Here is a 57671-nt window from a genome sequence, read left to right as displayed (position 1 = left end):
CCTGTGCCGCCGGGTGTCTTGCCTTTGACGAAAGCATTGACCTGTCCCGGAGTAAGAAAGAACAACGTTCCGGCAGAGAACGTATATCGGTTGGAGTCAACCTCGAATTCACCACCGTCATCCATGAACCAAATTATGCGATAATATTGACTGGTATGCGGGCGGTATGCCTCATTATTTTCTTTGCTGTCAGGCTGTAATTCCGAGATGCAGAACTCGAAAGATGAGTCGCATACTGCCTTTGGTTCTGCCGATTTAAACTGGTTTATTTGCATTATGTTTCCTTTCTTTACTTTATTATGCTGCAAAGTTAGCGTTTTTATGGCATGTAATATTGTTCATTTGGGAATATTTATGGTATATTAGGGACTTTATTATGGTTTGTCCTTATATTACCATCTTTTGTACTTTTTGGATAATAGAAGTATCGTTTATACATTGTATCTTTGCATCAAGAAAATTATAAGACAATGAAGAAAATTACAATTGCACTGATTTCGTTGCTAATGTTAGCAACAGGATGCACATCGAAGACAACCGATGGTGCTGTGAGTGAAAAAGAAACAAATAACAATAAAGAAAAGAAAGGAAATATTATGGAATTGAATGTAAAAGAGTTCAAGAACAAAGTGTTCGACTATGAGAAGAATACACAGGTGTGGAAGTTCGAAGGTGATAAGCCTGCAGTTGTGGATTTCTATGCTACATGGTGCGGTCCTTGCAAGATGCTTTCTCCTATTATTGACGAAATGTCTAATAAATATGACGGCAAGGTTGATTTCTATAAGATAGATGTTGACAAGCAAGAAGAACTTGCTGCGGTATTCGGCATCCGTTCAATCCCCACATTACTGTTCATTCCGAAGGAAGGAGAGCCGACAATAATGCAGGGAGCAATGAGTAAGACGGATATGGACTCTACGATTCAGAAACTCCTTTTGTCGCAAGGAAAATAGAGATTATGAGTTTGATGTGTGTGTTAAAACCTTCTGTCGGTTGTTGATGTGTATAACAATGGATGTGAACGTTTTGACGATATAAGTAGGTGTCCGCGAATAATCGTGGACACCTCTTGTTCTAAAGGTGTTTCATAAACGGTCTGAGAGTGTCGAAAGTGACTTTAAGTATTACAATACCGTCACAGCCCGCTGCCACTTCATACTTGTCATATACAAAACTTACGGTTTTTGAACCATAATCGATGAAAAAGTTATCGGTGTGTATTTGGGGTAAAGGTTCACTGGTCAATGTGCTGTAATCATTAAGGTTAATAGCCTTCTTTTTCAACAATTTTGTAATGGCATCTTCTGTTTCGGGTTTGAATATGTCTTCGAATTTGATGATACGCCCTGTTTTCAGATCGTACATTATGTAGCGTTTATCGAAAAAAATGCCCGAAGCATTGCCGGTTCCAGTGTCGTGAGCTGTTGTTAGGAGGTAAGTGGCAATGTCTTTTCTTCCGGTTTTCACATAGTCGATTGAATAATACGTTGATTGTGGATAAGGGTTATATTCAAAATCGTCATAAATTTCGGTTTCCGACACACCTTGTTTTGCCACCTTGCGCCAAGTGCCATCACCTTGGAAATTGTTCTTGAGGTCTGACAATAATGCGTCTAAAGAAGCATATTCCCCATTAAAAAACGCCTTTATCAGTTCGGCTTGCAGTTTGACTGCATTGCAGTTTTTGCCTCTCTCCGGCAAGTTGAAAACCCAAGACTGTTGTGCATAGAGAGGTCGCTTGGTGTCTGCTTTGAAGAAACTATTGCCCTTATAAAGGCGGTTTGTTAAAGAGATATTCACGCTTTTATGTTTCGTTTCGCTCTGCGACATGGCAGGTACTGCGATCCATGTTGCAAACAGGCAGACAAGGAGTAAGGTCTTTATGGTATCCATGTTTTAATGTGTTTTATTGGTTTGTTTGTTGATGTATTATGATTCTTGCAATCAGTTGTTTCTTATTGAAACATTGTTCGCGATGGCAAATTTAATAAATAATACCGGAAGTTTGAAATATTTCATCCATAATCTTTATTAAATATGATTTTCGACAGATTATTTTTAATGAGCATACCGTTGATATTCCAATGATAATTAGTAACTTTGCGCAGAGTTAGTATTAGCTTTGTTTTAAACATATAAGTATAAAAATATAATTCAATAAATATAGGAACTTATGGTGAAGATTTTGAAGGAAGATGCTTTGGCTTACCATGAAAATGGAAGACCGGGTAAGATAGAGGTGAAGCCTACAAAAGCCCACAGAACACAGACAGACCTTAGTCTGGCTTATTCGCCGGGTGTGGCTTTCCCATGTTTGGAGATACAGAAGAATCCCGATGATGCTTACAGATATACCGACAAGGGAAATCTTGTGGCAGTAATCAGCAATGGAACGGCAGTGCTCGGTCTTGGCGACATTGGAGCGATAAGCGGAAAGCCCGTAATGGAGGGCAAGGGATTGCTATTCAAGATTTACGGAGGCATAGATGTTTTTGATATAGAGGTAGATGAGAAAGATCCGGTGAAGTTTTGTGAGGCCGTTGAGAAGATTGCTCCCACTTTCGGTGGAATAAATCTTGAGGACATCAAGGCTCCGGAATGTTTCTATATAGAGGAAAGACTGAAACGTACACTAAACATTCCTGTGATGCACGACGACCAGCATGGCACGGCAATCATCTCGGCTGCGGGTCTGAAGAACGCACTGGAGGTGGCCGGAAAGGATATTAAAGATGTGAGAATAGTGGTGAATGGGGCAGGGGCAGCTGCCGTAAGTTGCACAAAACTCTATATGGCTCTTGGTGCGCGTCGGGAGAATATCGTCATGCTCGACTCGAAAGGAGTGATAACGAGCGACAGGGAAGGACTGAACGAGCAGAAACGTCTCTTTGCAACCGACCGTCGCGACTTACATACACTTGCCGAAGCGGTGAACGGTGCTGATGTGTTCGTGGGGCTTTCAAAAGGCAATGTCCTTTCTAAAGATATGGTAAGGACAATGGCAAAAGACCCGATAATATTTGCTCTTGCCAACCCTGAGCCCGAAATATCATACGAGGATGCGCTTGAGGCTCGTCCCGACACGTTGATGTCAACAGGCAGAACGGATTATCCGAACCAGATAAACAATGTTATCGGCTTTCCGTATATCTTCCGTGGTGCGCTTGACGTTCATGCAAGTGCCATCAACGAGGAAATGAAAATGGCTGCCGTGCATGCCATTGCCGACTTGGCCAAGCAGCCCGTGCCGGATGTTGTGAATGATGTCTATAAAGTAAACAATCTGAAGTTCGGTCGCGACTATTTCATTCCGAAGCCTGTCGATCCACGACTCGTCTCGGAAGTATCGGCCGCAGTGGCAAAGGCGGCAATCGAAAGCGGGGTGGCGCGCAGAACAATAGACGACTGGGAAGAATACAAGAACTCGCTGAGTGTTATGCTCGGAGTGAAAACAAAACTTACTCAGAAAATATACTCCACGGCCAGTGCTCATCCGCAACGAGTTGTTTTTGCCGAGGCGATACATCCGACGATGCTCCGTGCAGCCGTTCAGGCAAAGGCGGAGGGTATCTGTTATCCGATACTTCTCGGCAATGAGGAACGCATAAATAAGATGGCCGGCGAACTCGACCTGTCTCTTGAAGGCATTGAAGTGATAAACCTCCGTAATGATAAAGAAGCGGAGAGGAGGGAACGATACGCGAAAATACTGACAGAGAAACTGCAGCGTGACGGATACACGTTCGAAGAGGCAAACGACAAGATGTTCGAACGCAACTATTTCGGAATGATGATGGTAGAGACGGGCGAAGCTGATGCTTTCATTACGGGCCTTTACACGAAATACTCTAACACCACAAAGGTGGCCAAGGAGGTTATCGGCATACGTCCGGAGTATAAGCATTTCGGTACGATGCATATAATAAACTCACCCAAGGGTACGCTTTATCTTGCCGATACGCTAATAAACAGTGACCCTGACACGCAGGAACTTGTGGATATGGCAAGACTCAGTTGTACTGCTGTAAGTTTCTTCAATGAAAAACCGGTGATAGCAATGGTGAGTCACTCCAATTTTGGCAGTGATAGTTCTGACGGCTCAAGGAAAGTGAGGAATGCCGTGGCGCAGTTGCACAAGGAAAATCCGGAAATGTCTGTTGACGGAGAATTGCAGATTGGATTTGCTCTCGACCGTGAACAACGTGACACTCTATTCCCATTCACTCGTCTTAAAGACAAGGATGTCAACACTCTTGTGTTCCCGAACCTTACGAGTGCGCGCTCATCCTACAAGATGTTGCAGATGCTTGCACCTGATGTTGAAATCATTGGTCCGATACAGATGGGACTTAAAAAGCCTATCCATTTCACCGATTTCGCCAGTTCTGTTCGCGATGTTGTAAATATCACAGCCGTTGCCGTTATCGATGCTTACGTATATAAGATAAAGAAAGAAATAAATAAGTGCTGCACAACAACTTGACATTTCTTTCTTGATATACTGGTTGTAAGATGCTTGTATGTTAGGAGACGGACTATTTACGACCATGAAACGATAATCCGTGGGGCACGAAATGATAAGTTGTGCCCTACGGATTTTTTGATTTTGTCACATTAGCCAATTAAAGAGGTGGTACCCAAACGTTTGGATACCACCTCTATTATAGTACTTGTTAGTTATGCTTCCTCTTCCAAGGCCCAATTCATCTGTGTCTGTCGAACATAGCCTTTATAGCGGATTTTTGCCATTTTCTCTGCTTCTGCGAACAATTCTTCTGCCTCGTTCGGATAAGCTTTCTTCACCGACAGATATCTCACTTCGCCCATCAGGAAGTCGTGGAACAGTTCCCATTTAGGTTCTTTTGAGTCGAGCGAGAACGGATTCTTGCCTTCTTCTGCAAGTGCAGGGTTGTAGCGCCATAAGTGCCAGTAGCCGCATTCAACGGCCTTTGCCTCTTCTGCCTGACTCTTACCCATGCCGCCTTTTACCTTGAGTCCATGGTTGATACATGGAGCATAGGCAATGATTACTGAAGGTCCGTGCCAGGCCTCTGCCTCGCGGATAGCCTTGAGACACTGTGCTTGGTCTGCACCCATTGCTATCTGTGCCACATAGACGTAGCCGTAGGTTGTTGCAATCATTCCGAGGTCTTTCTTGCGGATGCGCTTGCCTTGTGCGGCAAACTGTGCTATGGCACCGAGCGGTGTGGCCTTCGAGGCCTGTCCTCCAGTGTTTGAGTAAACCTCTGTGTCGAGAACGAGTATGTTTACATCCTCACCGGAAGCAATCACGTGGTCGAGACCGCCGTATCCGATATCGTATGATGCGCCGTCGCCACCGATAATCCACTGGCTGCGCTTTACAAGATAGTGGTCGAGGGTCTGTAATTCCTTGCAATGTTCGCAACCGGCCTCTGCACCACCTTTTATATAAGGCTTGATGAGTGCTGCCAAGCGTTTTGTTTCGTCGGCATCTTCTGCCTTCTCAATCCATTCTTCGGCCAAAGCCTTGAACTCTGCGGGGCAGTTTTCGTGTGCCGTGGCATCTTTAAGCAGTTTCGCCACGCGCTCTTTCATCTTCTTGTTGCCGAGCACCATACCCATACCGAACTCGCAGAAGTCCTCGAACAGAGAGTTGTTGAAAGTTGGACCTTGCCCATTTTCGTTGGTTGTGTAAGGAGTCGAAGGTATTGAAGCCGAATAGATGGAAGAACATCCAGTGGCGTTTGCTATCATCTGACGGTCGCCGTAAAGTTGGCTAATGAGTTTCACGTAAGGCGTTTCACCACAACCTGCACAAGCACCGGAGAACTCGAACAGTGGTTTTGCGAACTGTGAGTTCTTCACATTTGCGCGTATGTCAATAAGATGCTGCTTACTCTTTACCTTGTCTGCAACATATTTCCAGTTTTCAGCCTCCTGCTTCATTTCCTCTGCATCGGGGTTGAAAGGTTTCATGGTAAGAGCCTTGCCAAGTTTCGGATTGCCCGGACAAACGTCGGCACAGTTACCGCAACCCATACAGTCGAGCACCGATACCTGAATACGGAAGTGCATGCCAGCCATAGGCTTCGGAACCTTCATCGTTATGGTGTCATCGGCAGCGGCAAATGTTGCATTCTCTGCGTCATCAAGCACGATAGGACGTATAGAAGCATGAGGACAAACGTATGCACATTGGTTACATTGCACGCAGTTCTCTTTGGTCCATATTGGAACGAATGCCTCTACGCCACGCTTCTCGTATGCTGTTGTGCCCACAGACCATGAACCGTCAACAACGTTATGTTTCACGAAGTCGGATACTTTCAGCAAGTCGCCGGCCTGTGCATTGATTGGTCTTACAAGTTCTTTCACGAATGCCGGAGCATCATCTTCCACGATTTCATCGTCAGGAAGTTCTGCCCATGACGGGTCAACGTATAGTTTTTTGTATCCGTCGCCACGGTCAACGGCTGCATAGTTTTTGTCAACAACGTCCTGTCCTTTCTTTCCGTACGACTTAACGATTGCCTCCTTCATCTTATCTACGGCAAGTTCCACAGGGATAATGTCTGCAATGCGGAAGAACGCACTCTGCAGAATGGTGTTTGTGCGGTTGCCAAGTCCGATTTCTTGTGCAATCTTTGTTGCGTTTATTGTATATACGGTAATGTTGTTCTGAGCGAAATATCTCTTAATCTTGTTCGGAATGAAGTTTATCAGTTCTTCTCCTTCGAAGATGGTATTAAGCAGGAACGTACCGTTTTTCTGCAATCCGCGTGTAACGTCATACATGTGCAGATAAGCCTGAACATGGCAAGCCACAAAGTTAGGTGTCGTTACAAGATATGTCGAACGTATTGGCTTGTCGCCGAAACGCAGGTGAGAGCATGTGAAACCTCCTGACTTCTTTGAGTCATAAGAGAAATATGCCTGACAATATTTGTTAGTATTGTTACCGATAATCTTTACCGAGTTCTTGTTTGCACCTACAGTACCATCTGCTCCGAGTCCGTAGAACTTCGCTTGGTGCAAGCCATTTCCGCCTATTGTGATTTCCTCAACCTTTGGCAGCGATGTGAATGTAATATCGTCAACGATACCAAGGGTGAAGTGATTCTTGGGTTCCGGCAAAGCAAGGTTGTTGAAAACTGATATTATTTGTGCCGGAGTAGTGTCGTAAGAACCGAGACCGTATCGTCCACCAACAATGATTGGGCGGTTTTCTACGTCATAGAACGCATCCTTGACATCCAGATACAGAGGCTCTCCACTTGCTCCCGGCTCCTTTGTGCGGTCAAGCACAGCGATGCGCTTCACTGTCTTGGGAACTGCTGCAAGCAAATGCTTTACAGAGAACGGGCGATAGAGGTGAACACTTATCATACCAACCTTTTCACCTTGCTCATTGAGATAGTCAATAGCCTCACGTGCTGCTTCTGTTGCAGAACCCATAAGGATAATCATGCGGTCGGCATCTTCTGCTCCATAGTAAGAGAAAATGTGATATTCGCGACCTGTAATCTTGGATACTTCACCCAAATAGTGCTCCACAACCTCTGGTACATTATTATAATATGGGTTCGATGCCTCACGGTGTGCGAAGAACGTTTCGGGGTTTTCTGCCGTACCACGTACGATTGGTCGTTCCGGTGACATTGCACGATTGCGGAAACGCTCAACGTCTGCGAGGTCAACGAGCGGACGAATATCCTCCATATCCAACCTCTCTATCTTCTGATACTCGTGTGAAGTGCGGAATCCGTCGAAGAAGTTGATAAACGGAACTTCTGTCTTCAGTGTGGCAAGGTGTGCCACTGCACTCAGATCCATAACCTCCTGCACAGAGCCTTCGCATAGCATTGCAAAACCTGTCTGGCGACAAGCCATTACGTCTTGGTGGTCTCCGAATATACACAGAGAGTGTGATGCGAGTGTGCGAGCCGATACGTTGAATACGCACGGCAGCAACTCACCGGCTATCTTATACATGTTGGGAATCATGAGTAGCAGACCTTGCGATGCAGTGAACGTCGTGGTCAGTGCTCCTGCCTGAAGCGAGCCGTGAACAGCACCTGCTGCACCTGCCTCAGATTGCATCTCTTGTACGCTGACAGTCTGGCCAAAAAGATTTGTTCTCCCTTTTGCAGACCAATCATCAACGTGTTCAGCCATTGGAGATGAAGGTGTGATAGGGTAGATTGCGGCTACCTCAGAGAACATATAACTTATATGTGCTGCAGCCTCATTACCATCACATGTGATAAACTTTTTTTCTTTTACCATAAAAAACAATTATTATTTACAATGTTAATGTATACTTTATTATTAATATAGAAATCCCAATAACCATAATGGTATTTGGTTGTCAAATCCTATTTCGGTATTATATCTTGCATAAACAGTATCGCTGTTGATTCGCATATTGTTGCATTTCGTTGCATCACAGACGCGGAACTTTCGCTTTCCGTCTATTATATATTGGCCTTGTTTCTTCCCATCGTTAACAACATGGTCTTTCGATAGCGAATTGACGAAGAATGTTTCCATGACATCTTGTTTCTCAACCTTTATTGGATAAATGGCATACATCAGGTTAGAGTTGTTCACCATTATCTTTGACGGTTTCTTTGGGAACGTTTGTCCCGGATTATAAATCATATTCAGAAGTCTGGCATCCGCGAGATACTTTATATAATTCATCACGGTGGCTCTGCTCGTCTTTATTTCGTGTGCGAGCAAACTTATGTTAGGAGCCGTGGGACCTGCCAATGCGAGTTGATAGAACAGTTTCTTTATCTTTGTAAGATATTTTAAGTCTATCTGTTTTATCAGAAGAATATCGACCTCTGTCATCATATTCATTGTCTTGAGCAGGTTTTCAGAATAATTCCTATGTTCAAGGAAGAACGGGTAATATCCGTGATGTATGTAATCCTGAAAATATTTTATGGGAGACACTTTCGGTAATATCTGTCTGACAATACGCTCATGATTCTGCAAAATGTCTTCGAGAGTGTAAGGTTGTATGTTGTTTCCGGTCTGTAAGTTAAGAAACTCCCGAAACGAGAATCCTCTTAAGTCGTAACTCTTGACAATGCCATTGAGTTCCGGGTTTTCTTCTTTCAGTCGCATCACGCTCGAACCGGTGAACACAATTTTCAATCCCGGAATTTCATCATAGCATCTTCGCAGTTGCTTGCTCCAGTCGGTTTCTTTGAACACTTGGTCTATCAGCAATACTTTACCTCCGTTGTTGTAGAACTCATGTGCGAAGTCGGCTATGCCGTTACCTTGGAAAAAGAAGTTATTCATATTGACGTACAGACACTTACGGTCGTATGTCCCGAAATACTCCTTTGCATATTGCAGTAGGAAAGTCGTTTTGCCCACACCACGCGTTCCCTTGATGCCAATCATGCGGTCGTCCCAGTTTATTTCGTCCATTAATTGTCTTCTAACCGGGGCATTAACATGTTCCACAAGATAACTGTGTGTGCGAAAGAATGCTTCCATTTATTTAATATAGTTTGTTTTCGGGGTGCAAAATTAATAATAAAATATTAATTTGCAAAGTGTAGATGACAAAATATGATGCTTTTTTATTAAATTTGCACCCAAATTGGTAAAATTAAGGTTAAAAGATGAATTTACATATATTTAATCCCGAACATGACATCGCTCTCGCATGCAACAGGAGTCGTTTCACTCCTCCGCATGCTGCGCAAGAACTCCGCATGAATTTGGGTTGGATTCCTGCGTTATGGGCAAACGATGGTGATATGGTTCTCGTTGACGATGTTGCTTTTGCGGTAAAGGCTGCAACTCGGTTCAAGGAAAGAAAGTCTGAAGTTTGCTTTGTTTCTGACTCCGACATTCGTGGTGTTTGTTTCGACTCGGTAAAGCCGTGGGGATGGGATAATTCCATTATGACACGCCTTTTAGATATTGGCATACGTTCCGAGTCTTTGCCGTCTGATAATGTTCTTGAACACATAAGGTTGCTTTCTAACCGTGGTCAGACCCAACGCGCACTGCGAGTGTTGCGTGAAGGTATCGAAGATGTCACCTGTGGGGAGGCGTTTTCCGCAAACAAGGTGGAGCAAATAGAGAAATTGATGTTAGAGAAAGGCCATATCATGGTAAAAGCACCATGGAGTAGCAGCGGAAGGGGAGTGCGCTACGTGATGCAGCAAATCACTCCATCTGTTTCCGGATTTATCAAAAATGTAATCTATGAGCAGGGATGTGTTATGGTTGAGCCTTTTTATAATAAGGTCAAGGATTTCGGAATGGAGTTCGAGGTAATGCTCGATGGAAGTGTGCAATACCGTGGTTTGTCGCTTTTCAGGACGCATAACGGTGCTTACACCGGAAACCTGCTGGCCTGCGAGAGTGAAAAAATGGAACTGCTGAAACGTTATCTTCCGTCTCAACTTTTACTTGAAGTGCAGTTGAGAATATGCCGGTATTTTGCTGATTTGTTCAAAGGCAATTATCATGGACCGTTCGGTGTTGACATGATGGTGGTTGCAAAAGAGGGCTCCGCTGATGGTTTTCTTCTACATCCTTGTGTGGAGATAAACTTGAGACGTACAATGGGACATGTGGCTTTGGCACTTACTCCGGAAGAACCGGCCGCCGTACGTCTGATGCACATAGACCATGACGTGAACTATATGTTGCGCGTATCTCCTTTGGAAAATCCGTTCGTCAAAGTAATATAATGTTTGTCGTCATTTGATTGATAAATACATAAAAAACAAATTGGGCGAAATTGCCGACCAATTTCGCCCAATTTGCAAATCAATTTCACCTGTTTTGCTTTCCAATTTCGCCCAAATTGCATTCAGTGCCATGATGAAGTGCAGGGCGAAATACCAATCAGTTGTCTATGCAATAGATGTAGATTACAAGCAGAGTGACGATTAAGGCAATGAAACACATCAGCCAGAACAATACTTTCTCAATAATCTTGCGGCGTTTTGTAGCCGAGATATTTTTACGTTTGAACTTTTCGCTCTCATCAAAATGCTCTTTTCCACGATGCTTGTGATGATGGTCGGAGCGATGATGATGCCTGTGTTCGGAATGTTCGGTATTTTCCTGTCGTATGTTCTTTTCTTCTGTTTTCATTACGTTAAGTTCATATTTGTCAGATGATGCACGCAACGGTCAGTCCGGCCATTACGATACTCACCATAGACATTAGTTTTATAAGGATGTTAAGTGCCGGGCCGCTCGTGTCCTTGAATGGGTCGCCTACCGTATCGCCCACGATTGTGGCCTTATGACAGTCGGAGCCTTTGCCTCCGAAATGACCCTCTTCAACCATTTTCTTGGCATTGTCCCATGCACCTCCGGCATTTGCCATGAATATGGCCAGCGTAAATCCTGCTGCAAGACCGCCAACAAGCAGTCCGAGTACGCCCGCAACGCCAAGCACGCAACCCACTATCACCGGTATTGCTATGGCGAGCAGTGATGGGAATATCATCTCGCGCTGTGCCGAACGTGTAGAAATCTCCACGCAACGACCATAGTCGGGTGTCGCTTTGCCTTCAAGAATGCCTTTTATTTCGCGGAACTGACGGCGCACTTCGTCAACCATGCTGCCTGCTGCACGCCCCACGGCTCCCATTGTTATTCCTGAGAAGAGGAATGCGGCCATTGCCCCGATGAACGCTCCTACAAGTACTTTCGGATTGATTAGCGTTACTTGGAAGAATTGCATGAAGTCGTTCATGTTAGCCGTTGAAGGGTCGAACTTGTTACCGAGTGAGTCAATATAAACTGCTCCGTGCTCAACGGCACGTGCCATTGCAATCTTTATCTCCTCTATATACGATGCCAGCAGAGCCAATGCGGTGAGTGCTGCAGAACCTATGGCAAATCCTTTGCCTGTGGCGGCGGTTGTGTTGCCGAGTGCATCGAGTGCATCTGTACGATGGCGCACCTCTTCTCCGAGTTCGCTCATCTCTGCATTACCTCCGGCGTTGTCGGCTATCGGACCGTAAGCATCGGTGGCAAGTGTTATGCCAAGCGTTGACAACATTCCCACTGCGGCAATACCTATTCCGTAAAGTCCTCTCGAAATGCTCTCGGCACTCATTGACATATCAAATCCGTTGGCACAGAGATAACTCAACATTATGGCCACCGAAATGGTAACAACCGGTATCATGGTTGAAATCATACCAGTTCCGATACCTTTTATAATAACTGTAGCCGAGCCGGTCTGCGATGCTTCTGAAATGCCCTGTGTGGGTTTGTAACTATGTGATGTGTAATATTCTGTTGCCTGACCAATTATTACTCCTGCTGCAAGACCTGTTACGACAGAGAATGATATGCCTATCCAGTTGTCGAGCTTCAGCAAATAGAGTATTGCAAATGAGGCAAAGGCAATGAGCAAGGCCGAAATGTTGGTGCCCAGACCAAGTGAGTGGAGCAGGTCTTTCATCGTTGCTCCCTCCTTGGTGCGCACGAGGAATATTCCTATGAGCGACAAAAACACGCCGGCGGCAGCAATAATCATCGGCGCTATTACGGCGCGCAGTTGCATATCACTGTTTATTGCGAATGCTGTTGCTCCGAGTGCAGCAGTGGAAAGGATGCTTCCGCAGTAACTTTCGTAAAGGTCGGCACCCATTCCGGCTACATCGCCGACGTTGTCGCCAACGTTATCGGCTATTGTGGCAGGATTGCGTGGGTCGTCTTCGGGTATGTTTGCTTCTACTTTTCCCACGAGGTCGGCTCCCACGTCGGCAGCCTTGGTATATATTCCTCCGCCCACTCTGGCAAACAGGGCTTGTGTAGATGCTCCCATTCCGAATGTGAGCATGGTTGTCGTTATCGTTATCAGTGCAGTGTTCTCGCCTTGATAGAAAGCGTTGAGAATGAGAAACCAAATGGCGATGTCGAGCAATCCGAGACCTACAACGACCAGTCCCATTACGGCACCGGAACGGAAGGCTATACGTAGTCCGCCATCAAGACTCTTTCTGGCGGCATTGGCCGTGCGGGCACTGGCGTATGTGGCTGTCTTCATTCCGAAGAAGCCTGCAAGTCCGGAGAAAAGTCCTCCGGTAAGGAAAGCGAAAGGAACCCATTCGTTCTGAACTTTCAGTACATAGGCCATGAATGCGAATATCAATGCCAATACGATGAACACAATCAGCACAACTTTGTATTGCTGTCTCAGATAAGCCATTGCGCCACTGCGCACATACTCCGCTATCTCAATCATTCGTGGTGTACCCTCTTCTTCTTTCATCATCTGGCGGAAGAAGTACCAAGCCATAACAAGGGCTGCGACCGATGCTATCGGAACGAGCCAAAATACGTTAGGAATCATACTCTTTAATTTTAATTAATCGTTAGTATTCTCAGAAACAAACTCCCATACGTGCCTCCAGAATGCTGTAGTTGTGATTGTCGGGATTTGGGATGTTGCGGTCGTTTACAAAAGCATATTCCAAAGAAAATGTTATGTTTTTAGTGAACATGTAGTTTGCTTCTATCTCATACATTGTTCTTGATGATGCCATGTCGGCGCGGTCGCGGTAAACGTCGTAGCGTGCTTTTATGTTCGCTTTCTGTTTGACTATTGGTGCACTTGCCATAACATAGAATCCATCTGCCTTGTTACCTGCGGCCTCGTTGATGGTAAGGTCGCCGGCACTGCCGTCCTTGTTGACTACGGTATTGAACTTGCCTCCGGTGGAGTGGATATACTCTGAGCGGAACACCCAATCGTCATGATCGTATTCTGCTGATAAAGCATAACGTCGGCGATCCACTTTTGCAAATAGGGCACCACTCTTGCGTGCATAAGAACCGGTCCATCCGAATGCTCCGATTCGCAGCCCCGGTGTCGGTGAAACCCATGCACCGCCAATGATGTCTTTCTGATTGCCAACGTCCGGTGTGTTAATACCCTGACCGTTGAATACTCCTATTTGATAATGTAGCAGGCGATGACCATCGGCATTGGGGAATAGGTCACCTTGAATCTGTAAACCTACATCGCAACCGTTGCTGCTGTGAATACCCGTTCGGTCGGTGTATTGTGAGAGTTTACAGATGGCTTGTGCGTTATCCATGAAGCCGATATATAGCGGATGCTCTGGGTTTTCAAACGTGAAAGGTATCTTATACTGTCCCAACTTTACCCTGAACTCGGGGAAGCGTTGCCATTCCAGACTCATGTCAATCATTCGTGGCGACTTGCCCAGTGTCTCAGTGTTACCCGTAACCTGTGCTTGGAATCTCCATTCAAAATCTTCGAGAATTCTTCCACTTGCTATTACACGTAGTAGGCGGAAATCAAAGCCGTTGCTAACGTTCTCTTTCTGCCCATTGTATCGGTAATATCCTATGAAATATCCGTTGAACTTAATCGGGCTGAAAAGTTGTTGTTTTTCTTGTGCACTTACTGTCGATACCGAAATAAGTAGCAATGCTAATGCTAAAAATAACTTTCTCATAGTTTTGATTTTTTGATAGTTAATAAAAATATGTTTTATTTATCTATGTCTCCTTACCAGTCTTACGACATTCTCCACGTGTGGTGTATGTGGGAACATGTCCACCGGCTGAACATCGGTCACGTAGTAGTCGTTGTCGAGTAGTTGCAGATCGCGTGCCTGTGTCGCAGGGTTGCAACTTACATATACAATCACTTTCGGCTGCGCCTTGATAATCGTTTCCACCACATCGGGGTGCATGCCTGCACGTGGTGGGTCGGTAATGATAATGTCGGGCTTGCCGTGCTCGTTTATGAAGTCTTCGTTCAGGATATCTTTCATGTCTCCGGCATAAAACAAGGTGTTGTTGATACCGTTTATTTCAGAATTCACCTTTGCGTCTTCTATAGCCTCCGGAACATATTCTATACCGATAACCTTGCGTGCATGGTGCGCTACGAAATTTGCTATCGTGCCGGTGCCGGTGTATAGGTCATAGACCAATGGCTTGCCATCGTCGGTATCGGCAAAGGCAAAGTTTCTTGCGACTTTGTATAGTTCGTATGCCTGTTCGGTATTTGTCTGGTAGAAACTCTTTGCGCCAACCTTAAACTTTAGGTTTTCCATAAGTTCAAATATGTGGTCATTGCCTTTGAAAAGATTGAGGTTTAGGTCGTTGAAAGTGTCGTTGCATTTCTGGTTATCTACCCATAGCAATGATGTCACCTGAGGGAATGTTTCGGCGATGTGTTGCATCAGAGTCATTGCACGTTGTTCGTCGTCTTGTTCTTCAAAGTGAAACTGCACCATTACCATCCATTCTCCTGTGTTTGAGTTTCTTATCATGATACCTCTCAACAGTCCGTGCTGTTGTCTAAGGTCATAGAAAGTCATGCCCGTAGCGTATGCAAAATCGCGTATGGAGTTACGTATCTCGTTGTTTAGAGGGTGCATAAGATGACAATTCTCTATTGGCAAAATCTTGTCGAAAGCACCTGTGATATGGAAACCTATTGCGCCCTCCGGTTTGTTCGGCTCTGCAAGGGCTGTTTCTTTCATCTCCTCCCATGTTCTCCACCTCTTGTTTGAGCATCCGAACTCCAGTTTGTTGCGATATTCTCGTGCATGTTTACTTCCTAATATCGGAGTTATCTCCGGGATCTCTATTTTACCTATGCGGCGCAGTTGGTCGCTCACTTGCTTTTGCTTCATCTTGATTTGTTCGTGGTAGGGTAGCGTCTGCCACTTGCAGCCACCGCATATGCCGAAATGTTGGCACATCGCTTCTTGTCGAACATCGCTCTTCTTCACGAATCTCACGACCTCTCCTTCGGCATAACTATGCTTTTTCTTTCTCAATTGTATGTCAACCACGTCACCGGGTACGCAAAATGGTACGAATACCACCAAGTCGTCTATCCTTGCAAGTGCTTTCCCTTCGGCAGCACAGTCTGTGATTGTTATATTCTCAAGTAATGGTAATGGTTTCTTTTTCCTTGTCATTCTTTTACATAAGCGTTGTTACGGTCTATTCTGTTATGCTTATAAACCTGTCTCGCTAATTGTTGGCAAAGATAATTAAAAATGTTTAATTGTCAAACATTTCGCACCATTTTTATAACTATAAATCGCTCTAATTCGATGGTAAAGCATACCTGTCCCAATTATTTACGTACCATTTGCGTATAAATCAGACAGATTCACGTTAGTTTATATCATTTTTTTATTACTTTGCGTATCATTCCGTTGCTCATCCGCAGGATGTTCAGTCCTCGTTGCGGTTCAGGTATCCGTTGTCCGTGGGCTGTATATATTTCTGTTATCGTAACATTTTCTTCTGTGCCTGTTTCTACTCCACTTGGGGCATTACTTGTGAAATATCCAGTATCTGGATTAGCCATTGTTGCATCTGTCTTATTTTCGTCGTACGGTATAGCACCGACAAGTTTTGTACAACCATTGAACATATTACTTGAAAGTTCACATTTCCATGTATCGTTGCAGTATATTGTAGTTAATGCATTGCATTCGTAAAACATTCCTTCCATATCAGTTACTTCATGAGTATTGAAACTCGATAGGTCGAGTGATGTCAGAGATTTACATTCTGAGAACATGCCGAAAGTATTGGTCACTTTTTCGGTATTTAAGTTTGATAGGTTGAGCGAAATAAGTGAAAGGCATTTGCTGAACATATTTCTCATCTCTGTAACTTTTTGCGTATTAAATTTTGATAGGTCGAGAGATGTAATGGATTTACAGTTTAAGAACATCCCACCCATGTCGATTACATTATCTGTTTTGAAATTTGATAAGTCAAGTGATGTAAGGGATGAACAATCTGAGAACATGGCATCCATATAAATCACTTTATGCGTATTTAATTTTGATATGTCAAGTGATTTTAGAGACCGACAATTGCTGAACATCGAACTCATATCTATAACATTTTCTGTATTGAAATTCGAGATGTTAAGTGAGGTAAGTGACATGCAATTGCAGAATATCGCACTCATATCTATGACTTTTTCTGTATTGAAATTCGAGATGTCGAGTGATGTTAAGAATTTACAATTGTTGAACAAATATCTCATATTGGTTACTTTCTCTGTATTGAATTTTGAAAGGTCTAATGATGTCAAAGATTGGCAATCTATGAACATTCCACATATATTGTTCACTTTCTCTGTGCGGAAAGTTGATAAATCAAGTGATTTCAAGGCACTACAACCGCAAAACATATAACTCATGTCGCTCACATTTGCAGTATTGAAACTTGATAAGTTGATAGAAGTAAGGGATCTGCAATACAAAAACATCTTGTTCATATCAGTAACATTTTCTGTATTGAAATTTGATAGGTCGAGCGAGTTAAGTCTTGAACAATGGTTGAACATCTCGCTCATATCTGTCACTTTCTTAGTGTTGAAATTCGATAGGTCGAGAGAATTAAGTTTCGAGCAATTTGAGAACATATTTCTCATGTTTGTAACATCCTCGGTATTTAGATTTTCCATCCCTACGATCTCTGTCAAGGTTAAACACCATGCAAACCAATAGAATGTACTTGATAGACGAAAATCCTTAAACGATTCATCGAATACGGCTTTATTGATTCGGGAGTTACAATTCTCGCTTGTTCCGGTCCAACCCGGTTTTATATTCGGCTTTTCCGGCATTTCATATATTGTTCCGCTTCGCGATGCCCGCCGGGTGTCGTAGTAGAATGTTAATGTAGAACCATCTTCCACGGCATAGGCCTGTCTTGTTTTTGTGAAATATCCGTTATTCGGATTAGCCATTGTAACATCAATATTACTTGCATTGTATGGTACTGCACCAACAAGTTTGGTGCAACCGCTGAACATCATTTCAGATTTGTTACATATCCATGTGTCATTACAATATATTGTATTTATATTCTTGCAATTTTTGAACATAGAATTCATGTTGGTTGTTTTCCCTGTATTGAATTCCGACAGGTTTATTGATGTCAATGAAGAACAGTCGGAGAACATCTCGCTCATGTCGCTTACATTCTCCGTATTTAGATATTCCATCCCCACAATTTCTTTTAAGGCTGTGCAATATGCAAACCAACTGTATGTACCCGTAAGACATAAAGTCTTGAAAGATTCGTCGAATACGGCTTTGGTAATCACGGTGTTTTTTTTATTTGTTGTTCCTGCCCAAGCTGGTTTCTCATCAGAAGAGGTGGGTATACTATATGTCGTACCTGTTCTAGACGACTGCTTTGTGTCGTAGTAGAATGTTAGTATTGTCCCTTCTTCTACAGCATATGCTTGTTTATAGACCTTCGTGAAATATCCTTTGTCTGGATTAGCCATTGATACATCGGTATAGTTGTCATCAAACGGTACAGTACCAATAAGTTTTGTACAACTACCGAACATCTCTGCCGAGGTTTCGCATATCCAAGTATAATCACAGAATATTGTGGTAAGTTCTTTGCATCTATCAAACATGTATCCCATTTCCCTCGCTTTATTAATATTAAAATTCGATAGATTTAGTGAGGTCAGAGATTTGCAATCATAAAACATGGATTTTGTGTTTGTTACTTTCTCTGTATTGAAATTCGATAGATTTAATGTCGTTAAAGTATTGCACCTATAAAACATACCATCCATTGATGTTACATTCTCTGTGTTGAAATTCGATAGGTTTAGTTCCTTTAAGGAATAGCAGCAGTAGAACATAGCATTCATATTGGTCACTTTTCCTGTATTGAAGTTTGAAAGATTTAGTGCTTTTAAAGCATTGCAACTGTTGAACATTCCATACATAGATGTTACGTTCTCCGTATTGAAACTAGATACATCAAGTGATGTTAGTGCTTCACAACAATAGAACATCTCGCTCATATCTGTAACTTTCTTCGTGTTGAAATTGGAAAGGTCTATTGATGTCAATGAAAAACAGCCGGAGAACATTTTACTCATATCGCTTACATCCTCCGTATTTAGATATTCCATTCCTATAATTTCTTTCAAGGTTGAGCAATATGCAAACCAATCGTATGTACTAGTAAGACGGAATTCTTTGAACGATACATCGAATACTGCTCTTTTAATATCGGTGTTATAACACATACCCGAGCCTGTCCAAACCGGTGCGTCATCAGAAGCAGCGGGCATGTCATATTTGATTCCGTTGCGTGATGTCCGATGTGTGTCATAATAGAAAGTTAAAGTAGAATCGTTTTTTACGGCATATGCTTCTTTGGTTTGTGCCTGTGAATGCAGTGCACCACACATAATTGCTGTGATGATAATAAGGAATGTTGTTATATTTGTTTTCTTCATAATCGAATAAATCCTGTTGAACAAAAGTTATAAATAGGTAATATTCCGTTAAAACGAAGACTGTGCCATAAAATATATCTTGTTATATACCATGACATTCGTCGGCCATATCGTTTCTTTTATTGATTATTATTGGCAAAGGTAAAAAAGTTTTTTGTAATAACAAATATTTTCTCGTACAAATTCAATTATGGGAAACATAATTATTTATATCCACTGTTTATTCTAATTATTATGTACAAATTTACATCCGTTCTCGTAAAATATTTTGAGCAAGAATTGCCGTTAATCATTCGTAAATACTTTCTTATTTTGGAAGATATATTTGGGATGATTTATTAAAAAAATCGTTATAGTATCTATAAAAAGAGGAAATATAAGGTGTGGTTTGCGATTTTATTGTGTTTTTCTTGCGTGATTTATTTTAAATTATTATTTTTGCAGAAGAAATAATACACCAAAGAAAAATCAAAAGAATATTTATGAGTGAAAAAAGAGTTTACCTGTTCGGCAATGGTAAAGCCGAGGGTAATGCAACGATGAGAGAGAGACTCGGTGGCAAGGGAGCAAATCTTGCAGAAATGAATCTTATTGGAGTGCCGGTTCCTCCAGGTTTTACAATCACGACAGACTGTTGTAACGAATATTATGAGGTAGGTCAGGAGAAAATTATAAGCCTGCTTAATGATGAGGTTATGGCTGCAGTTAAGAACATAGAGACACTGATGAACTCTAAGTTCGGAGACGCACAGAATCCGCTACTTGTCAGTGTTCGTTCTGGTGCACGTGCTTCAATGCCTGGTATGATGGACACCATTCTTAACCTTGGTCTCAATGATGAGGTAGCAGAGGGAATGACAAAGAAAACCGGCAACCCGCACTTCGTTTATGATTCATATCGCCGATTCGTTCAGATGTACGGTGATGTGGTGCTTGAGATGAAGCCGGTAAACAAAGAAGACAGAGATCCGTTTGAGGAAATTATAGAAAAGGTGAAAGAACGCCGTGGCATAACACTTGATAAGGATATGAGCGTAGAGGAACTGAAAGACCTCGTAAGACTGTTCAAGGAGGCTATTAAGGAGCGCACAGGTAAGGATTTCCCAGACGACCCGATAGAGCAATTGTGGGGAGCAGTATGTGCTGTGTTCCGCAGTTGGATGAACGAACGTGCTATTCTTTACCGCAAGATGGAGGGTATTCCTGACGAGTGGGGTACAGCCGTATCGGTTATGGCAATGGTATTCGGAAACATGGGCGAAACTTCAGCAACAGGAGTTTGCTTCAGTCGTGATGCCGGAAATGGCGAGAATCTGTTTAATGGTGAGTATCTTGTTAATGCACAGGGTGAGGACGTTGTTGCCGGTATTCGCACACCGCAGCAGATTACAAAGATTGGTTCGCAACGTTGGGCAGAGCGTGCCGGTGTTTCTGAAGAGGAACGCGTGGCTAACTATCCTTCAATGGAGGAGACAATGCCTGAGATATACAAAGAACTTGATGAGTTGCAGAATAAACTTGAACAACACTATCATGATATGCAGGATATGGAGTTTACAGTACAAGAAGGTAAACTTTGGTTCCTACAGACACGTAATGGTAAGCGCACAGGTACTGCAATGGTGAAAATCGCTATCGACCTTCTGCATGAAGGTATGATTGATGAGAAGACCGCCATTATGCGTTGTGAGCCACAGAAACTCGATGAACTGCTCCACCCGGTATTTGATAAGAAGGCTCTTATGAATGCCAAGGTGATCACACAGGGACTTCCTGCTTCTCCTGGTGCTGCTTGCGGACAGATTGTTTTCCATGCTGACGACGCAAAGGCTTGGCATGAGGATGGTCGCAAAGTTGTGATGGTACGTGTAGAGACATCTCCGGAGGATTTGGCCGGTATGGCTGCTGCCGAAGGTATCCTTACTGCACGTGGTGGTATGACATCACACGCTGCTGTCGTTGCACGTGGTATGGGTAAATGCTGCGTTTCTGGTGCAGGTGGTATAAATGTTGACTACAAGTCAAAGACTGTTGAAATTGATGGTGTCGTTTATAAAGAGGGTGAATATATTTCGCTGAATGGTTCTACCGGTCAGGTTTATGCAGGCGAGGTTCCGACAAAGGCTGCAGAACTTTCAGGCGACTTCAAAGAACTGATGGATCTTTGTAACAAATATACAAAGTTGCTGGTTCGTACAAATGCAGATACTCCGCATGATGCACGAGTGGCACGTGAGTTCGGCGCACAGGGTATCGGTCTTACACGTACTGAGCACATGTTCTTTGAAGATAAGAAGATTATCGCAATGCGCGAGATGATTCTTTCTGAAAACGTGGAAGGTCGCGAGAAGGCTTTGGCTAAGTTATTGCCATATCAAAAGGCAGATTTCAAGGGCATTCTTGAGGCAATGGACGGTCTGCCTGTTAATATACGTCTTCTTGACCCACCACTCCATGAATTCGTTCCGCATGATAATGCAGGTCAGGAGATTATGGCGAAAGAAATGGGTGTTGACATTACCACTATCAAGCATCGTGTAGACTCTTTGGCAGAGAACAACCCAATGCTCGGTCACCGTGGATGTCGTTTGGGGATTACTTTCCCTGAAATCACAGCAATGCAGACACGTGCAATCCTTGGTGCTGCATGCGAGTTGAAGAAGGAAGGCAAGAATCCTATGCCGGAAATAATGGTTCCCCTGATTGGTACTTATCACGAGTTGAAACAACAGAAAGATATTATATATGCAACAGCTAAGCAAGTGTTCGCAGAATATGGTATTGAGGTTGAATATGAGGTTGGTACAATGATTGAGATACCGCGTGCAGCATTGACAGCCGACCTGATTGCAAAAGAGGCACAGTATTTCTCATTCGGTACAAACGACCTGACTCAGATGACCTTCGGTTACAGCCGTGATGACATTGCTTCTTTCTTGCCAGTATATCTTGACAAGAAAATTTTGAAGGTTGACCCGTTCCAAGTTCTCGACCAAGAGGGTGTGGGCAGACTGATAAAATATGCTGTTAAGGAAGGACGTGATGCTCGTCCGGGACTCCGTTGCGGTATTTGTGGCGAGCACGGCGGTGAGCCAAGTTCAGTTAAGTTCTGTGCAAAGATAGGTATGGATTATGCTTCATGCTCTCCATTCCGAGTTCCAATAGCACGTTTGGCAGCAGCACAGGCAGCAATAGAGGAATAATACTCAAAGTAAATAAATACTAATATCAGGTTGTAAATCACTGCAATAGCAGTATTTACAGCCTGATTTGCGCTTGGGCGGTTCGTGTATTTGACCGCAAAAAATGAGCCAAATGAACGTATTTGCTTACTCTCTGCTTACACCAAAAGGTACCTTTGCTTACACCTGCTTACACCAAGTTTTAACTCATTAAATAATTGTATATGATTACATTAAAAGCAGTGGTGCGAAAACCATGTACAGACGGCTTCTTTTCCGTGTACATTCGCATTGTTCACAACAGAAAGCCGGGCTACATCAAGACGAATAAAATCATTGATGCGGCACACATTGATAGTAAAGGTGAATTGACCGACCCGATGGTCAACGAGTATTGTTCGATGCTCATTCGCCAGTACACTGACCGGCTGAATAGAACTGACGTTTCTCTTTGGGATGTCAAGGATGTCTTGGATTATTTGCAGAAGACAGATGAAGAAGTTTGTTTTAGCGAGTATGCAAAATCGTTCATTGATAAAATGGAAAAGGAAAGTCGCCATAGAACCGCCAAAAACTACAAGCTCGCAGTATCACATCTTGAACGCTACATAGGAACGAATCGACTTATGTTTAGCCTTTTGACTTCTACCATTCTTAAAAAGAGGATTGAAAGTTTGTCTCAAACAAGCCGAGCAAAAGAAATGTACCCTACGAACATCCGTCAAATCTTCAAAGCTGCTATTGCAGATTTGAATGACGAAGAAAGAGGTGTAACCCGAATTAAGTTTAACCCTTGGCTCAAAAATATCTATCCCAAAATCGGATAATTCCGTTCAGAAAGCTATTAGTGCCGAAGCGTGCCGTGAGTTCTTTAATAGACCTCTTCCCAAAACTAAAATATTAGATGATTTCTTCCTTGCCAGAGCTTAGTAGAGACGTAGCTCTTCTATCGCTCTGTATCGGAGGTATCAACTCTGTTGATATGTACGAGCTAAAAAAAAGACTATAAAAATACGCGAGTTCGGGTTAAGAAAGTCTCTATAAAAGTTGGTAATCTCGTTAGTTTTTTGTAACTTTATGGTTGTAAATCAATAACTTACAAAACAACCAAGCGATGATTACCAAAGACAAAGTTATAGAAATTTTCTGTATTATTGATGAGTTTGACAAGAATTTGAATGTTGAACTGAGTAAAAACCTATGTTTACCTTCCTATAATAGCAATGGAAAACGTTTTAGGAATCGTAAGGGAAGGCTTTCTGAAAGTGAAATTATGACCATCCTTGTATGCTATCATTTCGGTACATATCGTAATTTCAAGGAGTATTACCGGAACTGTATCCGTGGGTGGCTCAGGCATGAATTCCCTGCAGCCGTCTCCTATAATCGTTTTGTAGAACTCATGCCCCGTGTGTTCTTTAAGATGATGTTGTTCATGAAACTCCATGCCTTCGGCAAATGTACAGGTATAACGTTCGTTGACAGTACGATGATTCCTGTATGTCACAATGTAAGACGGTACTTTAACAAGGTCTTTGCAGGGTTCGCCAAGAACGGAAAGGGTACCATGGGTTGGTGCCCTGGATTCAAACTGCATCTGCTTTGCAATGATTCCGGTGAAGTGATAACATTCTGTCTTACAGGAGCAAACGTAGATGACAGGGATAGTAGAGTGTGGACGGTATTTGCAAAGGTTCTCTACGGAAAGGTTTTTGCTGACAGAGGCTACATCAAGCAGGAACTCTTCGAGAATCTGTTCAGTCAAGGTATTCAACTTGTGCATGGACTTAAAGCAAGAATGAAGAATAAACTTATGCCTATATGGGACAAGATTATGCTGAGAAAAAGATATATCATCGAATGCATTAATGAACTTCTAAAGAACAAAGCAAACCTTGTACATTCACGACACCGTTCCATACATAACTTTATCATGAATCTATGTTCTGCACTTACGGCATATTGTTTTTTTGAGAATAAGCCGGAGGCACTGCCTGTATATGTGGAAAAATCAAGGCAGTTGGAACTCTTTTCATGCTAAAATTATCCCGAACTCGCGTATGCATGTGCCTCGAAGCACATAAACCGATTCTCTATCACATTGGTTTTCGAAATACCGTCAACCAGTCGTCACTCTCCCGTGCCAACGAGAAGCGGGACTATCGCATATACGAGGAATTGGGAACATATCTCATCAGCGTTGTAAGGCCGTTGTATGCAAAGACTTCTATTCCAGAGATAACCGTCGACAATGTCCTCTATGCACTTGATTCCACAACCATCTCCACCAGTATAAAACTGGCTACATGGGCCTTGGGGAAATACAGCCGGGGTGCTGTGAAGATACATACGCTGCTGGATCTGCGAGGCAGCATTCCTGCCAACATTCATATAACCAATGGCAGATGGCATGACAGCAACGAACTGGATGTCCTCGAACCTGAGCCTTTCGCCTTCTATATGATGGACAAGGCTTATGTCGACTTCGACGCACTGTTCCGTTTCCACTTGGCAGGTGCTTACTGGGTAAGCCGTCCGAAGGAGAACATGAAATATGAAGTCTTAGGACACAGGAAACTGAGCGCTTCCGATGTGGAAGGTGGTATCATAGGTGATTTTCACCATTCGCCTGACCACCAAGACGGTTGCCCTCTATCCAGAGCCGATACGCGCAGTCTGCATCTATGATGAAGAAGCCGAAGAAGAAATCGTATTCATTACGAACAACTTCGAAATCAGCGCATTGGAAGTGGCTTGCCTGTACAGACACAGATGGGATATTGAAGTTTTCTTCAAATGGGTCAAGCAGAACATTGTAGTGAAGACCCTGTGGGGATACTCCGAGAATGCCGTGCGCACCCATTTGTGGATAGCAATCATCGCTTATCTGATTATAGCCAGAATCAAGGCGGACTACAAAAGTCCATATTCCATCACCGAGGTGGCCACGCTGATAAGAATATCAGCCTTGGAGAAGACTTCACTCAGAGAAATCATCACCAAGCCATGCGAATCTGTCAGTCTCAATCAATATGTCAAAGAACTCACTCTTTTTGATAATGTATAACTTAACGCGATTTTATCGCATCAGTAATAATTTGACATATTTTGTTCCAACGTTAAACAGCACATACCCCCCTATGTTTCAAATTCGTTCTCTGGCGGTGGCGTGAATGGCTTGTTAATCCATTGATACAGGTCGATTTTCGTAAATGTGTTGAGCCTTAGCGATGAAACAAGATTCGAGAAGTGCCATTTGTATGTTGCCTGCTGTTTGAGCACGGCAAAGAGCAATATGGTGATGAGTGCCGTCCACATCTGTATCTCTACGGCATTTGATGATGTTCCGACAAAACTCTTTATATGAAAGTTCTGCTTTAGGTTTCGGAAGAAGACCTCAATATCCCATCTTGCCTTGTACAATCCGGCAATTGTTCCTGCGGAAAGTTTCATATTGTTGGTGAGTAGTTCTATTGTAAATCCGTGTTCTGCATTGTACACGGCAATTCTCCGTATGGGCTTGGGGTATTGTTCGACTGTTTCGTTTCCTTTGAGTATCACTATCTCATCAATGAGTACTTCCTGGTAAGCGTTGTCAGGCAATTCACGCTCTTCAATTCGCTTATATAGCAGGTTGTCCCTGACTCTGACTACAAAGAACACCTTTATGCTGTCCCAAATGTTCAGAAGGCGCGTGTCAAAGTATCCTCGGTCGCTCACAACGATACTTCCGGGCTTTACCTCTACATGCCTTGCGGCAGTATTATCTGCCACCTTTCCATCCGTAATATGCACATATTCAGGAAGCAGCGTCATGAAATTCAGTAACGTGTGCAGTTTCACGGCTCCCTTTGAATGGGTGTAGTGCGCCCAATCGTACACCTCGGCACAAAGGGTGATGATTGTGGAATCAAGGGCATAGACGGCATTCTTGAAACGGAACTTACGTCCCGAAAATCGAACCTGCTGTCCGAAATGATTCAGCAACTTGTAATAACATTCGCGAAAGAATGCGCAGGAGCGTTTCTCATTCTGATAAGCGATGTTTGACTTCGAGGGAGCGCGGAGAATACCCAAATGATTCAGGTTGCCATTGGCAGAGTATAGACCGTTACTTATTTCACGCAGGGATACGCAGTCGGCGAACTGACAGAATATCATGCTCACAAGGTGACTCCATGTGTTAAAACCCTTGGAATATTTGTCCGTTCCATGCTTTTTAATCAGAGATTTGATTAAATCTTTCGGTAATTTTTGGATTACTTGAGCGAAAAGTGTTATCTTTGCAATGAAGGAAGTTTTGGTTTTGAACGAACACTAAGATAATACTTTTTTGAATTAGTGAAAACAACTTCCTTCACTTTTTTGAAAATTATTTAGGACACTATTGGAAAAAAAGATATTTTTATAGAAAAATGCTTGCTTTATTAAATTTTTATTTGTATATTTGCCGGCAACTAAGTTAATAAGGTGTCATTGCAAATGCTAGACAAGAGCGAAGAATTACCTTCAGACTAAGAGAAAATAATACTAACCGAAAAATTTAGCATACTGTGGGCACAGCCTTTTCGACTATTAGAGCACAAAAGAAGTATAACAAGAAAAATGATGAAACAAGGAAGAGTGATAGTAACATTCACATTCCGACATTCTCATCACGCCAAGTAATTGTTCAACCTAAACTCGACTGCACCGAAGCGGGTGATATGTATGAACGAGAAGCTGACCTTATGGCTGATTATGTGACGAATCTGTCTTTTGCTGCAGGTGCAGATGGTGGAAAATCTCGTCCCTCCCGTGTTTTTTCACTTGGTCATTTTATTTCTCGTCGTGCCAGCAATCCTTCCGGTATTCAGATAGATGAAGAAATGGAATCTAAAATCAAGAGTTCACATTGTGGAGAACCTCTGCCTAATGTTCTTCGCTCTCGTATGGAGAGCAGTTTTGGTGCTGATTTCTCAGGTGTCCGTATTCATACTGACAACAAAGCTGCCGAGATGAACACCAACCTCCATTCCAAAGCTTTTACATATGGTCAAGACATTTTCTTAGGGCGTGGCGAGTTTTCTCCTGGCACGAAAATGGGACAACATCTCATTGCTCATGAGTTGACTCATACACTTCAACAAAGTGATATGATTGGCCGTAAGCCCAAGAATGAGTTTGATTTTACTGAGGAGATGGATGATTCCAAAAGTGATTTCACATCGTACAATCTCTCGGGTTTTCAAGATAGTGACTTCAAACCCTCAGAAGAGTCCTTTTTTGATGATAAAAGTACCCTAACTTCGAAGATTCGCAATAGGCACGTCAAGAAAAACATAAGTTATCTTTATCAGCGACTTTCTAATTTATATAACTATCATAATGCTCAAACTAATTTTGTCGAGAGGTTACATAAGAAACATAAAGGTATAGCTAAAAAAGTATTTCCTGTGATATTACCTTTTGAGCCATATCCATCAATCCTTCTGTTCTATGATGATTTTAATTTGACGACTATAAAAAAAGAAATACAGAAATTGCAAGATAGGACTCAGAAGTTACACAACCGGAATACAGAAGATAAAGAAAAGAATTTAGACAAGACAGCCTTTGATGAAAAAATACAAAATTTAGACACATCTTTAGATTATCTTCACGCCATCTTTGAAAAAAGACAGAAAGAGTTATGTGATATCGATGAAGGTTACAATCGTTTTTCTTATGAATTTGAGCAATATCTAATGAATCAGACTCTTGATTTGGCCAACTATTGCTCCAATGTCAGAATACCTCTTTGGCAATTAAAATTAGGTCTTGATAAGGTCTTACAAGAAATACAAAATCATAATGAAGAATCCCTTTTTTATGACCTATGGGTTAGTGACGACCATTTTGATTTCATGATAAATACCTATACAATGCTATCAGAGTCTATGTACACTTGTATAAAATATTGTGAATCTTTAGGAACTCTTCTCTTATACTATGCGACCAGTGACTATTATAAAAATCATTCATTAAAAGATTTTCTTAATGAAAAAGAAAAGTTAGTATCTATTATTAAGAATTACCAATCTTCATTTACTAACTATATAAACAATCTGGTAGAATTTGATAAGAACACTAAGCAGAAGGCTTTTTGGACTCAGGTTGGGATTGATATTGCTGCTTCCATTGCATTATGTTTAATTCCAGGGCTTGGTGCCGCTGCAATTGTTGGTAATACGGCTAAAGCGTTAGGTCTAGGAGCTCGTGTGTTGATTGGCGTAGGCACTGGAGCTGCCGGAGGAACTTTAGCCTCCGCTGGTGTGCAGTTAATTGATATTGGGCTTACAGAAAAAAAGTTGGAAGACTTTAGTGGATTTGATGTCTCGTATGGCGCATTGTCTGGAGGTGTTGCTGGAGGTGTGCTAGGGGGCACTGGAAATTTTATTCCATTAATAGCCAATTCCCTGCTAAAACCAGGAGCCAATGCCGTTATCAAATCTCTGGGTGTGGGATTTGCTAACACCGGCGCGTCTGTCATTGCCGACTTTGCAGGAGCAGGAGCAAGCAGTTTAATAAGTGGAAAAGACATGAATTTCAATTGGACAGAAGAATTTATTGTAAACGCTATCTTCTCGGCCTTTCATGCAAGGAGTGTTTATAAGAATTACAAGAAAGACGAATTTAGATTCGATAAAGATATGCACACCAATTATGAGGAGCTTATTAATCCTACGGATAGAGATGAGTTCCGTAATCAATTATCCGATTTATATGTAAAAAAAGCCTCAGATACCTATAACGTGAACAGGTCTGCTTTACAAGAAATTGCCCATGCCTTTAAAAATCCTCCATTTGACAAAAATAACATAAAGGGAAAAATTACGGGTTTCTTTAATAATCTAAAACAGATAAAATCAGACAGAGACTTGTCATTAAAAATAATTAATGCATCATTTGATAGTGACATTAATAATATACTTACGCCAAAGAAAGAAATCTTGTATATTATGCAGATTCAAGAAGGTAAGTCTTGGAAAACGGCTTTAAAAAATGCCTACTCAGAAAAAAATCTTGTGGATGACCACATAAAAGAGTTTGAAAATTTGTTTAATAAAATAACATATGGAATAACAGACAATCTCGGTAAACCCAATGATAATATTTATACTATTACATCCAATGTGATACCTAATATTACCCAAACTTCCCCGAAAGAATCGTATAAGCAGCAAGTTTCTGACCAGGAATTTAATCTCGACAATAGTATAGGAGCCGCTAGCAATGATACCGAAGCTGTAAAGGCATTATTGGAGTTATTTGCCTTAGACGAGGTGCCGGAAAACACAGAAGAGTTAAAGCTGATAAATGAACAGATTAACTCTTTAAACGACCCCACCTTAAATACCCTCATCATATTGAGCAAAAACTATGATAAAGTCATAGATGAATCCTAAATATTATAAACAACGATATGGCACTTTACACAGCACTTAGCTTTATAAGAGACAAGGTAGAGGTCTTTCTCAACGGCCTCAATGTCAGCACTCATCTGGATGCTATTACCAAGGATGACACAAAAGATGAAGGAGTTTATGTAACGTTGCTCTATTTCGAGGAAGAAAAGACGCTAAAGAACAACCGTCATTTTATTCCCCAATATGATGACAAAGCCCAACTGGAAGGTTACCAGAAGGTTAATCCGACAATCTTCTTGAACCTCTATGTGATGATTGCTTCAAACCATTCTGCTTACGACGAGGCCCTGAAACAGATTTCACGTGTCATCGAAGAGTTCCAGAAGAAAAATGTGTTTGAAAAAAAAGAAAACAACAAGGGCGATATCGATGGGAATAAATATCCTAATCTCGATAAGCTTATTTTTGAGATGGAAACGTTGTCCTTTGATCAGAACAACTCTTTGTGGCAGACCATTGGAAGCAAACTCTATCCATATGTTATATATAAGGTTAAGGTGATTGCTTTCGCTCAGTCAACAGGTGATAGTGTTCCCAAGATCAGCGAAGAACATCTCGTTTTTGAAGTTGAAGCCCATCCGAATACAAAGAAAGAGAATAAACAAAAAGAAAAACCTAATCATGAGCATCATCTGTACATGCAAAATGATGACTACATATTTGCAGATGAAAAGGTTGTAAAAAAGGAAACCGGCGGTTAGATTCATTTCCCCTGATTACTATAAAAGCAGAAATCATATTTGAGTTTTAATATTATCATTAACTAAAATTTTTTATTATGGCAACATCGTACAAAACCCCTGGAGTTTACGTGGAAGAAATCCCCAAACTCCCCCAATCAGTCGCAGATGTCCCTACTGCCATCCCTGGATTCGTTGGATATACGGAATCAGGCTCAGAAGGAATCGTGCCTGTTAAAATTACTTCCATTATAGAATATGAGAATAATTTTGGCAAGGGACCTGGTGCGAACAAATCAAAAAAGTTTGTCACTTATGACAGTCTACGTCTTTTCTTTGACAACGGCGGTGGCACCTGCTATGTGGTTTCCGTTGGTGGGTATGATAAAACCCCATCAGCAGATGATCTGAAGAGTGGTTTTACAGCTCTAAAAGACATTGATGAGGTAACTCTGCTTGTAACACCCGATGCTGCATCATTGCTTGATGCCGAACAATTAGCTTCTGTTCAGCAGGCAATGCTGCTGCAATGTAAGGAACTGGGTGACCGTTTTGCTATTCTCGATGTAAAAGATGTCAATACGAAAAGTATTGATGAGTGTGTTGATGATTTCCGTTCAAAAATCGGAACCGTTGGCTTGAATTATGGCGCGACTTACTATCCATTCATCTATACATCTTATAATTATTCAGGCTTTGACTTCTCAACAATTGTTGGAGAGGTGATGTCTAAATATCCTATTGCCGATAAGAAAACGAAAACTAATAATGTGGAAACAGATGCTCCTTCAAATAATAATGGTTTGAAAGAAGCAATTAAAGGATGGTTTAAGGACGACCGCCAGTCTATTCTTTGCTTCTTGCGTGCATGGCAAAGCCAAAATAAGAATGTTAAGATAGAAGAATATTGCGATAACGTCGTGGATAAGGAAAAGAAAGTTGATGATGAGAGTGCTGAGAAAGCACTTCAGAATGCCATCAAGTCATTTATTCCAGGTTATGCAGAGAAAGAAGAGGCAATGGCAGTTCAAAAGTCCATTGTCCCCCCAAGTGGTGCTATTGCAGGCATATATGCTCAGACTGACAACTATACTGGTTTGTGGAAAGCTCCTGCCAATGTTAGCATTGCTTCTGTTAAGGGTCTTAGCAGAAACATTAACAACAACACACAGGATAACATGAATGTTCATCCTACAGGAAAATCTGTGAATGCCATTCGTGCTTTCAGCGGAAAGGGAGTTTTAGTATGGGGTGCCCGTACACTTGCCGGTAACGATAACGAGTGGCGCTACATTCCTGTACGCCGTCTCTTCAATTACGTGGAAGAGAGTGTACAGAAGTCAACAGACTGGGCCATCTTTGCTCCTAACAATCAGAACACATGGACCAAAGTCAAGAGTCAGATTGAAAACTTCCTCACAAACCTCTGGAGAGCGGGGGGACTCGCAGGAGCTACTCCTAATCAGGCTTTCTATGTTAATGTCGGCTTGAATTCAACGATGGATGTGAATGACGTGAATGAGGGCCGGATGATTGTTGAGATCGGAATGGCTGCTGTTCGTCCTGCAGAGTTCATCATACTCCGTTTCTCTCATAAACTTCAAGAGTCATAACAATTAAATTTATCATAAACCATGGAAGAAAATAGTTATCCATTACCATCATTCCATTTCGAGGTTAAATGGAGTAATGAAGACAAAGAGTCTGTCGCATTCTCTGAGGTGTCTGGCCTTTCTGCAGAACAGAATGTCATTGAGTACCGTGCAGGCAACAGCAAGGAGTATGCTCTTATTAAGATGCCAGGCTTGAAGAAGTATGGCAATATAACCCTGAAGCGTGGTGCCCTGCCAAAGGACAATGCACTCTTTGAGTGGTTCAACAAGGCTCAGCTTAACACCACAGAACGCCGCAATGTGGTAATAAGCCTGCTTGATGAGAAACACGAACCTGTCATCACATGGAAACTGCAGAATGCATTCCCGGTTAAGATTGACAATGCGAACTACAATTCTACAGCTAATGAGGTGCTACTAGAGTCCATTGAGTTGGCAGTAGAAAGCGTTTCAGTAGAACGTCCGAAGAAGTAGTATTTATTATGATATGGAGTCAGGGGATTTTGTGCTTTGAAGTACCGGTTCCTTGCTCCATTCATCATTGAATGAATTTTATATCTGTGTCTCAGCGTGGAAAATAAGAAGAAAGAAGACCAACAATACAGTTTGATACCCGCCTATAATTTCAAGGTAGGTTTCGATGGCGCATCAAAAGATGAAGAACTGTCTTTTTCTGAAGCATCCGGTATTCGTTCAGAGATCCAATATGAAGAAATTTGGGAGGGAGGCGTGAATAACACCTCTTACAAACTACCTAAAGCTGTCAAATTTCCTCATCTTGTATTGAAGAAGGGTTCTGTTCCTCAGACTGATTCTTTTGTGCAATGGTGCGAGAAGGCTATCTACAGCTTGGTGTTCGAACCTCACACGGTGCAGGTTGTATTAAATGAGGGAGACAAGCCCATCAAGGGATGGCGCTTCCATAATGCATACCCTGTGATCTTTGAGATTTCATCATTGAATGCCACCAAGAGTGAGATTCTGATAGAAACGGTGGAACTGGTGTATAGCTCAATGTCTTCTATTTTGTCTGATGAAGCCCAAAAACTGAAAGACATACAGGATAAGACGGCAAAGAAAGCTGAAAATGCAGCAGACAAGGCCGGTAAGGCTGCTGAAACAGCCAAATATGCTGAGAAGATAAAAGAAGATGCGAAGAAGAAACTGACGGCTGAGGCAAGTAAAGTTGCCAAGCTTGCTGATGATGTGACGAAAAAGACTGACAGCGTTGTTTCGGCCCTTGAAAAGCAGAAAGACTCCATTCTTAGCCCAATCACTCAGTTGGCCGATGACATGACTGATACTATTAATAAAGCCGTCAAGGAAGTTGACAAGGTCATGTCAGAGATTAACAAGGCTGCAAAAGAAGGAGAAAAACTCTTCAAGGAGGCCCAGAAAAAGGCTAATGATTTTAAGGAGAAGGTCGAAGATGTCAAGAAAGAAGTTGAAGAAAAAATAGACGAAGTCAAAGAGAAAGTCGAAGAAGTCAAGACCCAGATTAACGAGATAAAGGACGAAGTTAAGGAAAAAGTCGAACAAGCCATTAATGAAATCAATGAGGTCAAGGACAACGTGGAACAGAACGTTAAAAAGATTGTTGATGAGGCCAAGGAAAGCATTAATGAGGCCAAGACTAAGATCAACTATGTAAAGAATGAGGTTGTGGACAAGTTTAATGAAATCAAGGATGAAGTCACAGATATTATTGAAGAAGGCAAGGACAAGTTTAATGAGTTCAAGAAAGAAGCTACAGACAAGATCAATGCCGTCAAGAATAAAGCCACAGACATCAAGAATGATTTGGTTGAAAAAGGCCAGCAACTTGTAAAAGATGCTAAGGAAGCCGTCGATAAAGTAATGGCGGAATTCAACGAAGCTATTGGCGAACTAAATAAGGCAGCCAACAATGCAAAGAAAACCGTTAAGAGTACGCTCACAAAAGCACAGAATACAGTTCAGAAGCTTGGCAACGAGTTGAAGACTGGGGCAGACAGTCTCATCAAGGAAGCTGACAATGCTATAAATGGCATTAAGAAAGAGATTGGCAACATCAGTGATGAAATCACCGAAACTGTCGATAACATCAAAGACGATGTTAGCAAGACTGTTAAAGAGACAAAAAACCAGATTAACGAAATGGTTAACGAGGCCAAGACAGAAGTTAATCATATTAAATCGGAATTGACGACAGCAGCTAACGAGATAAAGACAGGGGTTGATTCTGCCATTTCAGATGTGAAATCATTCGCAAGCCAAAGCGTTCAGGAAGTACAGAACCTGGCATCTGGTTTGTCAGAAGAAATCCAGAATGTGCCCAAGAATGTCTCAAAAGCAGCAAATGAGGTTGTTTCGGAGATTACGGATGGTGTCACGAGTCTTTCTGATGGAATAACTAACAGTCTTGATTCCATGCAACATGAATTCAGTCAAAGTCTCAACCAACTGACCGGTTCTGTCGAGGAAACAATCCAGGACTTTGGGAATCAATTGGAAAATGTTGTATCTCAAACGGAAAAATCCATCAGCAATGTAACTGAAAGCGCAGGAAACATAGCTAATGGACTCAAGGCAGAAATTGAGAAGCTCAAAAAACAATCCAATGATTTACCTGAAGACGTCCTGAGCGAAGTCACGAGCGTGATCAATCAGGTCGACGGTGTGGTTAAGGACATCCCTGAGCAGGCATCGAACATCATTAATCAGATGAACCAGACATCACAAGCCATAGTTGCCAATATTGACGCTCAGGCAAAACTCGTCAAAGAGAATGTTGAATCTGCCACTAAGGTCATGCAAACAAAGACAGAAGACATGGTGACAACGATAAACAACACCCTGACAAAGAAATTACCTGAAATAGTTGATAAGCAAGTGGAAGATGCCAAGAAGGCTATCACTGGAGAGACAACCAAAGCTGAACGCAAGTTGGCTGATGTGAAAAAGGCTGTTAAATCGGAGATGAACAATTTATTATCAAGTGCATCCAAAACAGTCAATACTGCCCAGAAAGCGATGAATGCAGCCAATGCTACAGCTAAGGAAGCTATCAACACGGCTCAGAATAATGTAAGCAATGCAGCAAAAGAGCTGGCCAATCAATTAGCTGCTAGTGAAACAGAGTTACAGAACGTGATGATACAGCAAATTGATGCCATCAACAATATACGCGTAAAGTTTAACATTAAAGTATAACGACTATGGCTATAAAGATTAATGAATTAGTCATTCGTGCAACCATAGAAAAGGAACGAAGCAGCAGGCAGGCTGAAAATGAAAACGCCTCGGAAATGGTTCTTACTCCAGAAAAAACCATTGAGTTGCAGAGTTTTAACAAATTAAACCGTGAACGTTAAATCTTTAATATAACTTCTATTTATGGAAGACAAAAATGAGAATGGCGAAATCTTCAGAATGAAATTCAGGAGTAAGGTCGAAAAGGAAAAGGATATATCTGGCAAAGATAACGACCTGAATGAATTTGAGGTGATGATTAACCCGGCGACAATCGACAGAAAATTATCGATTGAGAAAACATCCAACAAATCTGGCAAGTCCAAAGATAAGTCGGATGTGTTCTCAGCCAGTCCTGAAGTTTTTTCTTTCAGTTTCTATTTGGATGGCACCAACGTCGTTCCTAACCAAAAAGGACGTAGCGTCAGTGACATGATAAGTAACTTCCTGAAAATAGTCTATCAAAAAGATGGAAAGCTGGTTCAGGCCTTGATAATTGAATATCTGGGTGATTCGTTTATCGTCTGTACAAACAGCATAGACATCAATTATTCATTGTTTGATCTCAAAGGGAATCCTCTGCGCGCAAAAGTTAGCTGTTCTTTCTCTACAGTAAAAGAAAGTGCACCCCAAAAACCATCAAATAAGTCAAAAACGAAGCAGCAAAAACCGGACCCAGTTCCAGAATGCTGTAATCCCGATAATGCAAGAAGTGCAGAAAAATATTCCTTGAAAGAACAAAACATTACTCCTACGAATGCTAATTTCTCTCATGAAAGCGGTGTTGAAATGTATGTTGAAAATTAATTAATACAATGGCGGAAACAAATGCAGATAACAGTGCCTTGTCATTCAAGATTATGATTGACGGTGAAGATTTGGCAGAAATTGCAGAGGTAATTAGCATCCACCTCGAAAAGCAGTTCTGCAAAATTCCTACAGCCCAGATAACACTGTATTATGGAAGTCTTCTCAACAACACTTTCGCAGATGACGAAAGAAATGCTATTGCTGTTGGCAGTGACATTGAGATTTCCGCTTCTGATGACACATGCCTTTTCAAAGGATTTGTTGTACGTAAAAGTGTAAGTCTCACTAACCGAAAGTCATTATTGACTTTAACCGTCAAGAACAAAGCTTATCGAATGGCTCAGAGCCGATGGAATCATGTATTTGCAAATGTTACAGATAGTGACATAATTGAGCAAATAATACAAAAGTACAGCATCGGTTGTGATGTTGAGAGCACTTCCTATCAACATGAGTTAGTGACCCAATGCAATTGCACAGACTGGGATTTCGTGAACCTAAAGGCTGATGCGAACGGGTTATTGTTTTTTGCTGATGATGAGAAGATATCTGTGATGAAGCCCAATACTGGGAGTGCAAGCCATGAGATTAACGGTTATGACTCTATCCTGAGTTTTGACGCACAGATAGACGGACGGAATGCTTTCTCTGGTATTAAAGCTTCGTCATGGAACTATAACTCACAGGAGAAGCAAGATGTAGAAGTCCAGAATTCTGACAGTTTCAAACAAGGGAATGCCACCACTGGCCAGTTGGCAGACAAACTGAAAAATGAAATGCTTAATATAAACTTCTTAAGTTCGTTTGTTGACACGGAGGCGATGACTGGTAAGATAAATGGCATGATGATGAGGTATAATTTGTCCCGCATCATCGGTAAGGTTAAGATTTATGGCATCTTATCTTCTAAACCCGGAGAATGTGTCACTTTCAGTGGCGTAGGCGAGAGTTTTAATGGTAATGCCTTTATTACATCTGTTGAAATGGATTTTACGGATGGTGCCTGGACTACGACCTTAGGTTTTGGAATGGAAGAAACTCCTTACTTCTGGGCTTACGATGATGTAAACGCGGCACCATCATCAGAACTGGGTGCAGCTGTTTATGGCCTGCAACTGGGTAAGGTTACGGCTGTCGAAGGAGATCCTGCAGATGAATTCAGAATTAAGGTGTCCCTACCCTGCTTCGACGGAGATTATACAGAGGTGTGGGCACGCGTCGCCATGCCAGATGCTGGGGAAAGCCGGGGGATATTCTTCTACCCAGAGGTGGATGATGAGGTCGTGATTGGATTTGTTGATCAGAATCCAAACAATCCGATAGTTTTGGGTACATTGCACAGCAGCAAACGCAGTGCCCCTCAACCCCTGAGCAATGACAATAACATGAAAGGTATCTATCTCAAGAGCGAGATTAAACTTGAGTTTAACGAAGAAGACAAGATAGTAAACCTTGAGACATCTGGTGGAAATAAACTAGTCCTCAACGATAAGGACGGAAAGATAGAGATTGTAGATTCTAATGGTAACCAGATTACAATGGATAATCAGGGAATTACCATCAAGAGTGCTGGAAAAATTGCCGTAGAGGCTTCTCAAGATATGAGTCTGAAAGGCGTGAATATAACAGCAGAAGCACAGGCTCAGCTCAAGGCTTCTGGCTGTGCTCAAACAGAGTTGTCATCATCTGGTATCATGGTGGTGAAAGGCTCTTTGGTTCAAATCAATTAATATGGATTAGATATGGCAGCAGCAGTAAGAGTGGGAGACGTAACCACGCATGGAGGAGTGATAACTGGTCCTGGTGCTTCTACCGTCTTGATAGGAGGACAGCCAGCAGCAGTGGTGGGCGATTTACATATTTGCCCCATTGTACCGACTCCCGCTTCTCCCCACTTACCTTCTTCACCTTTCGTAGCAGGAAGCACAAGTGTACTTATCTGTGGTCGCCCCGCCTTGCGCACTACCGATGTATGTCTATGTGGGGCTAATGCTGCCGTTGGATGTCCAACAGTAATTATTGGAGGCTGACAAATATGGCAGAAGAGAAAAAATACACTTTTATGGGACGTGGCTGGAGTTTTCCCCCTATGTTCTCTAAACAGAGCCGAGGTATTGTGATGCTCTCTGATGAGGCTAATGTGGCCCGAAGCGTTCGTTTATGTGTACAGACACGTCTAGGAGAACGGATGTTCCATCCCAACTTGGGTACCGAGATCGATGATTTTGCTTTCGTCAGAAATTACAACACCATCGACCAACAGCGTCTGAAAAGGATGATTGAATATGCGATCGTTGAAAACGAACCCCGTGTTGATGTTGACGATATTAGTATAGAACACAACCTTTCCGATGAAAGTATAGAAATTTCTATTGCATATACGATCAAGTCATCTAACACTCAATTTAACATGGTGTTTCCCTTCTATTATGAAGGAGGACTTAGATTTTAATTGATGGACGCATGAAAAAAGACATAGAATATCAAGGCACGTATCAGAATAAACGTTTTCCGCACGGTTTGAAACCTGACTATTTCAAGCTTGATGACCGGACACGTGAAGGACTGCTTCATGAGGCAGCCCAACTCGCTTCCCACATCAAATATTATAACGACAAGAACCAGTTAGATGACCATTGGGAGGAATATTTTACTGATGTGTATGATTATGCCAACAAAAAGGTAAAGACTCAGTTCCTGGATGAGCTGGAGAAGAAAGGGGAAGTACCGCCTCATCTTGGTCTTTTCCTTGCTTTTGCAGATGTATTCCATGTCGCTCAAGAAGAACTCAACCGGTTGGCTCAGCGACATTTGGATTACTACTATCGCCATATTTTGCATTTTGAACCTCAAGGCGCGGTAGCCGATCGGGTAAACCTCTTCTTCGAACTAACAAAGAACCAGGAACGAGCCGTACTTCCCCAAGGGACTCTGTGTGATGGCGGAACAGACAAGAATGGCCGTAAGCGTGTTTATGCTACAGACTTTAACATCTCTGTCAGTCATGCTGGTGTTGACCAGGTGATGACATTAACATCAATGTGTGAGGATGGTTTCCTTAGTCTTTCTACTCCCCATGAAGATAAGTTCCAAAGTCATGCACAATTTGGTTTTGCCCTATCTTCTCCATTACTATCTCTGACAGATGGAGAACGAATGATTGAACTGACATTCAGTTCGTCTGTTGAAGAATGGCGTGACTTAGTACGTGTCGATTATTCTTCTCCTACAGAGTGGATAAGTCTAAAGAGCGAAATCTCTGATGAGCGCATCAAGATCCATGTAACAGAAAAGATGCCTCCCATAGTTATATACGAAGAAGCAATCCATCACATGGGATTAGATGCTCATGAACCTGTTCTGCGGTTTGTTTTCTCAAAACTTCCATCGCATTTCATTGAATCCCATATTGATATTGATAAAGAAGAGGCTGTCAGGATAGAAAAAATCAGAGTCGAGGTGAAGAATTCACACGAGCTAGACTGCTTCACAGACTATGGAATAGTGAATCGTGACACCCCATTTCTTCCTTTTGGAACAGTCCCTGTTGCTGATGCATCAACTTTCAAAATAAAGAATCATCGTATCTTCAACAGTTTTTTGAAAGAGCCTTATTCGCTTCATATTAACTGGAAGGGAATGCCTGAAGACCTTGCCGCGTATTACAAATCCTATCAAGACGGATGGGGATTGCTTGATAATTCTCAACAAGGTTTTTACAAGAGATTTGCTGCTATCTGGCTTAATGGTTCTGAAAGTGCTCGTGACTGGCTTCAACTCAAAAGTCATTGTAGAGAGTATTTGGACCTATCTGAAGGTCAAATACAATTCGTGTCATCAGTAGATTATGGTCAGAACCTTTATAATACGTTGCTGGGTAAGGTAATGATGCATAATACCAGGTTGATAGAGCGCAATGGTGTGATGGTGACAGATGAACAGCAACTATCTATGCCAGAAAAACCATATATCCCTGAAATACAAAGTATTGCCATCAGTTATGTCTTGGAGTCTGAATACCATTCGTCCAACTCAAGAATGTTTGCCATTCATCCTGTTTTGCCTCTGGAGCACCCCCATGCCGAGTATACAGATTACAATTACAGCTTATGGCCAAATCTTCACCCGCTACCAGAGAATTCAACGGAACGCAGTTTTAACGTATCCATTAAGCATTTACCATCGGAAGGCGAATTCAATGTCTATTTTGAGATACTCAATCCCAGTTCGTTTGTGAGTACAGCCGACACCTATGTCTGGCAATACCTGTCAGCCGATGGTTGGACAGATTTCTCCGAGAATGGGATCATTCGTGACACCACGGATCATTTCAATCATTCCGGCGTGGTTACTTTTGTCATTCCTTTGAATATTGATATTGACGAATCAGATACGACATGGTTACGTTTGCAAATGTCCAAGCCTGCCGGCAGTCCTATGCCATCACTGGTTCTGGCACGTACCAATTGTACGACGGCAACATTCTGCGACAACGACAACGACTTGTCTCACCTCCGTTTTGGACTACCTGCCGGAACGGTAAACCGTCTCGTGGTTCGCAATGCAGCCATCAAATCCGTTGAGCAGCCTTCATCTTCTTTTGACGGACAAGAGGCGGAAAGTGAGGAGAGTTTCTATACCCGCATAAGCGAAAGGCTGCGCCATAAGAATCGCGCTTCTTCAATATGGGACTACGAGCGAATGGTATTACAGAAATTCCCTCAGGTTTCCTTTGCGTTATGCCTTCCAAATGTTCGCTTTGGAAAAGAAGGGGTCCAACAGTTGGTTGAAGAACCGGGCAATGTGCTTCTCCTATTAAGTCCCAACACAGAGCTTAATCCTCAATCCAATATTCTGGAACCTAAGGTGACCGTTCAGAACCTCGATGAAATAAGGCAGTTTATTGCCCGTCTCACATCGCCTCACGTGTCGATTGATGTGACCAATTTTGCCTACCGTACCATAACCGTAGAATGTAACGTACAATTAAGGAAGGGTTATTATGACCTCAGGCATTATCGTGAGCAACTTAATCAGGAATTGAGACAATACATAGCACCGTGGCTTAATCCAAAGAATAAGGATTCCGTGAACAGCCTTACATATAAATCGAAAAACGTTTCCGACATCTATTTCTTCCTTGAGAATTTAGAATATGTGGATTATGTCAAGTCGGCAAGGATTATCGTTACCAACAACTCTGGAAATGATCAGAAAATATATAACATTGCTGACCAGGTGATAGAGAAAGAAGCATATGAGATGTTTACTTCCGCAGAAAATCATGTTATTGAATTCTAACAGTCATGGCACAATACAAAGAGAATAATAATGGACGCCTGGTCCTAGACATAAATGCATTACGGCAACTCGGTATGAAACGTATAAGCGAGTTGAGTGGAAGCCTTTGGACTGACTATAATCCAACGGATCCAGGTATCACGCTACATGAAATCCTGTGCTTCTCGGTACTTGATCTCGGGTACCGAATGACATTTGACATCCCCGATCTTCTTACACCTGATGGGTACCATTATCCGTCGCATGAATATTCTTTTCACGAGCCATATAAGGCCTTGTCCTCTGGTCCGATAACGATTGGCGATTATCGCAAATTGATTTTGGAAAACGTAGCAGGCGTTAAGAATGTCTGGTTAACCCCCACCACTCGTAAGGTATATTTACCAGAGGATATTCTTTCTGAAGCCCAAGGTATTGATTCAGAAAGCAAAAGCGTAGACGTGAAAGGATATTATGACGTTTTTGTTGACCTCGTGGACAATACCCCATCATCGGCAGGGGCGGCCAAGCAGGAAGTTGATCGTCTACTGATGAAACACCGTAACCTGTGTGAAAACTTCCTGCCATGTAAATCCATGGAACATATCCCTGTTGGCATAGAAGCAGATATCGAAGTTGAGTCTGATTATGACTACAATGCGCTGCTATCAACATTACTTGATGAAATATCACAGTATATCTCTACAAGTCTTCATCTGTATTCTTTTACGGAAATGCTGGAAAAAGGCTATTCCGTCTCCGATATTTTTACCGGACCATTACCTCGTCTCGGTTATGTTGACATGAGTGAGATTGAGCCTCTCGACACTAATCACAAACTTTATGTTTCAGATATAATTAATATTATCATGCAGCATAGTGGCGTTAAAGGGGTTCGTCATCTGGCCTTTGTAGTTAAAGAAGAAAATCTCAGGGAAGTTGTTAACATGAACTACGAGCTCTCGCTTCAGGATGATGTTATAACAAAGAAATCATTCAGATTCTCCCAAGACCCGAGATTGTCTCAATTCACATTCATGCTCGACAATTATCAGTTCACAGCTAAAATTCCAGAAAATGATGCGAATGTGCATTCCACTGCAGGGCAATCACCTTTTGTTTGCAGGTTCGAAGAAGAGACTTCCAAGAACCACAAGTATGACCGATATTATACCATTCAAGACGATTTCCCGTCTATCTATCTTGTGGGGCGTGAAAATATATCTGACACAGAAGATGATTTGCGCAAGGCACAACGAATGCAGTTCAAAGGATACCTGCTTTTCTTCGACCAATTGCTGGCAGACTTTCTGATGCGTATCAATAGCGCCCGACATCTGCTATCATGGGAGAAATACAGCCATTTTGACGACTGGAAGGAACATCAGTTGGGCTATATGCATCGAGTACTTACAGGAAGTGATATTGACGATTTTGAAAAAATAGTCGAGAAGAAGACGTATGGCGACTGGTATGAGAAGCATATCTTCGATGCTCAAGGCGAACTAAAGCAACGCAATATGGCTTTGAACCATCTTCTCGCCCGTTTCAACGAGGATTTCGTGAAATATTCCGTCCTACAATATATCGCCCAGGAGGATGAAGGCCATGATGTCACAAAACGAGAATACGAACAGATGGACAGCAAGACCAATCTCCTTAGATATTTACCTTATCTGGGTTATCATCGTGCCCGTGCCATTGACTACACACAACCTTTGACACTTGACCCTAATTATAAGGGAGAGGACTTCAATGATGGTAATTATTATGCCATAGAGCGTAAATTGTCTGTCGCCTTCGGAGTCAAAAACTATCATCCGGCCCGGCACCTCCATCCTAAGGTTATTCAGATGAAGGAGAACATCATTGAATTTGAAGATAACCGAGAAGTGGATTATGCAGAGACATTTGGCATACATCTCTACGAACACTGCCTATATGCACCTGTGGAAAAAGAAACAGAGCCCTTCCTTCGCCAATATCGCTCTGAGAACGAACATGAATACGTTGAAGATCCATACAGCATGAAAGTAACAGCGGTTCTCCCAGGATGGCTGAATGTTACTCAGAACTATCAGTTTCGAGAGTTGGTTGAGAAAAGCATCCAAGAGATGTTCCCTGCGCATATTGCAGTCAAGATCTGTTGGATTGGACCGCGCCAAATGATGGACATTGAGAATCAACATGATGACGTTTTGAAGGATATGGAGCATGGATATTCGGATTTAGGGCATCTGACGGCATTTGTTCAGACCCTTTCTCATCTGAAGAATATGTACCAGTCTGCTAAGATGGCATCGGAGAAGGAAGTAAGTACAAATCGTTATAGTCGTCTTGACTACACTACATTAGAGCCACACGACTATTATTGGCAAAGAAACAATAAATAAATACCGATACAATATGGCAAACAACAAATATCCAAAATACTCTGAAGGAAATATCCTGACGAGTGAGGCGTTGAACCGCAGTTTTGATTTTCTGCATCAACAAGTGATGATTACGCGCCGCCTGATGTTGGGAAATGGTGTGCTGAATGGTCTGGGATACAGTTATGACGTTGAAGACAAGAAAGCCAACATTACCATCAATCCTGGAACGGCAATTACAGAGTCCGGGCTGCTGGTAGAATTACCGGAAACACGCACCTATAGCTATGCCAAGTTGGAGAACAGGGATGAATACACTTTGGTAGAAGACAAAAATGAAAAACCGTTGAAAGATGTCACAGATATTGATCAATTTGTGCTTGGATTGAAAGTACATTTCCAGGAAGTTCCCGAACAGTATTGTACCAGTCAGTCATGCACGATGAAAGGCACGGAAGTGTTGGTGGATGTTGTTCCTTATCTCGTGCGAAAGAAAGATGTCAAATCGTCTGTAAAGGAAAAAACAGCTTCTGCTCCTGTACTTTCTGAACCGAAATCAGTTTCCATGGGAGATCTTGTTGAATATCCTGTGTTGCCCATTTTCTTGAAACGTGTTGCTCGTCATTTCGAGGAGAAGAGAAATATCTTGATGGAAGGATTAGACAACTTTATCGGCGTTGCCAATTACGTGCCCGAAGCCATGAAATCTTACATTAAAGACTGTGAGAACATGAAGAAGAAATTGAAAGGCATACATTTCAATAATCGGCAAAGCCATCAGTTCCATGCATTTGCAGATGATTTGTTGTCGGCATTTAATGAATTTATCGTCGCATACAACATTTACCATAACAGATACGATGGTATAGAGACGAGTGATCATACAGGTAATTTAGAGAACAAAGTTGTATTAGGCTCAGTAAATACTGCAAATAGCAATGAAGCTTCATCTCGTTCTGCTTTCCAAAGCGTGACAAGTGCTTTGGGAAAGAATGCAGCAGAAACCGTCATCCAGCGTATGTTCGAGCGAATAAAGTTAATGATAAACAATTTTGACCCAAACCTAAAATCATCTGATGGACCAATCTTGATTCCTGTAAAATCAAGTGCGAAATTGGGTGATCGCATGATTCCTTCCTATTACAAAGAATCCCCTCAATTCGAACAGTATTGGGATGCACACAATGAGTCACATCTATCACTAAAGAAAACACTCGAACAGAGTGACTACCAACAAGCTGATTTCTTGAGGTGGACGCTATATGGTAATATTGAAACAGAAAAGGGATTAAAAAAAGAAGAGGTTGTTAAGAAACTAGAAGCGGAGATGGCCAATAACAGAATTCCTTTGTTTATGATTGAATATGAATTGGCTGGTGACCGTCGCATCTATGATATCCTTAACTACACAGACTCAGACAAGAAGGTATCAATAGAACAGATTCATGTTGAAAAGGCTAAGAAATTAATGCAAGAATATGGCTATACAGATAAAAATCATAAAAATATTCTTTTGAAAATTTATGATAATATTAAGAGTAAAAAATACGACATCAAATCTTTCCAGAGTTTTGACTCCGATGCTATTGACGGATTAAATAATGTCGTCATAGATACTGTAGATTCATTGAAAGAAGATTTTGATATGGAAATACACAAAATCTTTGAATATATCATACTCGCTAATCTGGCAAATAATGACCCAAAAGCATTCAAACAAATTCGAACTTTTGGCATAGACTATAAAGGCGGAGTGGATTATAGCAGCATTTTGTTACTAATAACAGCCTCAAAATCTGTTATATTCGTAATGGATGTGCCCACGTCTTCCATATTATTCAATGAAGATTGGCTGCAGCAGATTCGGAAAGAATCCGACTCCTCTGGTACCCTACAATTATCAAATGACTTTTAATAGAATTAATAACATAATAAAACAAAATCATGAACAAATCTATTACAATTACAAAAGACAACTATCTTTCAGAGTTCTTTGTTATAAAAGAAGAAGAAATAGAAGGAGTTATATATACCGTATTGAGTCGGAAGGATGGTGTTAAAACAGTAAACTTTGATGAGCTGACGGATGTAACTATCGATGAAGGTGTGGATATTATAAAGTTCCAGCTCTTCAAAGGTTGTAATAATCTGAAGTCTATCACTTTCGGTCCCAACGTGAAAAGAATCAGCAATCAGGCATTCAGAGACTGCGCTAATCTCAAAAGTGTAAACTTTATTCACGGACTCACAACGGATGATGTTAGTGTAAGCATCGGATCAAGCTGTTTCAAAGAATGTCCGGCATTGGAAGAGGTGTACCTGTCTGAGAAAGTAAAACAGATTGACAGCGGGACATTTACAAATTGCAAAAACCTGGTCATTCACTTCCTTTCCTGCCCCGAAATACTATCTAAACATGCGTTTGAAGACTGCGATTCCGTTAGGCTATCCGTTCCCTATGGATGTGGAGGTTCCGAGTGTTTTAATAGTTTAGGGGAAATAGAGGACAACAAACTTTTTGTTGGCAAAGACCATATCCTTTATCGTGTTCTGGAAGACGATGAATCCGTTAGCGTTGATAAGGACAACTACGCTCTGCAGTCTGAGACCATATCTATACCAGAAACAATAACTTATAACGAAAAAAGATTCAGGGTCATCTCCATTGATGCTAATGCTTTCCGTGAAAACTCATACGTCACGGAATTTGTGCTCCCTATCAATAATCTGTCTGAAATAGGCAAGGGAGCTTTCGCCTTTTGTCCCAATTTGGAATCTATTCGCTTCCACGATAATGGGATGAATGACAATTTTTTAATTGAAGGCAAGGTGCTATACAAACGTGAGCGAGAAGGTCTTTGCCTGTTGGTATGTCCGCCTAAAGTAAGTAATGTAGTTTTAACTCTATCGAAAGAATTAAAATCAATTGCAGATTATGCTTTCTCAAATGTATGCAACCTAAAGCGAATCAAATTCACCCAAACCGAGCCTGTTGAAATTGAAAGCGAGGCCTTCACGGGTGCGAAACTGGAAGATTGCTATGCTTTCCTGGATGAAGGCTTGTACAACAGCAAATTCAAAGACACCTTGGAAAAATATCTGAGAGTTCAGAAGGATGACAATACTTTCACGTTCAACAACAATGTTTATTCAATCATAGCTGCCTCGGATTATAAGGAAGCAGCACTTGTCAAGTGGAAGGATGAGAAAAAGGAAGTCATCGATGAGAGTGTCCCATTTGCCGGTGTTAACTATTCCGTGGTGAAAATACTTGATGGCGCTTTCAGGTCGAATACGGAGATTACGAATCTAAGCATCACGAAAGCAGTCAGGGAGATAGAGGGCAATCCTTTTGCTGACTGCACAAAGCTTACTGAGATTACCGTTGGAAAGGACAACGAAAGGTTTACAGCTGAAAATGGCGTGTTGCTTGAGAAGACTGGGAAGAAGGAAAGAAAGCTCATTGCTTATCCTGCAGGCCGTAACGTTAAGGACTATGGCATTCCTGAAAACATTGTCTCAATTGGTGAAAATGCATTCAAGAACTGCAGTCTCACCCAGATTGTAATACCTAAGGATGATATGATAACAATGGACGGGAAATCCGGTCTGCCTGATAAACTAGATGTGGTTCTGCCTTCTGTGTCGGCTTACAAGATTTACAGCAAAAGCAGCTGGAACAACTATCATCTCGTTTTGCCTGATTATGAACATGAGGGAATTAAATATCATCTAAATATTGATAAAAACAAGAGGACTGCAGAAATAGTTGACGCGAAAGCAGGTCTAAAGGAGGTGACAATTCCTGTTACGGTGAAGTTTGGCGATGATGACTTCAAAATTGAGAAAATATGCAGTGGTGCATTCAAGAAATGCACTTCCCTCACAAAAATCACATGTGATAGCGAGATTCCTGTCGCCTTGGAAAAGGATGTTTTCAACAAAAAGATGACAGTATATGTTCCTTCAAAGTGCTATGTTTTTTACAATAGTGCCACAAATTGGAATGTACACACTATTTTTGATGGCGAGAAACCCGACAAGTTCACGGTTGGAAAGATTATCTATTCTAAGATGAACGACTCAGAGGTCAGCATTCAATCTGTTTCAGGCGTTGAAACCAAAGACCAACTGATAATTGAGCCAACCGTTTGTTATCACAATTATACTTTCAATGTTGTGGCTATCATGGATGGTGCTTTCGAAGGAATTAATTGTGCTTCAATAACTATACCTGATACTGTCATTTCCATCGAAAATAATCCGTTTAAAGGTTGCTCTGGCAATGTGAAAATCAAAATAGATAAGGATGGTTCATTTAAGGAGAATAATGGTCTTTTCGTGAAGGACAATACTCTTGTTTTCTGTCAGCCAAAATGCAGAGATATTATTATCCCTGAAAACATTAATATTACTCGCATAGGCACGAATGCTTTTGCTTCATGCCCCGATTTGAAGAGTATCAACCTTGAAAGTCTCATGAACGTAGAGCCGCCAACATTCGAAGGCCAGCCTGGATGTAAAAAAACGATACAGGTTGTAGTGCCTTTCGGAAAAATCGCTGCTTACAGAAAGACAGAATGGAACGATTATTTCGACCTGAAACAACTTTATGTCCTGTCTCTTGAAAAAGAATCGCTTACTCTCATTGAGAAAGATACAGAGATAGTAAACATAACCTCTGGAAATGACAATTATTCTGTGGAGAACAGTAATCCGTCGGTGGTCACTTCTTCATTGAGCAAATATACTATAGTGGTCAAATCCATACAGGCGGGAAATGCCATCATCACTATTACCGATACGCGGACATCACAGATTGCTACGATTAGCATTAAAGTAATAAGTCCATTGGCTCTTGCTCAAAATTCTGTTTCCTTGATGGTGAATGCTTCAAGAACGGTTAGCATCACCTCTGGAAATGGAAACTATTCTGTAGTGAGCAATAATTCGGCTATAGCCGCCGCCTCATTGAACGGAAGTAGCATATCCATCAGTGGTAGGAAAGCAGGAAGTGCCACCATCACCGTGACCGACAAACAATCGTCGATGACAGCTACGATTCGCGTGACGGTAATGAAGAATCTGACCCTTTCTTACAGCGCAGTTACCTTGATGGTGAATGCTACAGTAACGGTTGGCATCACCTCTGGAAATGGAAACTATTCTGTAGTGAGCAATGATTCGGCTATAGCCACAGCCTCATTGAGCGGCAGTAGCATATACATCAGTAGTGGGAATTCTGGAAGTGCCACCATCACCGTGACCGACAAACAATCGTTGAAGAGAGCTACGATTAGCGTGACGGTAGTGAAGAATCTGACCCTTTCTTATAGTTCACTTTCTATGGTGATACATACAAATAAAACTGTTAATATTCTTTCTGGTAATGGGTGCTATTCTGTAACAACTAATAATCGGTCCATAGTCTCAGCTTCAATTACTGGAAATAGTATAATAGTTCATGCCCTGAATCCAGGTAATTCCATTGTCACCGTTACGGATACTATAACATCACAAACCGCAAAAATCTCTGTAACTTCCAGTGTTGGTGTATCTGACAATCTTCCATATAATCCAAACGCATTGCAAGTAATCGCAGAAAAAGATGGCAAGTATTTACTTACAGACGGCAGGTCGAGAATGGTTATGTTCGCAAATCGTGAAGATGCCTATAATGGCATGCGTATTGCTATGAGACATAATCTACATTGTTTCATAGGAAGAAGCAACAAACGAGCAGAACGTATGGATTATATTTTTGAGTTCTGGGCAGGAACAAGTGGTCTGACAAATCAGCCTCTAACAAAAACGGATTTGATCAGTTACAATCCTAATAACTTGACTGCTGTATCAATGGGAAGTTCGGGGTGGAGTATTCGAGATGGCAATCATTGGATGTTCATTGCTGACAACGAAGCCGATGCTAAAGCCATTATAAGTATCCTCAAGAATTACACGAAAGTGGGATATATCGGCAGGGATAATAAACAACCAGATCGTAAGAATTATATCATGACTTATCTAGAATAAAAACAGTTCTATTCACTCATTTGTGTCATAGTTGAATTGATTCGCAAAGTACTCATTGATCTGAATCTCGATTCCCCCGAAAACGAGGCCAAAGAGAGAAGTAACCTGCTATATGAACAGCAGGTTCTTCCCGCTTTGGAACGTGTCTTCAAACAATTTGAAGAATATGAGATTGAGATTGATAAACCTTTGGTGTTGGAGTTGGGCAATATAGAAGAACACGATCTCCCGTTCAGCATAGAGAATGCCCTTTATAGAATTCTGTTGGAGAAATGTAGTGACCAGCATGCGAAGATATCAGAACAGACACGTTCTTTGCCAAAGAATGTATCAACATTCCTGAATTACATAGAGACCGCTCTTCTTCCTTGGGAAATAGAAAGTATAGAATCATTTAACAATGAGGCATTCTGTAAAGAAGGTATTGAGGAGGCATTTCATTCAGATATTTGTTTTCAACATTTGTTTTCTTTGATTACTCATGACCTGTTAGCCTGCCAGCGTTTTTTGGCCTTGCCAATACAGGATATGGAGAAGTATGCGCGGGTCTTGCTTCGCATACTGTCACAACAGCCACGGCAAGTGGGCAAGCTATATGCCTCTTTCGTTAATACGATTGCAGAGAATCATCCTTCTACTGTCCATGCCCTTATACCTTATCTCAAAGACATGCTCCGTTTGGTGATGTTTGGCAATCAAAAGGAACAGACCGAGACTTTTGTCTCAACAATTGGTTTCCTTAACGAAAGGCAACTGCTGCCCGAAGTCTTCACTCAAGAGTTACCAGACAAAGGGAGTTTCTTGCAAGCATTACGCGATACAAGCCGTTCTGACAATGAATCTTTAACACTTGTCCAACAGACTATTAAGACCATAGAAGCATTGATTCACAAGTTTCGATCTGCACCCGGCAACGATTCTAAGGCTATTATTATTAAGCCAAATGAATTAGCACAACAGAAACAAGTTCAAGGGATTGATGACGAATTGGTCGAAGAGTGGCAGAACCTCGAAAACGAGTTGGTTAGTTCGATTGTTCAAATAACTGACGTGATCAGAGTGTTGGACGTATCCTACAATCTTATAGAAAATAATCTAACTATACAAGAGCAGAAATATCTTCAGAACCAGTCGCCAGAAGTTTCTCTGCCATTTAAGCACCCTTCCTTGGCAATAGATACGATAGCCCGTGCCTTAGAAGTCTTTACTCAAAGCCTGAAAGAATGGATTACAGAAGCTGAAAGTCATATAATTGTTGTGAGCATTCAGAGAATGATAGTAGCCATTGATTCTGTTTTCATTTGCATTGACACCATCAATAAGGTAGATTCCGCAATAAAGAATCAGCTCAACATGGTCTTACGCCGTCTTGAATCTTTCCTTACTATTATAGACCAGTCCTCTACTTCGTCAACAGCATACAAAAGAGATGCGAGTATTTCGTCTGATAATCAATCTGTAGAGGTGACGAAAAATGAAGCCGTTGGTGAAGGACGTGAAAGCGATTCAAGGCATCGTTCTTGGGCGTTAGAAGATGTCGTTTCCTGCTTCGTAGATAGCGAGGTTGCCATAAACGAGGTTATCGCCGAAATGGCAGCTAAGTCTTCCGTGGAATTATCTATTTATGAAACACTCAGACACCATCTTGTTACGATACAAGAAATGATTGCATCATTGCAAGAATACAAGGAAGAAGCCACGGATCTTGAGCATTGTCTTGCTTCGATAGATGAGTTCAGGCATAAGTTCTTTACACAGCCTTTGACTACAGAGTCAATACAGCAATTGCAGGCAGTCATTCAAGAAATACAAGTGGAGGACAACATGAACGCTTCGCTCTTGGAGTCACAGAAAAGTCTTAAGGAGCGATTGACGGAGATAGTGAAGAAGCAGCCCCTAATAAAAGAGCGTATTTCTGTGTGGAACTCAGGACTCGTACTTTTCCATCCTTTCTTGCGAACCTTCTTCACGAGGATAGGATTGATGGATCCCTTGGGTGAGTTCAAAAGCGATGAATGTCGATTCAGGGCTGCTTATCTTCTGCATGCCTTGACAGGTTCTACTGAGCCGCCACAGGACCATTTAATGACTTTAAACAAACTGCTATGCGGTATCAATATCCTACTGCCTTTAGACTATGATTTCGAGATAACAGAAGAAGAACAAAACCAAATAACCAGTTTGATCAAAGCTGTTATTAACAACTGGACAGTGATAAAAAACACATCCGTGGCAGGATTCCAAGAGACATTCGTCCGTCGTCCTGGAATGATTGAGCGTAGTCAAGACGACTGGATTCTCCGTGTGGAATCGCATGGCGTTGACATCCTGCTCGAGGAAATTCCCTGGAATATTAACCTCATCGCCTTGTCCTGGATGGACTATTTGATTCACGTGGATTGGTAAGTAAGCAATCGAGTAAATACATATTGTAAGAGTTTCTTGTAAAAAACACAGGGGTTACTGAGGGCTTATTTTAGAACCTATATCAAATTCTTTCTTCGTACCAAGAGGAACGTTGGGTACATTTGGTTTCCTAAAATCCCCATAATATACTTTCTTAACAAAATATTCTATTGCGCTTGCAACACTTTCTTTACTGGTATCTGACATTTTACCACAATAGTCTTCAGCAGTTTCTGCTACTGACCAATAACAATCATCATTTGCATTCATATACATATGTGAAAATTCATGAATAATAGTAAAAGCTCTGTTCTCCAAGTTTTGATTAAGAAATCCATTATAGCAAATAATCTCATGGTCAATTTTCATATTATCTATAATTGTTTCAGCAAATACCACAGAGCCATCCTGTCTTGTTTTATCTATTCCAATAGTAGATATTTTCAACTTGTTGACATTTTTTTCTAATACTTCCAATAGATTCTTTATGTTATTAATAAAAACCGTATTAGGAGTACTCGAAGTAGAGTCAACATTTTCTTTATAGCTGTTTCTAAATAAATCTAAAACCATCCGATTTCTATTCAAAACAGGTTTTTGAATTTCAGCATTATAAATAGTAATCTTTGCTTTAACATTATTACAAATATCAGTGATTTTATCGTCTAATGCAATCCTATTAAAAGGTTCTATCACAACTTGCTCTTCTAACCTACCAACCTTCCTGTTTTCTTGTATCACATGTGTCAATTCATGAGCCACTAATTTCTGTCCTTCAGAACTCTCTGGAGAATACTGTCCTTGGTTGAAATAGATGTCATTACCAAGGGTAAATGCTTTGGCTTGAATGCTGGAGCTTATGGTAACTGCGTCACTATCTGTATGCAGGCGCACCTGAGAGAAGTCACGGCCAAAACCATTTTCCATCATATTCTGCAATCCAGAAGGCATCTGCTGCCCCCCCCCCTTGCAATCTTGAAAGCTGACTCTCCATTTGTGAAGACACAGCGATACCCGAAGAGCCTGAGCCGCCTTGTGATATTTTGCGTCTTATTTTGCCGCCGCTTACAATTTCGTTGGCCACGGCATCAGCTTCAAGCTCTTCAGCATCTTGTGGAGAGGTCATCTCCAATTTAGCGTGTACAATCGTACGTGAAGGTAAAGAAACTCCCTCATTTGTGGCTTTATCTCTTCTATCTTTAGTTGTGATAGATTTGGAATCAGACTGGTGTGTTAGATGCATAAGTTTTTTCAATATGGTTAAAATCAATTTTATGCAAATTAAAAGAAAAATCATCAGAAATGAAAGTATTTGTCATTAAAAGATGTTAAGTCTATAGAGGATTCTATATGTGACTTTCGATTATTATGGAATAATGTGAAATAATTAAAATCAAAAAAGATAGCGATTAAGAAAAAATCATTATCTTTGTCAACGATAAAGGGAAATCTATGATTCAGTAAAACTCCAAATAAGGACTATGACAGATGCATTAGTTTTTGAAGAACTGCAATGGCTGACAGACGTAATTGTAGCCAGGATGAAACTCTATTTCAATCAGGAAAGTGAGGTGAAAGACATTAACCAGATTCCCCCACCTGTCATCAATGATAATAGTGGAGCATATAGCCGTTTCATAAAAGTAAACAATCTGGGAACGGAAGATCGCATTCTATTGATACTGTCATGGGTGCCGGTATTAAAACCCCAGCTTCTTGACTGTTTCCTGGTTAAGAATTCAGACACAGGACAACGGTTCGTGGAGTTTGGTTGCGTAGAAGGTCGAAGCGACGGGGCTATTGTCCCTACTCTCGGTACTGCCCTATTTATCCTTGCTGGAGAAGATATTAAAGCCAAGATGCTTCTTGCTGAACGTTTCACTAGCCATCCTATCATCTCTTCATGGCTTTCTTATCACGAAGACAATAACACACTTTCTTTTTCAAACTGGATCCTGAGCCCGCCTCATGAACTGCTCGATCTGTTTTTGTTTGAACGTCCATTTATCCCTCGCTTCTCAAATAATTTTCCTGCCAAGGCTATCTCAACCACACGCTCATGGGACGAACTGGTGCTTGACGAAAAGACTATGGGGCAAGTCAATGAGATTAAGATGTGGGTAAAATATGGTGAGAGGATAAGAGAAGAATGGCAACTTAGCAGCCGTATTAAACCAGGCTTCCGAGCATTGTTCTATGGTCCATCGGGATGCGGAAAGACCTTCACTGTAACTTTACTTGGAAAAGAGATTGGCAAACAGGTGTTCTGCATCGATTTGTCGATGGTGGTGTCTAAATACATAGGAGAAACTGAAAAGAATCTTGCTAAAGTTTTCGAATTAGCGGAGAATAAGGATTGGATTCTCTTTTTCGATGAAGCGGATGCACTCTTTGGAAAGCGTACAAATGTGAAGGACTCCCATGACAGATACGCTAATCAGGAAGTAGCCTATCTGCTGCAACGTGTAGAGGACTATAAGGGACTCATCATTCTCTCCACCAACCTAAAGTCGAATATCGATGAAGCCTTTGCCAGAAGATTCCAGATCATGGTCAGATTCAATATGCCAAATGCCCAAGAACGTGAAAGACTTTGGATATCTTCATTTTCGCCTTTATGTGAATTGGAAGAAACTATTAATATTAAACAAATAGCTGAAGATTATGAATTAGCTGGAGGATCTATTATCAATGTCGTCCAATACTGCTCCATATCTGCCATGAGCCGGGAGGAGAATATTATTAGGAAAGCGGACTTGTTAGAAGGTATTCGGAATGAATTCTCGAAAGTAGGTAAAACCATAAGAGAATAAGGGGCTTCACAGGAATGACGTGATACCAGCGTCGTGCAGGGATAGCAGACGGAGCTTGAAGTAGCGGTCGTCTGTGAAACCATAAGTTTCACGCTTCATCAGTTTGATCTTGTTGTTGATACCCTCCACCATGGCAGTAGTAATCCTCCTGTCATACTAGGCCTGGATGCCCTCCCTGTGCTTGAACATCGACATTCCGGCCGTGGCTATCTGCGTGATATCACTTCTGATGGTCTCTCTATCCAGTCGTATAGCCATTTCCTGGCGGCATGCTTGTCTGGCTGCCCCAAGACGAGTGTAATCTTCTCCTTGAGGTAATATGCCTTAGACAGCGGCTAGTTGACTTTGAGGCCCTCCTCCAGTTTTTTCCTTGCTGCTTCCGTCTTGATGTCCTCGCAGTTCTTCAGCAGCAGTCACCTGATGCCCTTGATGACATCCCTCTGCCCTTCGTGGAGCTTGCTGTGGTAGAGCGAGCGGCGAAGCTTTTCCACCGTGTCATTAATGATTTTTCTTGTCTTGAAATACAACACTAAGGTAGGTAGTCGTTCCTTAAAAAGATCTACTCCCTTACTCATTTCCTTTTGCAAACGCATATTCCTGTGAAAAGTTGCTTCCTTTCAACTTTTCACAGATTATTTTTATGAACCACAAAAGAACTCTCATTGCTCTTTTGAAGTTATACGCCGCCACTGCCAACATTATATTTATAGCATCTCCTTTCACACCTTTGTAAAAGTTGCGAGATAATCTGTAATCACTTTTAAGACATCCTATGGTAGCCTCTATTACTGCACGCTTGCAAAACAGTTTGTGTTTCTTTTTCTTTTGATAATAACCATCGTTGTGTTTTGTGGACTCCGGTATGAGTATCTTTGTCGTCCCGACTTGCTTTATTCCTCAATATCCTCTATCACCTGCCAAGTTATCAATGCACCTGCCTGTCATTCTTTCCATTTGTTGTAAGGTTGCTTCTACGGTATGACCGTCATATTCATTCCTGAAAGAAACCGCTGCAAGAATAATTCCCGAGAAGGAGCGGATAAAGGAGGCTTTGTTGCCAAACTCATATTTCTTGTGTTACTTGCCCTTGCTGATGCATTGTACTTCCGGTTCGTGAAGCGAGTATATCTTATCAGGACTGTTACGTTTTTGAGAAAGAATTTTATAGAAGAGTTCAAACATCTTTTCATAACCTCTCTTATCGGGAAGATTGCGGTCAGGTTCTCTGACCAAACGACCGGCTATCGTGCGCAAACTTCGGTCTGCCTTGACTGCCTTCTTGTGATTCTTGGGGTGATTGCGAAAACGCCGGTCAAGGGAAATCTTTTTCAGAGTTCTTCGGTAACTCTGACGTAAAGGAAGTTTCTTTTCACGAACGATTTTGAGAACCCGTTTGATTATCTTTTTATGCAACTTCGCATCCGTTGGATAAGTGATATTCTTCTACTGTACCGTAGAATCAATAAAAGCCGTGCCAAAATGATTCTCATCATCGTTCTCCGTATTGACACGAATGCTCTCCGCAAGGATTATTTCAATTCCTTGCTCGCCTATACGGTTTCGAAAATGAACCAAATCGGAAGTTTCGCACGGTTCCTTGGGAAGAAATTCCAATTGACCGCAGAAATACTGATAATAAGCATTCTCACTCCACTGTAAAACGACGCTTTCATCGGAAATATTACGCACGTGTTTCAAGATTAAAAGACCACACATCAAACGAATAGGATGGGAGGGCAACCATTGGTTCTGCAATATAAAGGAGAAAACGCATCTTCAAATCTACGCCAATTGATTTTATTGGCAAGCCTGTAAAGAGGATGATTATGATTGAGCATATCCTCTAAGGAAGAGAATTATGATAGTTGATTGGAGGTTCTTTTTAACATAAAATTCTGCAAGTTTTATACTGTAAAGGTACAAAAACTTGCAGAAATATACAAATAAATAAGAGGATAATTGACTATAAATCAATAAAATAAACCTTTTTTAAGGAACGACTATTTAGGACACTATTGTGTAAACATAGGTTTTTACTCAGTTAAACATTCAAATTCTTGTCAAACTCATCAATAATACGCGAGTTCGGGATAAGAAAGTCTCTATAAAAGTTGGTAATCTTGTTAGTTTTTTGTAACTTTATAGTTGTAAATCAATAACTTACAAAACAACTAAGCGATGATTACCAAAGACAAAATTATAGAAATTTTCTGTATTATTGATGAGTTTGACAAGAATTTGAATGTTGAACTGAGTAAAAACCTATGTTTACCTTCCTATAATAGCAATGGAAAACGTTTTAGGAATCGTAAGGGAAGGCTTTCCGAGAGTGAAATCATGACCATCCTTGTATGCTATCATTTCGGTACATATCGTAATTTCAAGGAGTATTATCAGAACTGTATCCGTGGGTGGCTCAAGCATGAATTCCCAGCAGCCGTCTCCTATAATCGTTTTGTGGAACTCATGCCCCGTGTGTTCTTTAAGATGATGTTGTTCATGAAACTCCATGCCTTCGGCAAAT

Annotated in this window: 36 protein-coding genes and 3 pseudogenes (1 of these 39 cut by a window edge); 25 read left to right on the top strand and 14 right to left on the bottom strand. The window is 41.6% G+C overall.

Annotation, left to right across the window (positions count from 1 at the left end):
* Positions 1-275 carry the 5' end (the start) of a helix-turn-helix domain-containing protein gene (locus EHV08_RS00785; RefSeq protein WP_126677550.1) on the bottom strand. It extends 595 nt beyond the left edge of the window, so 275 of the gene's 870 nt are visible here — the first part of the coding sequence; it begins with the start codon at positions 273-275; its stop codon lies beyond the left edge, outside the window.
* A gap of 195 nt (positions 276-470) precedes the next feature.
* Here EHV08_RS00785 and trxA point away from each other — a divergent pair, with 195 nt between their 5' ends.
* Positions 471-956 carry a thioredoxin gene (trxA, locus tag EHV08_RS00780; protein WP_126677549.1) on the top strand — a complete coding sequence of 162 codons (486 nt, stop codon included), beginning with the start codon at positions 471-473 and terminating at the stop codon, positions 954-956.
* A gap of 121 nt (positions 957-1077) precedes the next feature.
* On the opposite strand, the gene EHV08_RS00775 is transcribed toward trxA, so the two are convergent.
* Positions 1078-1896, bottom strand: coding sequence for an RsiV family protein (locus EHV08_RS00775; RefSeq protein WP_126677548.1), 819 nt, complete (start codon positions 1894-1896; stop codon positions 1078-1080).
* A 280-nt stretch (positions 1897-2176) separates the two neighbouring features.
* Here EHV08_RS00775 and EHV08_RS00770 point away from each other — a divergent pair, with 280 nt between their 5' ends.
* A complete protein-coding gene (locus tag EHV08_RS00770) occupies positions 2177-4486 on the top strand; it encodes an NADP-dependent malic enzyme (protein WP_126677547.1) in 2310 nt (769 codons plus the stop codon).
* A 194-nt stretch (positions 4487-4680) separates the two neighbouring features.
* On the opposite strand, the gene nifJ is transcribed toward EHV08_RS00770, so the two are convergent.
* Together nifJ and EHV08_RS00760 are read right to left on the bottom strand one after the other, a co-directional pair.
* A complete protein-coding gene (gene nifJ / locus EHV08_RS00765) occupies positions 4681-8271 on the bottom strand; it encodes a pyruvate:ferredoxin (flavodoxin) oxidoreductase (RefSeq protein WP_126677546.1) in 3591 nt (1196 codons plus the stop codon).
* Positions 8272-8313: 42 nt separating this feature from the next.
* Positions 8314-9501, bottom strand: a complete 1188-nt coding sequence (locus EHV08_RS00760; RefSeq protein ID WP_126677545.1) for an ATP-binding protein — start codon at positions 9499-9501, stop codon at positions 8314-8316.
* Between the two features lie 128 nt (positions 9502-9629).
* Between EHV08_RS00760 and EHV08_RS00755 the strand changes: the two genes are divergently transcribed.
* Positions 9630-10712: a hypothetical protein gene (locus tag EHV08_RS00755; RefSeq protein WP_126677544.1), complete on the top strand. Its 1083-nt coding sequence runs from the start codon at positions 9630-9632 to the stop codon at positions 10710-10712.
* A 157-nt stretch (positions 10713-10869) separates the two neighbouring features.
* Here EHV08_RS00755 and EHV08_RS00750 read toward each other — a convergent pair whose 3' ends face one another.
* From EHV08_RS00750 to EHV08_RS00730, 5 genes are all read right to left on the bottom strand, one after another.
* Positions 10870-11121 (bottom strand): hypothetical protein, encoded by a 252-nt coding sequence (locus EHV08_RS00750; RefSeq protein WP_126677543.1) that lies wholly within the window; start codon positions 11119-11121, stop codon positions 10870-10872.
* Positions 11122-11140: 19 nt separating this feature from the next.
* Complete coding sequence (locus EHV08_RS00745) at positions 11141-13342, bottom strand: sodium-translocating pyrophosphatase (RefSeq protein ID WP_126677542.1); 2202 nt, start codon at positions 13340-13342, stop codon at positions 11141-11143.
* A gap of 31 nt (positions 13343-13373) precedes the next feature.
* Positions 13374-14474 (bottom strand): porin, encoded by a 1101-nt coding sequence (locus tag EHV08_RS00740; protein WP_126677541.1) that lies wholly within the window; start codon positions 14472-14474, stop codon positions 13374-13376.
* Between the two features lie 39 nt (positions 14475-14513).
* The gene (rlmD, locus tag EHV08_RS00735; protein ID WP_126677540.1) at positions 14514-15956 is read right to left on the bottom strand and encodes a 23S rRNA (uracil(1939)-C(5))-methyltransferase RlmD; all 1443 of its coding nucleotides are present in this window, start codon (positions 15954-15956) and stop codon (positions 14514-14516) included.
* A 212-nt stretch (positions 15957-16168) separates the two neighbouring features.
* Positions 16169-19279 (bottom strand): BspA family leucine-rich repeat surface protein, encoded by a 3111-nt coding sequence (locus tag EHV08_RS00730; RefSeq protein ID WP_126677539.1) that lies wholly within the window; start codon positions 19277-19279, stop codon positions 16169-16171.
* Positions 19280-19761: 482 nt separating this feature from the next.
* Here EHV08_RS00730 and ppdK point away from each other — a divergent pair, with 482 nt between their 5' ends.
* The 5 genes and pseudogenes from ppdK (at position 19762) to EHV08_RS11760 (ending at position 25528) form a co-directional block, all read left to right on the top strand.
* Positions 19762-22482 carry a pyruvate, phosphate dikinase gene (ppdK, locus tag EHV08_RS00725; protein ID WP_126677538.1) on the top strand — a complete coding sequence of 907 codons (2721 nt, stop codon included), beginning with the start codon at positions 19762-19764 and terminating at the stop codon, positions 22480-22482.
* Between the two features lie 203 nt (positions 22483-22685).
* Positions 22686-23461: pseudogene (locus tag EHV08_RS00720) on the top strand (phage integrase SAM-like domain-containing protein); the annotation flags it as partial.
* Positions 23462-23575: 114 nt separating this feature from the next.
* Positions 23576-24502: an IS982 family transposase gene (locus EHV08_RS00715; RefSeq protein ID WP_126677537.1), complete on the top strand. Its 927-nt coding sequence runs from the start codon at positions 23576-23578 to the stop codon at positions 24500-24502.
* Positions 24503-24525: 23 nt separating this feature from the next.
* On the top strand, positions 24526-25149 hold the full coding sequence (locus EHV08_RS11765) for a transposase (RefSeq protein WP_262707376.1): 624 nt from the start codon (positions 24526-24528) through the stop codon (positions 25147-25149).
* Complete coding sequence (locus tag EHV08_RS11760) at positions 25073-25528, top strand: transposase (RefSeq protein WP_262707375.1); 456 nt, start codon at positions 25073-25075, stop codon at positions 25526-25528. Before EHV08_RS11765 ends, EHV08_RS11760 begins: the two co-directional genes overlap by 77 nt.
* A gap of 71 nt (positions 25529-25599) precedes the next feature.
* Here EHV08_RS11760 and EHV08_RS00705 read toward each other — a convergent pair whose 3' ends face one another.
* Entirely contained in the window at positions 25600-26751 is a 1152-nt protein-coding gene (locus EHV08_RS00705; RefSeq protein WP_126677536.1) for an IS4 family transposase, read from the bottom strand.
* 263 nt (positions 26752-27014) lie between these two features.
* Here EHV08_RS00705 and EHV08_RS00700 point away from each other — a divergent pair, with 263 nt between their 5' ends.
* From EHV08_RS00700 to EHV08_RS00635, 15 genes are all read left to right on the top strand, one after another.
* Entirely contained in the window at positions 27015-29888 is a 2874-nt protein-coding gene (locus EHV08_RS00700) for an eCIS core domain-containing protein (RefSeq protein WP_126677535.1), read from the top strand.
* A gap of 17 nt (positions 29889-29905) precedes the next feature.
* Positions 29906-30610 (top strand): DUF4255 domain-containing protein, encoded by a 705-nt coding sequence (locus tag EHV08_RS00695; RefSeq protein WP_126677534.1) that lies wholly within the window; start codon positions 29906-29908, stop codon positions 30608-30610.
* A gap of 77 nt (positions 30611-30687) precedes the next feature.
* Positions 30688-32202: a phage tail sheath family protein gene (locus EHV08_RS00690; protein ID WP_126677533.1), complete on the top strand. Its 1515-nt coding sequence runs from the start codon at positions 30688-30690 to the stop codon at positions 32200-32202.
* A 21-nt stretch (positions 32203-32223) separates the two neighbouring features.
* Positions 32224-32676: a phage tail protein gene (locus tag EHV08_RS00685; RefSeq protein ID WP_126677532.1), complete on the top strand. Its 453-nt coding sequence runs from the start codon at positions 32224-32226 to the stop codon at positions 32674-32676.
* A gap of 96 nt (positions 32677-32772) precedes the next feature.
* The gene (locus tag EHV08_RS00680; RefSeq protein ID WP_126677531.1) at positions 32773-35394 is read left to right on the top strand and encodes an apolipoprotein A-IV repeat region-like domain-containing protein; all 2622 of its coding nucleotides are present in this window, start codon (positions 32773-32775) and stop codon (positions 35392-35394) included.
* A 5-nt stretch (positions 35395-35399) separates the two neighbouring features.
* A complete protein-coding gene (locus EHV08_RS11375) occupies positions 35400-35555 on the top strand; it encodes a DUF5908 family protein (protein ID WP_158676026.1) in 156 nt (51 codons plus the stop codon).
* A gap of 22 nt (positions 35556-35577) precedes the next feature.
* Complete coding sequence (locus EHV08_RS00675) at positions 35578-36240, top strand: CIS tube protein (protein WP_126677530.1); 663 nt, start codon at positions 35578-35580, stop codon at positions 36238-36240.
* Positions 36241-36248: 8 nt separating this feature from the next.
* On the top strand, positions 36249-37973 hold the full coding sequence (gene vgrG, locus EHV08_RS00670; RefSeq protein ID WP_126677529.1) for a type VI secretion system tip protein VgrG: 1725 nt from the start codon (positions 36249-36251) through the stop codon (positions 37971-37973).
* 12 nt (positions 37974-37985) lie between these two features.
* A complete protein-coding gene (locus EHV08_RS00665) occupies positions 37986-38273 on the top strand; it encodes a PAAR domain-containing protein (protein WP_126677528.1) in 288 nt (95 codons plus the stop codon).
* 5 nt (positions 38274-38278) lie between these two features.
* On the top strand, positions 38279-38695 hold the full coding sequence (locus EHV08_RS00660) for a GPW/gp25 family protein (RefSeq protein WP_158676025.1): 417 nt from the start codon (positions 38279-38281) through the stop codon (positions 38693-38695).
* Between the two features lie 11 nt (positions 38696-38706).
* Positions 38707-41544 (top strand): baseplate J/gp47 family protein, encoded by a 2838-nt coding sequence (locus EHV08_RS00655; RefSeq protein WP_126677526.1) that lies wholly within the window; start codon positions 38707-38709, stop codon positions 41542-41544.
* A gap of 74 nt (positions 41545-41618) precedes the next feature.
* Positions 41619-43916 (top strand): hypothetical protein, encoded by a 2298-nt coding sequence (locus tag EHV08_RS00650; RefSeq protein WP_126677525.1) that lies wholly within the window; start codon positions 41619-41621, stop codon positions 43914-43916.
* A gap of 13 nt (positions 43917-43929) precedes the next feature.
* Entirely contained in the window at positions 43930-45810 is a 1881-nt protein-coding gene (locus tag EHV08_RS00645) for a hypothetical protein (RefSeq protein WP_126677524.1), read from the top strand.
* A gap of 29 nt (positions 45811-45839) precedes the next feature.
* Positions 45840-49928, top strand: coding sequence for a leucine-rich repeat protein (locus tag EHV08_RS00640; protein ID WP_126677523.1), 4089 nt, complete (start codon positions 45840-45842; stop codon positions 49926-49928).
* 36 nt (positions 49929-49964) lie between these two features.
* On the top strand, positions 49965-52334 hold the full coding sequence (locus EHV08_RS00635; protein WP_238987980.1) for a contractile injection system tape measure protein: 2370 nt from the start codon (positions 49965-49967) through the stop codon (positions 52332-52334).
* Positions 52335-52388: 54 nt separating this feature from the next.
* Here EHV08_RS00635 and EHV08_RS00630 read toward each other — a convergent pair whose 3' ends face one another.
* Entirely contained in the window at positions 52389-53264 is an 876-nt protein-coding gene (locus EHV08_RS00630) for an eCIS core domain-containing protein (RefSeq protein WP_203227031.1), read from the bottom strand.
* Positions 53239-53631 (bottom strand): hypothetical protein, encoded by a 393-nt coding sequence (locus EHV08_RS00625; protein ID WP_126677520.1) that lies wholly within the window; start codon positions 53629-53631, stop codon positions 53239-53241. The genes EHV08_RS00630 and EHV08_RS00625 overlap by 26 nt, the downstream gene beginning before the upstream one ends.
* 184 nt (positions 53632-53815) lie before the next feature.
* Here EHV08_RS00625 and EHV08_RS00620 point away from each other — a divergent pair, with 184 nt between their 5' ends.
* Positions 53816-55147 carry an ATP-binding protein gene (locus EHV08_RS00620; protein ID WP_126677519.1) on the top strand — a complete coding sequence of 444 codons (1332 nt, stop codon included), beginning with the start codon at positions 53816-53818 and terminating at the stop codon, positions 55145-55147.
* Positions 55148-55153: 6 nt separating this feature from the next.
* On the opposite strand, the gene EHV08_RS00615 is transcribed toward EHV08_RS00620, so the two are convergent.
* The gene (locus EHV08_RS00615) at positions 55154-55291 is read right to left on the bottom strand and encodes a transposase (protein WP_262707386.1); all 138 of its coding nucleotides are present in this window, start codon (positions 55289-55291) and stop codon (positions 55154-55156) included.
* Between the two features lie 423 nt (positions 55292-55714).
* A pseudogene (locus tag EHV08_RS00610) lies at positions 55715-56985 on the bottom strand (IS5 family transposase).
* Between the two features lie 340 nt (positions 56986-57325).
* On the opposite strand from EHV08_RS00610, the pseudogene EHV08_RS11580 reads away from it, so the two are divergent.
* Positions 57326-57671 (top strand): annotated as a pseudogene (locus tag EHV08_RS11580) (IS982 family transposase); the annotation flags it as partial.

Source organism: Prevotella koreensis, from assembly GCF_003977605.1.
GTDB classification, from domain to species: domain Bacteria; phylum Bacteroidota; class Bacteroidia; order Bacteroidales; family Bacteroidaceae; genus Prevotella; species Prevotella koreensis.
Note: the sequence above shows the minus strand (reverse complement) of the source record. Positions and strands in the feature narration are given on the sequence as shown.

Coding starts and splice junctions, on each gene's coding strand:
- EHV08_RS11375 (WP_158676026.1), top strand. CDS start 35,400: ATGGCTATAAAGATTAATGAATTAGTCATTCGTGCAACCATAGAAAAG.
- EHV08_RS00640 (WP_126677523.1), top strand. CDS start 45,840: ATGAACAAATCTATTACAATTACAAAAGACAACTATCTTTCAGAGTTC.
- EHV08_RS00730 (WP_126677539.1), bottom strand. CDS start 19,279: ATGAAGAAAACAAATATAACAACATTCCTTATTATCATCACAGCAATT.
- EHV08_RS00645 (WP_126677524.1), top strand. CDS start 43,930: ATGGCAAACAACAAATATCCAAAATACTCTGAAGGAAATATCCTGACG.
- trxA (WP_126677549.1), top strand. CDS start 471: ATGAAGAAAATTACAATTGCACTGATTTCGTTGCTAATGTTAGCAACA.
- EHV08_RS00675 (WP_126677530.1), top strand. CDS start 35,578: ATGGAAGACAAAAATGAGAATGGCGAAATCTTCAGAATGAAATTCAGG.
- EHV08_RS00695 (WP_126677534.1), top strand. CDS start 29,906: ATGGCACTTTACACAGCACTTAGCTTTATAAGAGACAAGGTAGAGGTC.
- EHV08_RS00630 (WP_203227031.1), bottom strand. CDS start 53,264: ATGATGGAAAATGGTTTTGGCCGTGACTTCTCTCAGGTGCGCCTGCAT.
- rlmD (WP_126677540.1), bottom strand. CDS start 15,956: ATGACAAGGAAAAAGAAACCATTACCATTACTTGAGAATATAACAATC.
- EHV08_RS00715 (WP_126677537.1), top strand. CDS start 23,576: ATGATTACCAAAGACAAAGTTATAGAAATTTTCTGTATTATTGATGAG.
- EHV08_RS00755 (WP_126677544.1), top strand. CDS start 9,630: ATGAATTTACATATATTTAATCCCGAACATGACATCGCTCTCGCATGC.
- EHV08_RS00655 (WP_126677526.1), top strand. CDS start 38,707: ATGAAAAAAGACATAGAATATCAAGGCACGTATCAGAATAAACGTTTT.
- EHV08_RS00770 (WP_126677547.1), top strand. CDS start 2,177: ATGGTGAAGATTTTGAAGGAAGATGCTTTGGCTTACCATGAAAATGGA.
- EHV08_RS00620 (WP_126677519.1), top strand. CDS start 53,816: ATGACAGATGCATTAGTTTTTGAAGAACTGCAATGGCTGACAGACGTA.
- EHV08_RS00775 (WP_126677548.1), bottom strand. CDS start 1,896: ATGGATACCATAAAGACCTTACTCCTTGTCTGCCTGTTTGCAACATGG.
- EHV08_RS00650 (WP_126677525.1), top strand. CDS start 41,619: ATGAAACGTATAAGCGAGTTGAGTGGAAGCCTTTGGACTGACTATAAT.
- EHV08_RS00740 (WP_126677541.1), bottom strand. CDS start 14,474: ATGAGAAAGTTATTTTTAGCATTAGCATTGCTACTTATTTCGGTATCG.
- EHV08_RS00690 (WP_126677533.1), top strand. CDS start 30,688: ATGGCAACATCGTACAAAACCCCTGGAGTTTACGTGGAAGAAATCCCC.
- EHV08_RS00760 (WP_126677545.1), bottom strand. CDS start 9,501: ATGGAAGCATTCTTTCGCACACACAGTTATCTTGTGGAACATGTTAAT.
- vgrG (WP_126677529.1), top strand. CDS start 36,249: ATGGCGGAAACAAATGCAGATAACAGTGCCTTGTCATTCAAGATTATG.
- EHV08_RS00625 (WP_126677520.1), bottom strand. CDS start 53,631: ATGATTTTTCTTTTAATTTGCATAAAATTGATTTTAACCATATTGAAA.
- EHV08_RS00660 (WP_158676025.1), top strand. CDS start 38,279: ATGGCAGAAGAGAAAAAATACACTTTTATGGGACGTGGCTGGAGTTTT.
- ppdK (WP_126677538.1), top strand. CDS start 19,762: ATGAGTGAAAAAAGAGTTTACCTGTTCGGCAATGGTAAAGCCGAGGGT.
- nifJ (WP_126677546.1), bottom strand. CDS start 8,271: ATGGTAAAAGAAAAAAAGTTTATCACATGTGATGGTAATGAGGCTGCA.
- EHV08_RS00685 (WP_126677532.1), top strand. CDS start 32,224: ATGGAAGAAAATAGTTATCCATTACCATCATTCCATTTCGAGGTTAAA.
- EHV08_RS00750 (WP_126677543.1), bottom strand. CDS start 11,121: ATGAAAACAGAAGAAAAGAACATACGACAGGAAAATACCGAACATTCC.
- EHV08_RS11765 (WP_262707376.1), top strand. CDS start 24,526: ATGTGCCTCGAAGCACATAAACCGATTCTCTATCACATTGGTTTTCGA.
- EHV08_RS00665 (WP_126677528.1), top strand. CDS start 37,986: ATGGCAGCAGCAGTAAGAGTGGGAGACGTAACCACGCATGGAGGAGTG.
- EHV08_RS00745 (WP_126677542.1), bottom strand. CDS start 13,342: ATGATTCCTAACGTATTTTGGCTCGTTCCGATAGCATCGGTCGCAGCC.